The sequence below is a fragment of the Lysobacter sp. KACC 24251 genome, from assembly GCF_057747755.1.
The window spans coordinates 2,432,699-2,487,382 of sequence record NZ_CM173222.1 but is presented as its reverse complement, the minus strand read 5'-3'; the positions used below and the strand labels follow the sequence as shown (position 1 = coordinate 2,487,382).

The 54,684-nt window shown below is 68.8% G+C and carries 52 protein-coding genes (2 of these 52 only partly in view); 19 read left to right on the top strand and 33 right to left on the bottom strand.

What is annotated here, in order from left to right; translation table 11 throughout:
* On the bottom strand, positions 1 to 475 hold the 5' portion of the coding sequence (gene proC, locus AC3ARF_RS11600) for a pyrroline-5-carboxylate reductase (protein WP_498928079.1). 356 nt of this gene lie to the left of the window's left edge; only the first 475 of its 831 coding nucleotides appear in the window; the start codon lies at positions 473 to 475; its stop codon lies off the left edge, out of view.
* Positions 476 to 580: 105 nt separating this feature from the next.
* Positions 581 to 1,279 (bottom strand): YggS family pyridoxal phosphate-dependent enzyme, encoded by a 699-nt coding sequence (locus AC3ARF_RS11595; RefSeq protein ID WP_498928077.1) that lies wholly within the window; start codon positions 1,277 to 1,279, stop codon positions 581 to 583.
* A gap of 108 nt (positions 1,280 to 1,387) precedes the next feature.
* On the opposite strand from AC3ARF_RS11595, the gene AC3ARF_RS11590 reads away from it, so the two are divergent.
* Together AC3ARF_RS11590 and AC3ARF_RS11585 are read left to right on the top strand one after the other, a co-directional pair.
* Positions 1,388 to 2,425: a type IV pilus twitching motility protein PilT gene (locus AC3ARF_RS11590; protein WP_498928075.1), complete on the top strand. Its 1,038-nt coding sequence runs from the start codon at positions 1,388 to 1,390 to the stop codon at positions 2,423 to 2,425.
* Between the two features lie 71 nt (positions 2,426 to 2,496).
* On the top strand, positions 2,497 to 3,627 hold the full coding sequence (locus AC3ARF_RS11585) for a PilT/PilU family type 4a pilus ATPase (protein ID WP_498928073.1): 1,131 nt from the start codon (positions 2,497 to 2,499) through the stop codon (positions 3,625 to 3,627).
* A gap of 70 nt (positions 3,628 to 3,697) precedes the next feature.
* Here AC3ARF_RS11585 and AC3ARF_RS11580 read toward each other — a convergent pair whose 3' ends face one another.
* On the bottom strand, positions 3,698 to 4,252 hold the full coding sequence (locus AC3ARF_RS11580; protein WP_498928070.1) for a DNA-3-methyladenine glycosylase I: 555 nt from the start codon (positions 4,250 to 4,252) through the stop codon (positions 3,698 to 3,700).
* Between the two features lie 50 nt (positions 4,253 to 4,302).
* Here AC3ARF_RS11580 and AC3ARF_RS11575 point away from each other — a divergent pair, with 50 nt between their 5' ends.
* From AC3ARF_RS11575 to AC3ARF_RS11565, 3 genes are read left to right on the top strand one after another with little or no spacing between them, the layout of a single operon-like run.
* Positions 4,303 to 4,869 (top strand): YqgE/AlgH family protein, encoded by a 567-nt coding sequence (locus AC3ARF_RS11575; RefSeq protein ID WP_498928068.1) that lies wholly within the window; start codon positions 4,303 to 4,305, stop codon positions 4,867 to 4,869.
* Entirely contained in the window at positions 4,866 to 5,345 is a 480-nt protein-coding gene (gene ruvX, locus AC3ARF_RS11570; protein ID WP_498928066.1) for a Holliday junction resolvase RuvX, read from the top strand. Before AC3ARF_RS11575 ends, ruvX begins: the two co-directional genes overlap by 4 nt.
* Positions 5,342 to 6,292, top strand: a complete 951-nt coding sequence (locus tag AC3ARF_RS11565) for an aspartate carbamoyltransferase catalytic subunit (RefSeq protein WP_498928064.1) — start codon at positions 5,342 to 5,344, stop codon at positions 6,290 to 6,292. The genes ruvX and AC3ARF_RS11565 overlap by 4 nt, the downstream gene beginning before the upstream one ends.
* A gap of 96 nt (positions 6,293 to 6,388) precedes the next feature.
* Here the strand turns inward: AC3ARF_RS11565 and mgtE are convergent, their stop codons facing one another.
* The 14 genes from mgtE to AC3ARF_RS11495 form a co-directional block, all read right to left on the bottom strand.
* The gene (gene mgtE, locus AC3ARF_RS11560) at positions 6,389 to 7,750 is read right to left on the bottom strand and encodes a magnesium transporter (RefSeq protein WP_498928062.1); all 1,362 of its coding nucleotides are present in this window, start codon (positions 7,748 to 7,750) and stop codon (positions 6,389 to 6,391) included.
* 170 nt (positions 7,751 to 7,920) lie between these two features.
* On the bottom strand, positions 7,921 to 9,642 hold the full coding sequence (gene ptsP / locus AC3ARF_RS11555) for a phosphoenolpyruvate--protein phosphotransferase (RefSeq protein WP_498928060.1): 1,722 nt from the start codon (positions 9,640 to 9,642) through the stop codon (positions 7,921 to 7,923).
* Positions 9,643 to 9,655: 13 nt separating this feature from the next.
* Positions 9,656 to 9,925 (bottom strand): HPr family phosphocarrier protein, encoded by a 270-nt coding sequence (locus AC3ARF_RS11550; protein WP_498928058.1) that lies wholly within the window; start codon positions 9,923 to 9,925, stop codon positions 9,656 to 9,658.
* Between the two features lie 10 nt (positions 9,926 to 9,935).
* The gene (locus tag AC3ARF_RS11545; RefSeq protein ID WP_498928056.1) at positions 9,936 to 10,328 is read right to left on the bottom strand and encodes a PTS sugar transporter subunit IIA; all 393 of its coding nucleotides are present in this window, start codon (positions 10,326 to 10,328) and stop codon (positions 9,936 to 9,938) included.
* Between the two features lie 91 nt (positions 10,329 to 10,419).
* Entirely contained in the window at positions 10,420 to 11,298 is an 879-nt protein-coding gene (rapZ, locus tag AC3ARF_RS11540) for an RNase adapter RapZ (RefSeq protein WP_498928054.1), read from the bottom strand.
* Positions 11,295 to 12,245, bottom strand: coding sequence for an HPr(Ser) kinase/phosphatase (gene hprK / locus AC3ARF_RS11535; protein WP_498928052.1), 951 nt, complete (start codon positions 12,243 to 12,245; stop codon positions 11,295 to 11,297). The genes rapZ and hprK overlap by 4 nt, the downstream gene beginning before the upstream one ends.
* 19 nt (positions 12,246 to 12,264) lie before the next feature.
* Positions 12,265 to 12,732 (bottom strand): PTS sugar transporter subunit IIA, encoded by a 468-nt coding sequence (locus tag AC3ARF_RS11530; RefSeq protein WP_498928051.1) that lies wholly within the window; start codon positions 12,730 to 12,732, stop codon positions 12,265 to 12,267.
* Between the two features lie 3 nt (positions 12,733 to 12,735).
* Positions 12,736 to 13,065, bottom strand: a complete 330-nt coding sequence (gene hpf / locus AC3ARF_RS11525; protein WP_498928050.1) for a ribosome hibernation-promoting factor, HPF/YfiA family — start codon at positions 13,063 to 13,065, stop codon at positions 12,736 to 12,738.
* A 237-nt stretch (positions 13,066 to 13,302) separates the two neighbouring features.
* Complete coding sequence (locus AC3ARF_RS11520) at positions 13,303 to 14,724, bottom strand: RNA polymerase factor sigma-54 (protein WP_498928049.1); 1,422 nt, start codon at positions 14,722 to 14,724, stop codon at positions 13,303 to 13,305.
* 51 nt (positions 14,725 to 14,775) lie between these two features.
* Complete coding sequence (lptB, locus tag AC3ARF_RS11515; RefSeq protein ID WP_498928047.1) at positions 14,776 to 15,495, bottom strand: LPS export ABC transporter ATP-binding protein; 720 nt, start codon at positions 15,493 to 15,495, stop codon at positions 14,776 to 14,778.
* Entirely contained in the window at positions 15,495 to 16,028 is a 534-nt protein-coding gene (gene lptA / locus AC3ARF_RS11510) for a lipopolysaccharide transport periplasmic protein LptA (protein WP_498928045.1), read from the bottom strand. Before lptA ends, lptB begins: the two co-directional genes overlap by 1 nt.
* Positions 16,009 to 16,578 carry an LPS export ABC transporter periplasmic protein LptC gene (gene lptC / locus AC3ARF_RS11505; protein ID WP_498928043.1) on the bottom strand — a complete coding sequence of 190 codons (570 nt, stop codon included), beginning with the start codon at positions 16,576 to 16,578 and terminating at the stop codon, positions 16,009 to 16,011. The genes lptA and lptC overlap by 20 nt, the downstream gene beginning before the upstream one ends.
* Entirely contained in the window at positions 16,575 to 17,156 is a 582-nt protein-coding gene (locus tag AC3ARF_RS11500; RefSeq protein WP_498928041.1) for a KdsC family phosphatase, read from the bottom strand. Before AC3ARF_RS11500 ends, lptC begins: the two co-directional genes overlap by 4 nt.
* 26 nt (positions 17,157 to 17,182) lie before the next feature.
* Complete coding sequence (locus AC3ARF_RS11495) at positions 17,183 to 18,196, bottom strand: KpsF/GutQ family sugar-phosphate isomerase (protein WP_498928038.1); 1,014 nt, start codon at positions 18,194 to 18,196, stop codon at positions 17,183 to 17,185.
* A gap of 165 nt (positions 18,197 to 18,361) precedes the next feature.
* Between AC3ARF_RS11495 and AC3ARF_RS11490 the strand changes: the two genes are divergently transcribed.
* Positions 18,362 to 18,601 carry a BolA family protein gene (locus AC3ARF_RS11490; RefSeq protein WP_498928036.1) on the top strand — a complete coding sequence of 80 codons (240 nt, stop codon included), beginning with the start codon at positions 18,362 to 18,364 and terminating at the stop codon, positions 18,599 to 18,601.
* A 111-nt stretch (positions 18,602 to 18,712) separates the two neighbouring features.
* Positions 18,713 to 19,990, top strand: coding sequence for a UDP-N-acetylglucosamine 1-carboxyvinyltransferase (gene murA / locus AC3ARF_RS11485; RefSeq protein WP_498928034.1), 1,278 nt, complete (start codon positions 18,713 to 18,715; stop codon positions 19,988 to 19,990).
* Between the two features lie 134 nt (positions 19,991 to 20,124).
* On the opposite strand, the gene AC3ARF_RS11480 is transcribed toward murA, so the two are convergent.
* From AC3ARF_RS11480 to purM, 4 genes are read right to left on the bottom strand one after another with little or no spacing between them, the layout of a single operon-like run.
* On the bottom strand, positions 20,125 to 20,811 hold the full coding sequence (locus tag AC3ARF_RS11480; RefSeq protein ID WP_498931855.1) for a DUF3108 domain-containing protein: 687 nt from the start codon (positions 20,809 to 20,811) through the stop codon (positions 20,125 to 20,127).
* Positions 20,812 to 20,816: 5 nt separating this feature from the next.
* Positions 20,817 to 21,590 (bottom strand): DUF3108 domain-containing protein, encoded by a 774-nt coding sequence (locus tag AC3ARF_RS11475; RefSeq protein WP_498928032.1) that lies wholly within the window; start codon positions 21,588 to 21,590, stop codon positions 20,817 to 20,819.
* Positions 21,587 to 22,243 carry a phosphoribosylglycinamide formyltransferase gene (purN, locus tag AC3ARF_RS11470; protein ID WP_498928031.1) on the bottom strand — a complete coding sequence of 219 codons (657 nt, stop codon included), beginning with the start codon at positions 22,241 to 22,243 and terminating at the stop codon, positions 21,587 to 21,589. Before purN ends, AC3ARF_RS11475 begins: the two co-directional genes overlap by 4 nt.
* 4 nt (positions 22,244 to 22,247) lie before the next feature.
* Positions 22,248 to 23,300, bottom strand: coding sequence for a phosphoribosylformylglycinamidine cyclo-ligase (purM, locus tag AC3ARF_RS11465; protein ID WP_498928029.1), 1,053 nt, complete (start codon positions 23,298 to 23,300; stop codon positions 22,248 to 22,250).
* A 154-nt stretch (positions 23,301 to 23,454) separates the two neighbouring features.
* On the opposite strand from purM, the gene AC3ARF_RS11460 reads away from it, so the two are divergent.
* Genes AC3ARF_RS11460 through hda form a run of 3 tightly spaced genes read left to right on the top strand, consistent with a single transcriptional unit; the run spans position 23,455 to position 26,393 of the window.
* A complete protein-coding gene (locus AC3ARF_RS11460; protein WP_498928027.1) occupies positions 23,455 to 24,525 on the top strand; it encodes a DUF2066 domain-containing protein in 1,071 nt (356 codons plus the stop codon).
* 12 nt (positions 24,526 to 24,537) lie between these two features.
* Positions 24,538 to 25,680: an AI-2E family transporter gene (locus AC3ARF_RS11455; protein WP_498931853.1), complete on the top strand. Its 1,143-nt coding sequence runs from the start codon at positions 24,538 to 24,540 to the stop codon at positions 25,678 to 25,680.
* Positions 25,681 to 25,706: 26 nt separating this feature from the next.
* On the top strand, positions 25,707 to 26,393 hold the full coding sequence (gene hda / locus AC3ARF_RS11450) for a DnaA regulatory inactivator Hda (RefSeq protein WP_498928025.1): 687 nt from the start codon (positions 25,707 to 25,709) through the stop codon (positions 26,391 to 26,393).
* 33 nt (positions 26,394 to 26,426) lie between these two features.
* On the opposite strand, the gene murU is transcribed toward hda, so the two are convergent.
* Positions 26,427 to 27,134, bottom strand: a complete 708-nt coding sequence (murU, locus tag AC3ARF_RS11445) for an N-acetylmuramate alpha-1-phosphate uridylyltransferase MurU (RefSeq protein ID WP_498928023.1) — start codon at positions 27,132 to 27,134, stop codon at positions 26,427 to 26,429.
* Positions 27,131 to 28,183, bottom strand: coding sequence for an aminoglycoside phosphotransferase family protein (locus AC3ARF_RS11440; protein ID WP_498928021.1), 1,053 nt, complete (start codon positions 28,181 to 28,183; stop codon positions 27,131 to 27,133). Before AC3ARF_RS11440 ends, murU begins: the two co-directional genes overlap by 4 nt.
* Before the next feature lie 152 nt (positions 28,184 to 28,335).
* On the opposite strand from AC3ARF_RS11440, the gene AC3ARF_RS11435 reads away from it, so the two are divergent.
* Positions 28,336 to 29,553: a M48 family metalloprotease gene (locus AC3ARF_RS11435; protein ID WP_498928019.1), complete on the top strand. Its 1,218-nt coding sequence runs from the start codon at positions 28,336 to 28,338 to the stop codon at positions 29,551 to 29,553.
* Positions 29,554 to 29,609: 56 nt separating this feature from the next.
* Positions 29,610 to 35,174 carry an AAA domain-containing protein gene (locus AC3ARF_RS11430; RefSeq protein WP_498928017.1) on the top strand — a complete coding sequence of 1,855 codons (5,565 nt, stop codon included), beginning with the start codon at positions 29,610 to 29,612 and terminating at the stop codon, positions 35,172 to 35,174.
* A 17-nt stretch (positions 35,175 to 35,191) separates the two neighbouring features.
* Here AC3ARF_RS11430 and cysK read toward each other — a convergent pair whose 3' ends face one another.
* Both cysK and cysG read right to left on the bottom strand, forming a co-directional pair.
* Positions 35,192 to 36,169, bottom strand: coding sequence for a cysteine synthase A (cysK, locus tag AC3ARF_RS11425; protein WP_498928015.1), 978 nt, complete (start codon positions 36,167 to 36,169; stop codon positions 35,192 to 35,194).
* A 105-nt stretch (positions 36,170 to 36,274) separates the two neighbouring features.
* Positions 36,275 to 37,720 carry a siroheme synthase CysG gene (cysG, locus tag AC3ARF_RS11420; protein WP_498928013.1) on the bottom strand — a complete coding sequence of 482 codons (1,446 nt, stop codon included), beginning with the start codon at positions 37,718 to 37,720 and terminating at the stop codon, positions 36,275 to 36,277.
* Between the two features lie 251 nt (positions 37,721 to 37,971).
* Between cysG and AC3ARF_RS11415 the strand changes: the two genes are divergently transcribed.
* The gene (locus AC3ARF_RS11415) at positions 37,972 to 38,955 is read left to right on the top strand and encodes a LysR family transcriptional regulator (protein WP_498928011.1); all 984 of its coding nucleotides are present in this window, start codon (positions 37,972 to 37,974) and stop codon (positions 38,953 to 38,955) included.
* 110 nt (positions 38,956 to 39,065) lie between these two features.
* On the opposite strand, the gene AC3ARF_RS11410 is transcribed toward AC3ARF_RS11415, so the two are convergent.
* Genes AC3ARF_RS11410 through AC3ARF_RS11400 form a run of 3 tightly spaced genes read right to left on the bottom strand, consistent with a single transcriptional unit; the run spans position 39,066 to position 43,479 of the window.
* On the bottom strand, positions 39,066 to 39,821 hold the full coding sequence (locus AC3ARF_RS11410) for a phosphoadenylyl-sulfate reductase (RefSeq protein ID WP_498928009.1): 756 nt from the start codon (positions 39,819 to 39,821) through the stop codon (positions 39,066 to 39,068).
* Complete coding sequence (cysI, locus tag AC3ARF_RS11405) at positions 39,818 to 41,551, bottom strand: assimilatory sulfite reductase (NADPH) hemoprotein subunit (RefSeq protein ID WP_498928007.1); 1,734 nt, start codon at positions 41,549 to 41,551, stop codon at positions 39,818 to 39,820. The genes AC3ARF_RS11410 and cysI overlap by 4 nt, the downstream gene beginning before the upstream one ends.
* A complete protein-coding gene (locus tag AC3ARF_RS11400) occupies positions 41,551 to 43,479 on the bottom strand; it encodes an assimilatory sulfite reductase (NADPH) flavoprotein subunit (protein WP_498928005.1) in 1,929 nt (642 codons plus the stop codon). The genes cysI and AC3ARF_RS11400 overlap by 1 nt, the downstream gene beginning before the upstream one ends.
* Positions 43,480 to 43,634: 155 nt before the next feature.
* Here AC3ARF_RS11400 and AC3ARF_RS11395 point away from each other — a divergent pair, with 155 nt between their 5' ends.
* From AC3ARF_RS11395 to cysN, 3 genes are all read left to right on the top strand, one after another.
* A complete protein-coding gene (locus AC3ARF_RS11395) occupies positions 43,635 to 44,387 on the top strand; it encodes a sulfite exporter TauE/SafE family protein (protein WP_498928003.1) in 753 nt (250 codons plus the stop codon).
* Positions 44,388 to 44,450: 63 nt separating this feature from the next.
* The gene (gene cysD / locus AC3ARF_RS11390; protein WP_498931851.1) at positions 44,451 to 45,359 is read left to right on the top strand and encodes a sulfate adenylyltransferase subunit CysD; all 909 of its coding nucleotides are present in this window, start codon (positions 44,451 to 44,453) and stop codon (positions 45,357 to 45,359) included.
* Entirely contained in the window at positions 45,359 to 47,284 is a 1,926-nt protein-coding gene (gene cysN / locus AC3ARF_RS11385; protein ID WP_498928002.1) for a sulfate adenylyltransferase subunit CysN, read from the top strand. The genes cysD and cysN overlap by 1 nt, the downstream gene beginning before the upstream one ends.
* A gap of 154 nt (positions 47,285 to 47,438) precedes the next feature.
* On the opposite strand, the gene AC3ARF_RS11380 is transcribed toward cysN, so the two are convergent.
* A complete protein-coding gene (locus tag AC3ARF_RS11380) occupies positions 47,439 to 48,932 on the bottom strand; it encodes a M20 family metallopeptidase (RefSeq protein ID WP_498928000.1) in 1,494 nt (497 codons plus the stop codon).
* Positions 48,933 to 49,137: 205 nt separating this feature from the next.
* On the opposite strand from AC3ARF_RS11380, the gene AC3ARF_RS11375 reads away from it, so the two are divergent.
* Together AC3ARF_RS11375 and AC3ARF_RS11370 are read left to right on the top strand one after the other, a co-directional pair.
* Complete coding sequence (locus AC3ARF_RS11375; protein WP_498927998.1) at positions 49,138 to 49,431, top strand: ComEA family DNA-binding protein; 294 nt, start codon at positions 49,138 to 49,140, stop codon at positions 49,429 to 49,431.
* 161 nt (positions 49,432 to 49,592) lie between these two features.
* The gene (locus tag AC3ARF_RS11370) at positions 49,593 to 50,249 is read left to right on the top strand and encodes a HutD/Ves family protein (RefSeq protein WP_498927996.1); all 657 of its coding nucleotides are present in this window, start codon (positions 49,593 to 49,595) and stop codon (positions 50,247 to 50,249) included.
* On the opposite strand, the gene AC3ARF_RS11365 is transcribed toward AC3ARF_RS11370, so the two are convergent.
* Together AC3ARF_RS11365 and AC3ARF_RS11360 are read right to left on the bottom strand one after the other, a co-directional pair.
* Complete coding sequence (locus AC3ARF_RS11365) at positions 50,241 to 50,903, bottom strand: PepSY-associated TM helix domain-containing protein (RefSeq protein WP_498927995.1); 663 nt, start codon at positions 50,901 to 50,903, stop codon at positions 50,241 to 50,243. The two genes, AC3ARF_RS11370 and AC3ARF_RS11365, sit on opposite strands and share 9 nt — an antisense overlap.
* A 67-nt stretch (positions 50,904 to 50,970) precedes the next feature.
* Positions 50,971 to 53,100: a TonB-dependent receptor gene (locus AC3ARF_RS11360; RefSeq protein ID WP_498927994.1), complete on the bottom strand. Its 2,130-nt coding sequence runs from the start codon at positions 53,098 to 53,100 to the stop codon at positions 50,971 to 50,973.
* Between the two features lie 226 nt (positions 53,101 to 53,326).
* Between AC3ARF_RS11360 and AC3ARF_RS11355 the strand changes: the two genes are divergently transcribed.
* Positions 53,327 to 54,094 (top strand): oxygen-binding di-iron domain-containing protein, encoded by a 768-nt coding sequence (locus tag AC3ARF_RS11355; RefSeq protein WP_498927993.1) that lies wholly within the window; start codon positions 53,327 to 53,329, stop codon positions 54,092 to 54,094.
* Positions 54,095 to 54,112: 18 nt separating this feature from the next.
* Here AC3ARF_RS11355 and AC3ARF_RS11350 read toward each other — a convergent pair whose 3' ends face one another.
* Both AC3ARF_RS11350 and AC3ARF_RS11345 read right to left on the bottom strand, forming a co-directional pair.
* Positions 54,113 to 54,439: a Rieske (2Fe-2S) protein gene (locus AC3ARF_RS11350; RefSeq protein WP_498927991.1), complete on the bottom strand. Its 327-nt coding sequence runs from the start codon at positions 54,437 to 54,439 to the stop codon at positions 54,113 to 54,115.
* Positions 54,436 to 54,684 carry the end of a GNAT family N-acetyltransferase gene (locus AC3ARF_RS11345; RefSeq protein ID WP_498927990.1) on the bottom strand. Its footprint extends 375 nt past the window's final position, so only the last 249 of its 624 coding nucleotides appear in the window; the start codon falls outside the window, past its right edge; it ends in the stop codon at positions 54,436 to 54,438. Before AC3ARF_RS11345 ends, AC3ARF_RS11350 begins: the two co-directional genes overlap by 4 nt.

Below are 54,684 nucleotides of genomic sequence, written 5' to 3'. Positions count from 1 at the left end.
CCACCGCGCCAAGCAGCGCCGCGGCGCGGGCGCGGCCGGCGTTGTCGGTCGCGGCGTTGGCAAACAGGCCCGTCACCCCCGCGCCGAGCAGCGCCGGCGTGTTGGGCATGGCGCGCACCACCGCCAGCCCACCACCCAGCCAGCGGTCCAACTGCCCGGCGGTGATGCCGGCGGCGATGGATATCACCAGCGGCCGCGTGGCCTGGGCCTGCGCCATCAGCCCTTCGCAGACGCCCCGCATCACCTGCGGCTTTACCGCCAGCACCCAGGCGTCCGCGCCCTGCACCGCATCGGCCGCATGGTCGAAGGTGTGCACGCCGAAATCCTGCTGCAGCGCGTGGCGCAGCGCATCCACCGGCTCGGCGACGCGGATGGTGGCCGGGTCGGTGCCGCGGGCCACCAGCCCGCCAATCAGGCTGCGGGCCATGTTGCCGCCACCGATGAAGGCAAGGTTGGAAGGGTCTGGTTGGTTCATGGGGCTTCCTGCGCTCTGCAACGGGTGACGGGATGGCAACGCGCGGCCGGCATGGCGTGCGCGGCCGGGACGCCGAGTATGCGCGGGGTCCGCGCGGGCAGCGCCTTATCCGGCGGCGGGGCGGCGACCGAACAGCGCCGTGCCCACGCGCACCATGGTCGCACCTTCGGCGACCGCCACGGCATGGTCCTCGCTCATGCCCATCGACAAAGTGTCCACGTCAGGGTGGGCCTGCTGCAGGCCGTCGTACAGCCGTCGCACCTGGGCAAAGGCCGCGCGACGCTGTTCCATGTCCGGCCATGGCGTGGGGATGGCCATCAGCCCGCGCAGCCGTAGCCGAGGCTCCCCGGCGATGGCATCCGCGAGCGCCGCCACCTCGTCCGGTCGGCATCCATGCTTGCTGGCCTCGTCATCGATATTGACCTGCACCAGCACGTTCAGCGGCGGACGTTCAGCGCTGCGGTGGCGGGCCAGCGCGCTCACCAGCTTGCTCCGGTCCACCGTCTGCACCCAGTCGAACAGGTCCGCGGCCTCCTTGGCCTTGTTCGACTGCAGGTGGCCGATGAGGTGCCATTCCAGCCCCAGCGGCCCCAGTTCAGCGATCTTGGCGGCGGCCTCCTGCACGTAGTTTTCGCCGAAGGCACGCTGCCCCGCCGCGGCCAGCGCGGCCACCCGCGCGGCCGGTTGGGTCTTGCTGACCGCCAGCAGCCGCGGCGTTGGCCGCTTGGCTGAACGGGCTGCGTTATCCAGTTGCCGGAGCACGCCGTGAAGGGCGCGCCCAAGCTCGTCGGTGGTCTCGTCCATGGGATGGATTGGCGACACAGGTACAGGTCTATACTGCTTCGCAAGGGGTAGTATCGTTCCAACTTGCCGGTCGCGCGACCGGTTCCGACGCAGTGCGGGGGAGCACTCATGGATATCGCCGAACTGTTGGCGTTCTCGGTCAAGAACAAGGCTTCTGACCTTCACCTGTCGGCCGGCTTGCCGCCGATGATCCGCGTCGACGGCGACGTCCGCCGCATCAACATCCCGGCGCTGGAGCACAAGCAGGTGCACGCGCTGGTGTACGACATCATGTCGGACAAGCAGCGCCGCGACTACGAGGAATTCCTCGAGGTCGACTTCTCGTTCGAGATCCCGGGACTGGCGCGTTTCCGCGTCAACGCCTTCAACCAGAACCGTGGCGCCGGTGCGGTGTTCCGTACCATTCCGTCCGAGGTGCTGACCCTGGAGGATCTGAATTGCCCGAAGATCTTCAAGGACCTGATCGACCAGCCGCAGGGCCTGATTCTGGTCACTGGCCCGACGGGTTCGGGCAAGTCGACCACGCTGGCGGCGATGATCGACCACATCAACAAGAACGAGTATGGCCACATCCTCTCGGTCGAAGACCCGATCGAGTTCGTGCATACCTCGCAGAAGTGCCTGATCAACCAGCGCGAAGTGCACCGCGACACGCACGGCTTCAACGAGGCGTTGCGCAGCGCGCTGCGTGAGGACCCGGACTACATCCTGGTCGGCGAAATGCGCGACATCGAAACCATCCGCCTGGCACTGACCGCCGCGGAGACCGGCCACCTGGTGTTCGCGACGCTGCACACCTCGTCGGCGGCCAAGACCATCGACCGCATCATCGACGTGTTCCCCGCGGGCGAGAAGCCGATGGTGCGCTCGATGCTGTCGGAGTCGCTGCGCGCGGTGATCAGCCAGGCGCTGCTGAAGAAGGTGGGCGGTGGCCGTACTGCGGCGTGGGAAATCATGGTGGGCACCCCGGCCATCCGCAACCTGATCCGCGAAGACAAGGTCGCGCAGATGTACTCGGCCATCCAGACGGGCCAGGCCGCGGGCATGATGACCCTGGACCAGCACCTGCAGGACCTGGTCAAGCGTGGCCTGATCCTGCGCCCGCAGGCGCGCGAGTACGCAAAGGACAAGCGGCTGTTCGAGTGACGGCGCGCACCGCCACGATTCATTGATCCATAGGCCGCGCCGCCCCGGGGCGCGCGGCAAGGGAGTACCGGATGAGCACCATCGATTTCACTTCGTTCCTCAAGCTTATGGCCCACCAGAAGGCCTCGGACCTGTTCATCACCGCGGGCATGCCGCCGTCGATGAAGGTGCACGGCAAGCTCTCGCCGATCACCCAGACCGCCCTGACCCCGCAGCAGAGCCGCGACCTGGTGCTGAACGTGATGACGCCGCAGCAGCGCGAGGAGTTCGAGAAGACGCACGAATGCAACTTCGCCATCGGCGTGTCTGGCGTCGGCCGCTTCCGCGTGTCGTGCTTCTACCAGCGCAACCAGGTCGGCATGGTCCTGCGCCGCATCGAGACCAAGATCCCGACGGTGGAAGAGCTGAACCTGCCGCCGATCATCAAGACGCTGGCGATGACCAAGCGCGGCATCATCATCTTCGTGGGCGCGACCGGCACGGGTAAGTCGACCTCGCTGGCGGCGATGATCGGCTACCGCAACATGAATTCGACCGGCCACATCATCACGATCGAGGACCCGATTGAGTTCGTGCACAAGCACGAGGGCTGCATCATCACCCAGCGCGAGGTCGGCATCGACACCGACAGCTGGGAGGCGGCGCTGAAGAACACCCTGCGCCAAGCGCCCGACGTGATCATGATCGGCGAGGTGCGTACCCGCGAGGGCATGGACCACGCCATCGCCTTCGCCGAAACCGGCCACCTGGTGCTGTGCACCTTGCACGCCAACAACGCCAACCAGGCGATGGACCGCATCATCAACTTCTTCCCGGAAGACCGCCGCCAGCAGTTGCTGATGGACCTCTCGCTGAACCTCAAGGGCGTGGTGGCGCAGCAGTTGATCCCGACCCCGGACGGCAAGGGCCGCCGCGTGGCGATGGAAATCCTGCTGGGCACGCCGCTGGTGCAGGACTACATCCGCGACGGCGAGATCCACAAGCTGAAGGAAGTGATGAAGGAATCCGTCCAGTTGGGCATGAAGACCTTCGACCAGGCGCTGTTCGAGCTGTACCAGGCCGGCGAGATCACCTACGAGGACGCATTGCGCTACGCCGACAGCCAGAACGAGGTGCGCCTGCGCATCAAGCTGGCCCAGGGGGGCGACGCCAAGACCCTGTCGTCCGGGTTGGACGGGGTGGATCTGGCCGAGGTGCGCTGACGCCGGCTCAGGCCGCTAAGGCGCCCCCCAGTACGCCTCCCCCGCCCGGGGACCCCGACATGCGGGCCGCTCAGCCGACCCGCATCCAAGGCGGCCCCACGGCGGCGATTCGCGCGAATGTCGGGCAGTCCGCGCGGTGCGTGCCGGGCAGGTAACCCAGGCTCATCAGGAACTCGCCGGTGATCTCCCCGCCGGTGAAACGGAAGGTGCGCTTGAACAGCTTGACCCAGCCCGCCTTGTCGCGGGCGGCGGAGCCGTCGAGCAGATGCGCATCCAGCCAGTCGGCGAAGCCGCCGTGGGAGTCGCGCAGGCCCTGCGCGACCCGGGCGTTGTGGATGGCCGCGTCCACCTTCAGCCGGTTGCGGATGATGCCGGGGTCGGCCAGCAGGCGCTCGCGGTCCCCGGGCCCGTAGGCGGCCACGGCATCCACGTCGAAGCCGTCGTAGGCGCGACGGAAGCCGTCGCGCTTCTTCAGGATGGTTTCCCAGCTGAGGCCGGCCTGGTTGATCTCCAGGACCAGGCGCTCGAACAGCACGGCCTCGTCGCGGCGGGGAAAGCCGTATTCGCTGTCGTGGTAGGGGCCGTGAATGGGGTGGCCGGGGGCAAAGTCGCAGTAGCTGGACATGGCGGCGTTCGGAATGTCGCCCCGAGTATGGCACGGGCTAGAATGGGCACATGTCGCTCATGCCCACGCCCCTGACCAACCAGCTGCTGATCGCGTTGCCGGCGCTGGCCGACGGCAACTTCGCACGCAGCGTCACGCTGGTGTGCCAGCACGATGACGACGGCGCGATGGGCATCATGGTCAACAAGCCCTCTGAGTACACGCTCGGCGACGTGCTCGGCCAGATGGGGCTGGAAGCGCATGACCCCACGATGGCCGCGCAGATCGTGCTGGCGGGTGGCCCGGTGCACCCCGAACGGGGCTTCGTGCTGCACGACGGCGGCATGCGCTGGGATTCGTCGCTGCAGGTCAGCGACACGTTGTTCCTCACCACCTCGCGCGACATCCTGGAAGCAATGGCCAGGGGCGAGGGCCCCGCGCACGCCATTGTTGCGCTCGGCTGCGCCGGTTGGGGGCAGGGCCAGCTCGAACACGAACTTACCGAGAATGACTGGCTGACCGCGCCGGTGGACGCCGAGTTGTTGTTCGGGCTGCCACTGGAGGCGCGCTGGCAGGCGGCGGCAGGCCGCATCGGCGTCGACTTCGCCCACCTGGCTGACTACGCCGGACACGCATGAGCGGCCCCACCATCCGCCGCGATGGCACGGTGCTGGGCTTCGACGTGGGTGCCCGCCGCATCGGTGTGGCCGTGGGGAGCGCCTTCGGCCACGGCGCGCGCGCGCTGGCCGTGGTCGACGTGCATGCCAATGGCCCCGACTGGCCGGCCATCGACCGTCTACTGAAGGAGTGGCGCCCCGACGGCATCGTGGTCGGCGACCCCATGACCCTTGAAGGCGGCGACCAGCCCATTCGAATCCGTGCCCACGCCTTCGCCCGCGAGATCCACGGCCGCTGCAAGCTGCCAGTGGTGCTGGTCGACGAACGCTCCACTTCCATCGAGGCCGCGCAGCGCTTCGCAAGCGACCGCGCAGAAGGCCGCAAACGCCGGCGGGATGCCGAGGCGCTGGATGCCGTGGCCGCGGCCGTCATCATCGAACGCTGGCTCGCCTCTCCCGACGACGCCACCCCGCTTTCCGACCTGCCTCCTGCATGACCTCCCAGACCGATGCCTCCGGCGCGCTGCGCCACCTGCTCACCCTTGATGGCATGCCGCGCGCGCAGTTGGTCGTGCTGCTCGACCGCGCGCAGCATTTCGCCGAGGGCCATGACGCGCGGGGCGCGCTGGCCGGCACCGCGGTGTGCACCCTGTTCTTCGAGCCATCCACCCGCACGCGGATGAGCTTCACCCTCGCGGCGCAGCGGTTGGGCGCCGACGTGCTCAGCTTCGACGCCTCGTCCTCGTCCACCAGCAAGGGCGAGACCGCGCGCGACACACTGAAGAACCTGGAGGCGATGGGCGTGCGCGGCTTCATCGTGCGCCACAAGCACGACGGGGCCGTCGCCGAACTGGCCGAAGCGGCCAATGCCGGCACTGCGTTGCTCAATGCGGGCGACGGGCGCAGCAACCATCCGACCCAGGGCCTGCTCGACATGCTGACCCTGCGCCAGGCCAAGGGCGCGGACTTCTCGCAGTTGAAGGTCGCCATTGTTGGCGACGTGAAGCATTCGCGCGTGGCGCGCTCGGACCTGCATGCACTGCGCACGCTGGGTGCTGGCGAAGGCAGGTCAATCGACATCCGCGTGTGCGCCCCCGCGTCGCTGCTGCCCGACGACGGCACGCTGGCCGGCTGCACCGTCACCCATGACCTCGACGCGGCACTGGAAGGCGTGGACGTGGCGATGATGCTGCGCCTGCAGCGCGAGCGCATGGAAGAGGGGTTGGTCGATTCGCTGGACGACTACCACCGCGACTACGGCCTGACCGCGACGCGCCTGCGCCGTGCCGCGCCCGATGCCGTGGTGATGCATCCCGGCCCGATGAACCGGGGCGTGGAAATCACCGATGAGGTAGCGGATGGCCCGCGGTCGTTGATCCTGACGCAGGTGCGCAACGGGGTCGCAGCGCGCATGGCCGTGCTCGAGGCATTGCTGGGACGCTGAGGCGCGGTCACCGAGCGCTCAATCTGTCATGCGCCTGACAGGCGCGGTCATCAAGAGTTCGTCAGATCGCACGCCTTGGGGCGTGCCTGCACGGCCTCAGCGCACCAGTAGCAGCGTCGCCAGCCCCAGGAAGGTAAAGAACCCCATCACGTCGGTGACCGTGGTGAGGAAGATGCTGCTCGCCAGCGCCGGGTCGTAGCCGGCGCGCTTCAGCGTGACCGGCACCATCACTCCGGCCAGCGCGGCCAACAGCAGGTTGGCGGTCAACGCGGTGAATATCACCAGCGACAGGCCGAGGTCCTGGAACCACGCCAGCACGATCAGCGCCAGCACCAGCCCCAGCACCAGGCCGTTGAGCAGGGCGACCCGCGCCTCCTTCCACAGCAGGGTGCGGATGTTGGACGCACCCACTTGGCCCAGCGCCAGGCCGCGCACCATCAGCGCGAGCACCTGGGTGCCCGCGTTGCCACCCATGCCGGCGACGATCGGCATCAGCACCGCCAGCGCCACCAGCTCGTCGATGGTGCCCTTGAAGCTGTCGACCACCTTGGCGGCGAGGAACGCCGTGCCGAGGTTGATGCTCAGCCACATCAATCGGCGGCGCCACGCGCGCGGCACGGGCGAGAACAGGTCCTCGTCCTCGTCCAGGCCGGCGGCGCCCAGCGCCTGGTGCTCGGCCTGCTCGCGGATGATGTCGACCACGTCGTCGATGGTGATGCGGCCGAGCAGGATGTTGTTGTCGTCCACCACCGGGGCGCTGATCCAGTCGTGGTCGGAGAACTGGCGCGCCACTTCAGTGGCGGTCTCGCCCACGTCGATGGCGGGCTGCTCGTCGTCGACCAGCTTGTTGATCGGCGTGCCGGGCTCGTGGGTCAGCAGCGCGATCACCGCGATGCGGCCCAGGTACTGGTGGCGTCGGCTGACCACGTAGAGGTGGTCGGTGTGGTCGGGCAGCTCGCCGCGCAGGCGCAGGTAACGCAGCACCACGTCCACGGTGGTGTCGGTGCGCACCGTCACCACGTCGGGGTTCATCAGGCGGCCGGCAGTGTCCTCCGGGTACGACAGCACCTGCTCCAGCCGGTCGCGGTTCTCGCGGTCCATCGACTTAAGCACTTCGTCGATGACCGTATCCGGCAGGTCCTCGACCAGGTCGGCGAGATCGTCGATGTCGAGGTCTTCGACCGCCGCGACCAGCTCGTCCGGGTCCATGTCGGCGATGAGGTTCTCGCGGACGTCTTCGCCCACGTGCAGCAGCACCTCGCCGTCGTCCTCGGGATCGACCAGGCCCCACACCACCGTGCGCTTGCCCGGCGGCAGCGACTCGAGCAGGTTGCCGATCTCCGCGGGGGACAGGGTGTTGACCAGCCGCTTGACCGGGCCCAGCCGGCCGCTGTCGATCGCGTCCGAAAGCAGACGCAACTGGCGTGCGGTCTTGTCGTGGCGGATGGCTTCGGCCATGCGGCGCTCCGTGGGCGGTCTCGGGGAAGCGGCCGGGGCCGTTTCCTGCGGGGAGCCGCAACCATCGCCTCGTGCGGGCGACGACGGATGCGACCGGGCGTCATGCGTTCATGCGCACATTATCGCCCCTGATCGCGATGCTGCACACCCCGCGTGCGAACGGCAGCGCGTTACTGGGCGCAGGCGCGGGCCACCCAGTCCTCGATGTCGCTGCGATCGCGCGCGCGCATCAGTGCGGGGACACGCTTCTTCAGCGTGGCGAGGTCGCACTCGCGGATGCGCCGGCGTACTTCCAGCAGGGTGCCGGGGTGCAGGCTGAACTCGCTCAGGCCCAACGCCAGCAACAGCGGGGTGAAGGCCGGGTCGCCGGCCATCTCGCCGCACACGGCCACGGACTTGCCCCGGGCATGGGCGAGGCGGATCACGTCGCGCACCAGGCGGATCACCGCCGGATGTAGCGGCGTGTACAGCTCGGCCAGCGCCTCGTTGTTGCGGTCGGCCGCCAGCAGGTACTGCACAAGGTCGTTGGTACCGATGGACAGGAAGTCGAGTTTGCCGATGTAGCCCGGCAGCGCGAGCGCAGCGGCAGGTACTTCGATCATCGCGCCCAGCGGCACGTAATCGGCGATCTCGTAGCCCTGGGTGCGCAGGTCGCGGCCGATCAGCTTGATGCGCGTGCGCACCGTCGCGATCTCCTCGCGCGAGGTCACCATTGGCACCAGGATGCGGATCGGTCCGTAGCCCGAGGCGCGCAGCGCAGCACGCAACTGGGTGTCGAGCAGGCCGCTGCGCGCCATCGACAGGCGCACGCCGCGCAGGCCGAGGGCGGGATTGGGTTCGTCGCGCAGCGCCAGCCCGGTGCGGTCGGCCTTGTCCGCGCCCAGGTCCAGGGTGCGGATGGTCACCGGCCGGCCGCTCATGCCCAGCACCACGTCGCGGTACGCGCGGAACTGCTCTTCCTCGTCCGGCAGTTCGTGGCGTTGCAGGAACAGGAACTCGGTGCGGTACAACCCGATGCCACTGGCGCCCAGCGCGTGCGCCTCGGCCACGTCCTCGCGCGATTCGGCGTTGGCCAGGAGCTGGATGTGATGGCCGTCGCTGGTGCGCGTGGGTTCGCGACGCAGTCGGTGCAGTTCCTTGCGCTCGCGGATGTACTCGCGCTCGCGGGTGCGGTGGTCGCGCAGGTCCTCCGGACCGGGCTCCAGCACCACCAGGCCGCTGCCGCCGTCGACGATCAGCGCGTCGCCGTCGTTGATCTTCTGCAACGCCTGCGCCGCCCCCACCACCAGTGGCAGGTGCAGGCTGCGCGCGAGGATGGCGCTGTGAGAAAGCATGCTGCCGCCGGCGGTGACGATGGCCACCACGCCTTGCGCCTGCAGTTGCGCCAGTTCGGCCGGCGCCACGGTATCGGTGATCAGGATCTCGCCGGCCACCCCCGCGGTTTCGGCGCCGTGCCGGTGCAGCGCCGCGTGGATGCGGCCGATCACCTGGTCGATGTCGTCCACGCGGCTGCGGAAGTAATCGTCGTTCATCGCTTCGAACACCGAGGCGATGCGGTCGCGCTGCAGGCGCAGCGCGTAATCGGCGGTGTAGCGGCCGGTGCGGATCAGCGCGTCGAGGCCCTGCAGCAGTTCGGGGTCGTCGAGCAGCAGGGTATGCAGGTCGAGGAATTCGCCCACCTCATGGGCGAGCGCGCCGTGCAGCCGATCCCGCAGTGCGTGCATCTCGGTGCGCACGAGGTCGATGGCTTCGTGCAGGCGCGCGAGTTCGCCTTCCACCTGGTCGGCGCTGATGTGTTCCTCGGCAACGTCCAGCGCATGTGGCAGGCGGACCCGGGCGCGTCCCAGCGCGCTGCCGCGCGACGCCCCCAGTCCATTGAATACCTGCCTCATCCCCCGGCTCCGCTCAGCTGTCTTCGTCGAAGCGGCGTTCGAACAGCAGGGCAACCGCGTCGCAGGCGTTGCCTTCGTCCTCGCCGTCCACGCGCAGCTTGACCTGCGTGCCCTGGCCCGCGGCGAGCAGCATCACGCCCATGATGCTCTTGGCGTTGACCTCGCGGCCCTTGGCAGTGAGCGTCACGTTGCTCTTGTAGGCCGACAGCAGTTGCACCAGCTTGGCGGTGGCGCGTGCATGCAGGCCCAGGCGGTTGCTGACGGTCAGTTCGCGTTCGATCATGTGGGGGGCCTCACGCGTCGTCCAAAATCACGCCATTGCGGGCGCCGGCGGATGCGACCGCGGGCAGCTCGTCCAGCTCCAGCTCAGCGTAGTTCATTACCCGCAGCAGCATCGGCAGGCTTACCGCCGACACGCGCCGCACCGGCGTGCCGAGGCGCGCGACCTTGGCCGCCAGGTTGCTGGGCGTGGCGCCGTACAGGTCGGTGAGCACCAGCACACCGGCGCCGCCGTCCACGCGCCGCAGCGCCGCGCTGGCCTGCGGCAGCAACTCGTCCGGGTCGCCGCCGATGGGAACTTCGAAGGACTCGGTGCGCAGCGGCAGCGAGCGCAGCAGTCCGGTGGCCACCGCGACGAGCGCGCTGCCAATGCCGGGGTGGGTGATGAGCAGGATTCCAACGGCCATGGGGGAAACTTAACAGAGCAGGGACACCACCCGGTAGCGGGCAGCATGGATCCGGGACGTGTTCGTCCCGGCCGGCGTGACGCGGTTTGGGCTAATCGAGTTCGCGGTGGTGCACGGCCACTTCGTCCCAGCCCCGAGCGCGTGCATGGCTGGCCATGCGTTCGGCAAGATAGACCGAGCGGTGGCGGCCGCCGGTGCAGCCGAAGGCCACGGTGACGTAGCTCCGCGTGGTGTCGGCGTTCATCCGCGGCAGCCAGTTGTCGAGGAACTGGCTGACCTGGCCGAAGAACGTCTCGACATCGGCTTGCCGGTCCAGGTAGTCACGCACTCCGGCGTCACGGCCGGACAGCGGTCGGAGCACGGCATCCCAGTGCGGATTGGGCAGCGCGCGCGCGTCGAACACGAAGTCGGCGTCGGCCGGGACGCCGTGGCGGTAGGCAAAGGACTCGAACAGCAGCGACAGCTTCTTGTCGTCGCCCATCTCGAATTCGGTGATCACCAGGCGGCGCAACTGGTGCACGTTGAGGTCGCTGGTGTCGATCACGGTATCGGCGATCTGGCGCAACGGACGCAGCAGTTCGCGCTCGTGCGCGATGGCTTCGACCAGGGGCAGGCCCAGATGGCTCAGCGGGTGGCGGCGGCGGGTGTCGGCATAGCGCCGCAAAAGCACCTCTTCACGGCATTCGAAGAACAGCAGGCGCGGGTCCAGCCCCAGTTCCCCCACGGCCGAGAGCCAGCCCGAGACCTTGGCCAGCTCTCCGCCACGATTTCGCACGTCGATGCCCACCGCCAGCTTGGGCGGGGCGTCGTCGCCGCTGCTGACGCTGCGCACGAACTGCGGCAGCATCTCGATGGGCAGGTTGTCGACGCAGTAGTAACCCAGGTCCTCGAAGGTGCGCAGCGCCACCGACTTGCCCGAGCCTGACAGGCCGCTGACGATCGCCAGCGTGGGCGCGGCGATCGCGTTCATGCCTCGCCCCGCTCGAGGAAGTTGCTGTGCCGCGCAATGAACGCCGCGGCCGGATCCAGTCCCTTCATGCGCAGGCTGTGCAGGCGCGTGGCGGCTTCGGTCAGTACCGCCAGGTTGCGGCCGGGCATCACCGGCAGCGTGGTCATCGGCACGTCCAGGTCGAGGATGCGGCGCGTGCTGTTGTCACCGGTCAGGCGCTCCAGCCCGCTGGGCAGGGGGTCGGTCATCGGCTTGGTCAGGTGGACGATGAGCCGAAGATACTTGTTCTTCTTGACTGCCGTGTCACCGAACATCTGGCGGATGTTGAGCACGCCCAGGCCGCGCACTTCCAGCAGATCCTGCAGCATGTCGGGACAGGTGCCGTCGAGCACGTCCGGGGCGATCTGGGTGAACTCGGGCGCATCGTCGGCGACCAGCCGGTGGCCGCGGGTGATCAGTTCCAGCGCCAGTTCACTCTTGCCCGAGCCGGATTCGCCGGTGATCAGCACGCCGATGGAGTAGATCTCCATGAACACGCCATGCATGGTGATGCGTGGCGCCAGGGCGCGCGCGAGGTGGTACTGCAACAGGTTGAGCAGCTCGTGGCCACGACGCGGCGAACACCACAACGGCGTTTCCGACTCCTCGGCGGCCAGTCGCAGATCCTCGGGGCAGGCCTGGCTCTTGCTCACCACCAGCGCCAGCGGCCGGTAGTGGATGATCTTCTCGATGGTTTCCCAGCGTTGGCGCGGATCAAGCCCGTCCAGCCACGCGAGCTCCTCGGTGCCGAGGATCTGGACCTTATTGGGATAGATGGCGTTGAGGTAGCCCGCCAGCGAAGGGCGCCGGGCCACGGTATCGCCGGCTTCCAGCATGCGGCCGCCGCCGGACTGGCCGGCGATCCAGCGCAGGTCAAGGCGCTCGCGCTGCTGGTCGAAGAGTTCGTTGGCGCTGATGCGGGTCGTCATCAGCCCATCTTAATGGGACTCAGTCGCCGGTGGGCTGCCCGGTCACCAGCAATCGATACAGCTCGGCCGACGTGCGAGCCCCCCGCAGCGCTGCCCGGAATGCGGGATCGGAGAAGCGTTCGGCCACCTCCGCCAAGCGATGCAGGTGTTCCTGCGCGAAGTGTTCGGGAACCGCCATCGCCACCACCAGGTCGACGGGTTGGCCATCCAGCGCGCCGAAATCCACGGCCGGGGTCAACTGCAGGAAAGCGCAGCGTGTGTCTTCGAGGTCGGCGATGCGGCCGTGCGGCAGTGCCACGCCGTGGCCGATGGCGGTGCTCGCAAGGGCTTCCCGCGCCTGCAGGCTGTCGCGGATGAGGGTAACGTCTTCCTCCGGGGCCGCCGCACCGGCAAGCAGCCGGGCGGCGGCGTCGATCACCGCATCGCGACTACCGGCCGAAGCCAGCTGTGCGACGCGGTCACCGTCGAGCATGTCATGCAGGGGCATCCGTCAGCCGAAGTCGGCACTGCGGGCGATGCCCTCGGCGCGGCGGTGGGTGTCGACCTGTTTTTCCTTGTGCTTCATCAACAGGCGGTCGAGCTTGTCGGCAAGCAGGTCGATGGCGGCGTACATGTCCACGCCCGTTGCATCGGCATGCAGCACCTTGCCGGCGATGGTGATGTTGGCCTCGGCCCGGTGTTCGACCTTGTCGACATTGAGCAGCACGCGCACATCGAGTGGTTGTTCGAAATGGCGCGGCAGCCGTTCCAGCTTTGATTCCACGTAGTCCCGCAGGGGCTGTGTGACTTCGATCTGCTGGCCGTGGACGTCGATACGCATCGGAAACCTCCTTCACGTTGGAACGGTGGTGACAGCATCTCATGTCTGGGATGCGTTGGTGCCAGTTTCAAGCTTTCGTAAAGCCGCGCCTTGATAACAGTCAATCGGTGCGAGTGCTCGCCGTTGCAGAGGTGGTCGTCGCGCGTGGCGGGTTAGCCCGTTACGACCATGCCGCAGTGTTATCAGCGCGTTATGAGTGCTTGTCGGTTGCGCCGGCGATGGTCGACGGTACCGCGGTCAGCAGACCCGGACCCGATCCTGCGAGGAGGGGATGTTCATTGCCTCGCGGTACTTGGCGATCGTGCGTCGTGCGACGGGCATGCCGCCGGCCTTGAGCGACTCCGCCAGGCGCGCATCCGACAGCGGTTTGCGCGGATTCTCCGCTTCAATGAGCTGGCGGATCCTGGCCTGGATGGCGGTGCTGGAGGCCTCGCCGCCCGCGCCGGTCTCGATGCCCGACGCAAAGAAGGCGCGCAGCGGGACCGTGCCGCGGGGCGTACGTGCGTACTTGCGTGAGATCGCGCGCGACACCGTCGACTCATGCAGGCCGACATCCTGTGCCACTTCACGCAGGGTCAGGGGACGCAGCGCGCTGTCGCCGAACTCGAGGAAGGCGGCCTGCTGCCGGATCAGGCAGCGGGTGACCTTGAGCAGTGTGTCACCACGCGCCTCCAGGCTCTTGAGCAGCCAGCGCGCCTCCTGCAGCCGGCCCCGCAGGTAGCTGGCGTCGGCGGTGCTGGCGTGGCGGATCATGGATTCGTAACCGCGGTGGATGCCCAGGCCCGGTCGCGTCGCGGAGGCCAGGGCGGTGCGCCAGACGCCGTGCTGGCGCCAGATCACGACGTCAGGGCTGACGTAGGTGTCGTTGCCGATGCCCCCGATCTGCGCGCCAGGCCGGGGGTCCAGGGATCGCAGCAGCTGGACCGCCACGTCGACCTCGGCCGCATCCAGCTTGAGTTCGGCGGCCAGGCCCGCGATCCCGATTCGGGGGAGGCGCTCCAGCGGGCCGTTGGCCAGTTGGCCGGCGAGCGTCTTGCCCGCGGTGGTGTCGGGCAGGGTATCCAACTGCAGGCGCAGGCATTCGCCAAGGTTGCTGGCGCCGACACCCACGGGGTCGAATCGCTGGATCTGGTGCAGCACCGTGGTCACTTCGGCGGCGCTGGCTTCGATCTCGGGGCGCAGCGACTCGGCGAAGGCGTGCAGGTCTTCCCGCAGGTAGCCGTCGTCATCGATCGCATCGATCAATGCGACGCCAATGCTGCGGTCGCGCGGGGAAAGGTGGCTCAGGTGCAACTGCCAAAGCAGATGGTCGCGGAGGCTCTCGTCGCCGGCCACCTGTTCGGCGGCCGGCGTGTCGTCATCCAGATCGGAAGGGCCGACGCGCTCGTACCAGGTTTCGCCCTCGGGAATGCCCCAGTCATCGTCCTCGCGCACGGGCGCCTGTTCGGCCGGACCCGCCTCGGTGGGCGAGGGGCCTTCACCTGCGTCGGGGGCGGGCGCGTGCTCCTCGGTCCAGTCCAGCAGCGGGTTGCTCTCCACCGCCGCGGCCAGTTCGGCCTCAAGCTCCGCCGTGGACAGCTGCAACAGGTGGATGGCCTGCCGCAACTGCGGCGTCATCACCAGGTGCTGTCCGAGGGAGGCTTGGAGGCGAGGCTTCATGATCAACCACAAACATACCGCGGCAAGGGCCGACGGGTGTTGGCGATTCGATCACAGGCGGAAGGTTTCGCCCAGATACACGCGACGCACGTCGGGATTGGCCAGCAGCGCGTCCGGAGCCCCCTGCGCGAGCACGCCACCATCGCTGAGGATATACGCCCGGTCGCAGATGCCCAAGGTCTCGCGCACGTTGTGGTCGGTGATGAGCACGCCGATGCCGCGGTTCTTGAGGTGTGTGACGATGCGCTGGATCTCGCCGACGGAGATCGGGTCCACGCCCGCGAAGGGCTCGTCGAGCAGGATCAGGCGCGGTTTTCCGGCCAGTGCGCGCGCGATTTCCACTCGGCGACGCTCGCCGCCGGAGAGGCTGGCGCCCAGTTGCTCGGCCACGTGGCCGATCTGCAGCTCGTCCAGCAGGTTGGCGAGTTCCCGTTCGCGGCCGGCCCTGTCCAGGTCCTCGCGCAGTTCCAGCACCAGCATGATGTTGTCGGCCACCGACAGCTTGCGGAACACCGAGGGCTCCTGCGGCAGGTAGCCCACGCCGAACTTGGCGCGCGCGTACATCGGCTCATGGGTGATGTCGCGGCCGTCGAGCTTGATCTCGCCGGCATCCGCCGGCACCAGGCCGACGATCATGTAGAAGCAGGTGGTCTTGCCAGCGCCATTGGGGCCCAGCAGGCCCACGACCTCCCCGGCGTCGAGGGTCAGGCCGAAGTCCTTGACGACTTCGCGGGAGCGGTAGGCCTTGCGCAATCCGTTGGCGACCAGCATCAGGTGCCGCTCCCGCTGGCGCGTGCGCCCTTGGGCAGGATGCGCATCTTGACGCGGCCGGCACCCTGGCCGCCGCCGGTGACCTGCTGGGTGCGCATGTTGTAGACCACGCGTTCCCCGCCCAGCGAGCCCCGCGGCTGGCGGATGTCGACCTTGCCGGTGAACACCACCACTTCGGTCTTCAGGTCGTAGTCGACCTTGTTCGCGGTGGCGGTCATCGGCGTGCCATCGTCCATCTGCTGCTTCAGCGTGACCGGCGCGCCGGTGAGCACCACGCGCGTGGGGTCTCCGCCGTTCTGGGTGATCACCGCGGTGCTCGCGCTGATGTTCAGGCTGCCCTGGGTGATGGTGACCCCGCCGGTCAGCGTGGTCGGCTTGCTGTCGTCCAGGCTGTAGTCGCCGTGGCCAGCGTCGATATCCATCGGCTGGTTGCGGTCGGACGAGCGCGCCGAGGCCGCCTGCGGCAGGGCAAGCGCGGCAGCCAGCAGGAGTGCCGGCACGGTGGCCAGCGAACTAGCGGGCAGTCCTTTCATATCGGGCCTTGACGTCGGATTGGAGGACGATGCGCTTGGCATCTAATTGGGCGTCGAGCCCACGGCCGTTCAGTATAAATCCGGGCTGGGTCATCGCGACGTTGACAGCGGACGTGGCCCGCTTGGTGTTGGGGAAGACGTTCAGCTCTTCGGTCGCGATCCTGACCGGCCGGCCCTGCTGGTCCTGGCTGTCGGCCCGGACCTGTCCCCGGAGGCGGATTTCGTCGCCCTTGGGTGCGACCCAGGCGGTCGCCGAGCGCACTTCCCACGGCGTGCCGGTTTGCCCCGGTTGTGGCGGGATCACGAACACCGGGGTCTGCAGGTCCATCGACTTGGCGGTCGGATCGCGGGTCAGCCGCGGCGCGCGCAGGGTGAAGGATTCACGGCCCTCGTTGTCCAATGCGACGAGTTCCAGATCGTTGAGCACGTAGTCGGGCCGGAACTGCGCCTTGGGGCTGGCCGATTCCGGGTCACTCTGGCGCCAGAGCATCCAGCCGCTGGCAATCGCCGCGACCAGCAGGATCCACGTGGTGGCGGTCCGCCAGGTCATGCATTGCCCTCGACGCGAATGCCATCGACACGGACCACGTCGGCCAGCAGCCCTTCGGCCTTGCCCTGCGCGGCCAGCACCAGGTCGCAGAACTCGCGTACGGCGCCGTTGCCCGCAGCAGCGGTGGTGCGCCAGTGCGCGCGCTCGCGCACCCACGGGTGGGCGCTGCCTGGAGCCACCGAAAAGCCCACCTGCTGCATCACCCGCAGGTCCGGCAGGTCGTCGCCCATGAAGGCGACTTCGTCCATGCCGATGCCGAGGCGGCCGGCGATGTCGCGCACGCAGGCCAGTTTGTCGGCCACGGCGGTATGCACTTCGACGATGCCCAGTTCGCGTGCGCGCTGCTCAGCAATGGTGCTGGCGCGCGCGGTTACGAAGGCCACCCCGATGCCGGCCTTGCGCAGCAACACCAGACCCTGGCCGTCGTGCACGTGGAAGGCCTTGAGTTCGCGGCCCTCGCTGTCGAAGAACAGGCGCCCGTCGGTGAGGGTGCCATCGACGTCGAAGCAGGCCAGTCGCACGCGGGTGGCGTGTTCACGCACCGGGGCGGGGTAGTCGTTGAGGTGAGAATAGGGCATGGCGTCGAGAGTCCGGCGTCGCGGGATCAGACCACCCGGGCGCGCAACAGGTCGTGAATGTTGAGGGCGCCCACCACGCGCTGTTCAGCGTCCACCACCAGCAGGCCGCTGATCTTGTGGGCTTCCATCAGCTGCGCGGCTTCCACCGCCAGCGCGCCGGCGTCGATGGTCTTCGGCGCCTTCGTCATCACCCGGGCGATGGGGGTGGTGCGCAGGTCGACGTCGGCGTCGTCCAGGCTGCGGCGCAGGTCGCCGTCGGTATACAGGCCGAGCAGGCGTCGGTCCGTGTCGACCACCGCGGTCATGCCCAGGCGCTTGCGGCTCATCTCCACCAGCGCCTCGCTGACGGTGGCATCCGGGCCCACCGCGGGGACATCGTCGCCCCCGTGCATGACGTCGGTGATGTGCAGCAGCAGGCGCCGGCCCAGCGCACCAGCGGGGTGCGAGCGGGCGAAGTCGTCAGCGGTGAAACCGCGCGCCTCCAACAGGGCCACGGCCAGCGCATCGCCCATGGCCAGCGAGGCGGTGGTGCTGGAGGTCGGAGCCAGTGCGAGCGGGCAGGCTTCGGCGGGCACGCTGACGTCGAGGTGCACGTCGGATTCGCGTGCCATGGACGACTGGGGGCGGCCGGTCATGCTGATCAGCTTGTTGCCCTGGCGCTTGAGCACCGGCAGCAGCAGGAGGATCTCGTCGCTTTCGCCGGAGTAAGACAGGGCCAGCACCACGTCGGCATCGATGATCATGCCCAGGTCGCCGTGCGCGGCCTCGCCCGGGTGCACATAGAACGCCGGGGTGCCGGTGGAGGCCAGGGTGGCGGCGATCTTGCGGGCGATGTGTCCGGACTTGCCCATGCCGGTGCAGACCACGCGGCCGCGGGTCTCCAGCATCAGCTGGCACGCGGCGGAGAACTCACCATCCAGGCGGTCGGCGACGGCGGCGAGGGCGTCGATCTCCACCGCGAAGGCGCGGCGGCCGCTTGCGGCCAAGGGGCTGGTGTCAGTGGTGGGGCGGGGGGGTCGGGACGAGGGCACGGTTGCCATTTCGGAGTGGGGGCCTTTCCGCTAGGCTAATCGGTCCATTCTATGCGGTCTGGCCCGGAAACGCCCGGCGCCGGGCGGACGGCGACGCAGCGCGAGCGCGAGCGGTCGTTCCCGTGCCGCAGCGGGATGCCCCCCGACCGCGACGACCACCAAGGTGCCTGCCCCATGAATCCCGAGACCATCCGTGCCCTGATCGAACAAGGCCTGCCCGGCTCACGTGCCGATGTACGCGGCGACGACGGCGTGCACTTCGAGGCGACGGTGGTGGCCGAGGCTTTCCGTGGCAAGCTGCCGCTGGCGCGCCATCGCATGGTCTACGCGACCCTCGGCGAGCGCATGGGGGGCGAGATCCACGCCCTGGCGCTCAAGACGATGACACCGGACGAGGCTGGCGCCTCGGCCTGACCCGCGCCATGCCGGCTGGGAGGTTGGCGCGGTGGTTCCGTGCGACCCCCGGGGACCCCGGCGGCAAACCACTGGTAATCCTGCCCCTCCGTTCCGCGAGCCGAGAAATCCATGCAGAAGATTGTTGTCGAGGGCGGACGCCCGCTGAACGGTGAGGTGCAGATCTCCGGCGCCAAGAACGCCGTGCTGCCCATCCTGTGCGCCACCCTGCTGGCCGACGAGCCGGTGGAGATCAGCAACGTGCCGCACCTGCACGACGTGGTCACCACCGCCAAGCTGCTGGCCGGGTTGGGCGCCACGATCACCATCGACCAGGGCACCATCGGCACGGGCAGCGAGAGCGGCATCGTGGTCGACCCGCGCACGGTCAACAGCCACGTTGCGCCCTACGAGCTGGTGAAGACCATGCGCGCCTCGGTGCTGGTGCTGGGCCCGCTGCTGGCCAAGTACGGCGAGGCGGAAGTGTCGCTGCCTGGGGGCTGCGCGATCGGCTCGCGGCCGGTGGACCTGCACATCAAGGGCTTGCAGGCGTTGGGCGCCGAGATCGTGGTGGAGCACGGTTTCATCAAGGCCAAGGCCGGCCGGTTGAAGGGCGCGCGCCACGTGTTCGAGATCGTCAGCGTGGGCGCGACCGAAAACGTGCTGATGGCCGCCACCCTGGCCGAAGGCACCACCATCCTCGAGAACGCGGCGATGGAGCCGGAGATCGTCGACCTCGCGGAATGCCTGCGCGCGATGGGCGCGCAGATCGAGGGCGAGGGCACGCCGCGTATCGTCATCCATGGCGTGGAGCGCCTGCATGGCGGCAAGCATGCGGTGGTGGCGGACCGTATCGAAACCGGGACCTTCCTGGTGGCCGCGGCGATGACCGGCGGCCGCATAACCGTGCGCAAGGCGCGGCCGAACACCATGGATGCCGTGCTGGACAAGCTGCGCGAAGCCGGCGCGGAGATCACCTGCGAAGGCGATCGCATCACCCTGGACATGGACGGCAAGCGGCCCAAGGCGGTGAACATCACCACCGCGCCGCATCCGGCATTCCCGACCGACATGCAGGCGCAGTTCATGGCCATGAACTGCGTGGCGGAAGGCGTGGGCGTGATCAAGGAGACGATCTTCGAGAACCGCTTCATGCACGTGAACGAGCTGGTGCGCCTGGGCGCCGACATCCATGTGGATGGGCACACCGCGGTGGTGCGCGGCGTGGCGAAGCTGAGTGGGGCGCCGGTCATGGCCACCGACCTGCGGGCGTCCGCGTCGCTGATCCTGGCCGGGCTGGTGGCCGAGGGCGAGACCACCATCGACCGCATCTACCACCTCGACCGCGGCTACGAGAACATCGAGGAGAAGCTGTCCGGGGTGGGAGCCAAGATCCGCCGGATCGGGTGATTCCCAGCGCCCGGAATCGCAGCGAACAAAAAAGCCCCTGCATGGGGCTTTTTTGTGGGTAGAACCTGATCGCGGGGAGGGAGCGCTGCAGCCCGTGTCACTCGGCCGCGTTCCGGCACCCGCCCCGGCTCGGGCTATCGAACCGAATTGACCCGCAGGTCCATCGCGTCAGAACCCTTTTCGCGCTGCAGGATGCGCGCCGGGACCGGCATGCCTTCCACCACCCAGGCGATGGTCTGGCGCTCGCCATTGGTGTTGACCACCTTGGTGGCCTGCTGCGGCTTGCCGCCCACGGTGATCTGCTCCTTGCCGGCGACGGTGTACTTCATCACCTTGACCTTGCCGTTCTCCACCAGGCGGTAAACCAGCGGCTTGCCGGCCAATACGTCGCGCACCAGCGCAAGGTTGACCAGCAGCGCGTCCATGTCACCGGCCTGCAGCTTCACCGGGCCGGCGCGATCGGGCTTGACGTCGCCGGACCAGGTGGCGACGCCGCGCGACCAGTCATAGGCGGCGTTCTTGACCGAACTCTTCACCAGCACCTTGCTGCTGTCGGTCCCCGACAGCGGGCGCCACTGGCCCCCCACGTCCTGGAAGACGGTGGTCTGGCTGAGGTTGGCCAACTGGTTCTGGATGCTGAGGTTGTAGCGCCACTTGCCCTCGCCGGCCGCGGCCAGGCTCATGCGGCCGTTGGCCTGCATGCCCATGTAACTGGCCTGGTAGTCCGCGGTGAACGGCTCGAGCGCCAGCGCCGGGGCACTGCCTGACACCGCTGCGGCCACGAAGGCCACTCGGCACAGCTTCGACTTGAAAAGCTTCATCGCCATCATTGGATTCCTTTGTATTCCACCAGGCGCAGGTCGTAGGTGTCCTGCCCGTTTTCGCGCTGCAGGATGCGGATCGGCGTCGGGACGCCGTTGGCCACCCACAGCAGGGTCTCATCGCCGCTGGTGTCGCCGGTCCGGCTCACCCGCAGCGCATCGAACCGCATGTCGCCCGCGCCCACGCTTTCGACGTCGTTTGCGACCTGGTAGTGATGGTCGCGCACACGGCCATCGTCGACAAAGCGGTAGTGCAGGGCCTTGCCGGGGGCTGCGTCGCGGATCACCGCCAGATTGATCAACAACCCGCTCATGTCCCCCGGCTGCAACGCCACGGGACGGGAGCGGGACTCCTTCACGTCGCCCGACCAGCGGGCGGTGCGTGATTGCCAATCGTAGAGACCTGTCGTTCGCCGGCGCGTGAATGCGAGCTTGCGCACCGTGGCCTGAGTCAGCGGGCGGTAAGTCTGGCCGCTGGCGGAGGCGTCGAAGATGGTGCTCTGGTCGGCGTGCACGCCGGCGATCTTGAACAGGCCGCCGCCGCGCATCAGCAGGTCCACCCGCCAACGGTTCCCGGGTTGCCGCACCAGTTGCAGGGTGGCATCGCCCAATTCGCTGCTGCCCTTGTATACCTTGTACTGGGCGACGAAGGGCTCCAGCCCGGCCGCGACGGGCGCAGCGGCAGGGGCAACGGGGGGCGCCGGGACGGCGGTCTGCGCGATGGCGGCGAGCGGGACGATCAGGGCGGCGAGTGCGGTGATCAGTCGGGTCCGGGTCATGGCGGCGTGAGCTGGTTCTCGGTAGTGAGTTGCAGTGGCGCGGCAAGCGTAATGCCGTCGTATTGCACGCCCTGTGCGCCCAGACGGATGCGCCGCGACGCAAGTTCGCGCAGGGTCGCCAGCAGCAGCGGGTGTTCGCGCCCCAGCACCCGCCCCGCCAGGGTTTCCGCATCGTCGCCGGGCAGCACCGGGACGCGGGCCTGGGCAATAACCGGGCCGCCATCCAGTTCGGCGGAGACGAAGTGCACGCTGGCACCGTGCTCGGCCACACCCGCATCCAGCGCCTGCTGGTGGGTGTGCAGACCCTTGAAGGCGGGCAGCAGCGACGGGTGGATGTTGATCATCCGCCCGAGGCGCGGGTTGACGGCTTCGGCGCTCATGAGCCGCATGTATCCCGCACAGACGATGAGGTCGGGATGAACGGCGTCGACGAGGCTGAACATCGCTTCATCGAATGCCTCGCGGCTGGGGTAACCCTTGGCATTCAGCGAAGCGGCATGCACGCCCGCGGATCGGGCATGGTCCAGCGCCGTGGCCTTGGCGCGGTCGGAGAACACGCCCACGACCTCGGCATCCAGGTCGCCGCGCGCGATCGCATCGAGGATGGCGCGGAGGTTGCTGCCGCGGCCGGAGGCGAGAACCGCCAGGCGCATGTGGTCAGCCGATGCGCAGGCGTTCGCCGGGCCCGCCCGCTGTGACTTGACCGATCTGCCAGTGGGCAAGCCCGAGTCGGTCGAGGTCGGTGTTGATGGCCGCGACATCGCCCGGCGCCACCATCAGCACGAAGCCGATGCCGCAATTGAAGGTCCGCCACATTTCCTCGCGCGGCACGTTGCCTTCGCGCTGCAGCCATTCGAACACGGGCGGCAGCGGCCAGGCCGAGGTGTCGATCTCCAGGCCCAGCGGCTGCGGGACCACGCGGATGATCTTCTCCACCAGCGCGCCACCGGTGACGTGGGCCATGGCATGGATGTCGTGCCTGGCCAGTAGCTCCAGCACCGGCTTGACGTAGATGCGGGTGGGCTCCATCAGCGCGTCGGCCAGCTTGACGCCGCCCACGTCCAGGTCCAGCCCGCCGTTGTCCGCGGTTGCGCCGGCGCGCGCCAGGATCTTGCGGATCAGCGAGTAGCCATTGGAGTGCGGGCCGCTGGACGCAAGGCCGATCAGGACGTCGCCCTCGCGCACCTTGCTGCCGTCGATCAGCCGCGCCTTCTCGACGGCGCCCACGGTGAAGCCGGCCAGGTCGTACTCACCGGGCGGGTACATGTCGGGCATTTCCGCGGTTTCGCCGCCGATCAGCGCACAACCGGCGATCTCGCAGCCCTTGGCGATGCCGCCGACCACGTCGACCGTGGTGGCCACATCGAGTTTGCCCGTGGCGAAGTAGTCGAGGAAGAACAGCGGCTCGGCGCCCTGGACCAGCACGTCGTTGACGCACATCGCGACCAGGTCCTGGCCGATGGTGTCGTGGCGGTTCAGCTGCTTGGCCAGGATCAGCTTGGTGCCCACGCCGTCGGTGCCGGACACCATGACCGGCTCCTTGTACTTGCCGGACAGGTCGAACAGCCCGCCGAAACCGCCGATGCCGCCGCCGAGGACCTCGGGGCGGAGCGTGCGCTTGATCGCGGGCTTGATGCGTTCGACGACTTCGTTGCCCGCATCGATGTCGACGCCGGCGTCACGGTAGGTAAGCGGGGTGGGGCTCGTCACGGCGGACTCGGCGGTGGCGGTAGGGAGTCGCGCATTTTAGCAGTCCGCCGGTCCTGCCGTTTGCCTGGGTACGGGCCCCGCGACGCCCGTCAATGGACGGATCACCCGGCCTGGGGCACCATTTCCCGACGATTCCATCCACCTAGGGAAGGCGATGCTCCGGGCAATCCGACTGTTTTGGGCCGTCGCGCTGCTGTCGATGGCGTTCGGCGCCGCCGCGCAGCGCGTGGAAGGCGAGCGGGCGCGGGCGCAGGGTCCGTATGCCGCCGAGGTCAAGGTCAACGGCCAAGGCGCGCCGGAACGCAACAACGCCTTCGTGCGCGCGCTGGTGCAGGTGCTGACGCGCCTGTCGGGCGACAACGCCGTGGCATCGCGGCCCGGCATGCGCCAGGAACTGGCTCGCGCCAAGGACATGGTGGCCGGCTACGACTACCGGCAGGACGAAGGCGTGTCCGCGCGCGGCGCACCGACCTTCGGCACGGTGCTGGTGGTGCGTTTCGAGCAGGATGAAGTGGAAGAACTGGCGGCCCTCGTCGGCCTGCCGATCTGGCCGCTGCCGCGACCGAAGCCGGTGATGTGGCTGGCCATCGACGATGGCTCCGGCCCGCGCCTGGCCGGCCTGCCGCAGGCCAACGCAGTGCGTCCGGCGCTGGACCGGGCCAAGGACCGCGGTTTCGCGCTGGGTCTGCCGGCGGCGACCGCGGCCGAGCAGGCCGTGGTCGGCGCGATCTGGCGTGGTGATACCGCGGCCGTGGCCCGCGCCTCGGCGCGCTACAGCCCGCCGATGCAGCTGGTGGGCAAGCTCTACCGCGTCAAGGAAGGCTGGCAGGCCGACTGGATCTTCGTGGATGGCGGCAAGGTGCTGTCGCGTTGGACCGAAAAGCACGCGGACGCCCGTCGGGTGATAGCCACCGGTGCGGACGGCGCGGCCAATGCTCTGGTCCGCCGTTATGCCAAGCGCGGCACCGCCAAGGGCGTGGGTCCGGCGGGTACCTATCGGGTGACGTTCACCGGCATCACCAGCGCCGAGGCTTACATCCGTTTGGCTGGTTACCTGGAGAAGTTGTCCGGGGTTGGCCGGATCATGCCGGTGCGCGCGGTGCCGGGGAGTGTCGCCTTCGACCTTGAGCTCTCGACCGGCCTGCCCGGCTTCAAGCGTGCGGTCGCCCGGGACGACGTGCTGGTCGCCGAGGAAGGCGACGAACCCGTCTACCGGGTGCGCTGACCGATGCGCGACATGGAACCGGTCGAGGAAATCGCGCTGTTCCTCCGCCGCCTCAAGTGGGCGGCGGTGGGGGTGGCCGTGTGTTGGTTGCTGTGGCTGCTGGCACCCGTGCTGACCCCGTTTGTCCTGGCGGCAATGCTGGGCTGGCTGGGCGATCCGCTGGTGGACAAGTTGCAGGCCCGGGGCCGCTCGCGCGATTTCGCCGTCGGGCTGGTGTTCACGGGGATGACGCTGCTGGTGCTGCTGGCGCTGGTGCTGCTGGTGCCAACGATCGAGCGCCAGGTGCTGACGCTCTGGGAGTCGCTGCCGGCTTACCGCGACTGGCTGATGCTGACCGCGCTGCCGTGGCTGGAGGCGCGGACCAAGCTGGAGATCACCCAGTGGCTGGACCTGAGCCACCTGTTCGAGCTGGTCCGCAGCAACTGGGAGCGGGCGGGCGGCGTGGCGACCACGTTGCTGGGCTACGTGTCGCGTTCCGGCTTTGCGCTGCTGACACTGGTGGCCAACGTGGCGCTGCTGCCGGTGCTGACCTTCTTCTTCCTGCGCGACTGGGACGTGTTCGTTGAGCGCGCCGCCGCGCTGGTGCCGCGCGACCATCTGGGCACCGCGTCGCGGCTGGCACGCGAGAGCAGCGACACCCTCGGCGCGTTCCTGCGCGGCCAGTTCCTGGTGATGCTGATCCTGGGCGTGATGTACGGCCTTGGGCTTTGGGCGGTGGGGCTGGACCTGGGCATCCTGATCGGCATCGTCGCCGGCCTGTTCACCTTCATTCCGTACCTGGGCCCGGCCAGCGGCATCATCCTGGGCGTCATCGCCGCGCTGGTGCAGTACGGCGACTTCCCGCACGTGGCCGGCGTGCTGGTGGTGTTCGGCATCGGCCAGGTGATCGAGAGTTACTGGTTGACACCCAAGCTGGTGGGTGACCGTATCGGACTGCACCCGGTGGCGGTGATCTTCGCGGTGATGGCGGGCGGCCAGCTGTTCGGGTTCCTGGGCATGCTGCTGGCGCTGCCGCTGGCCGCGGTGATCAACGTGCTGCTGCGCTTCGCCCAGGAGCGCTACGTGGCCAGCCGGCTGTACGCCGGTGAGCAACCCACCATCGTGTTGGGCGCCCCCGCGCATCACGCCAAGCATCCGGAGCAGGGCGAGGGGTGAGCGTTTCCGGAGGAGGCGGGCCCGCCGTGCCGCAATTGCCGCTGGCGCTGCGCTACCCGCCGGACCAGCGGCTGGATACCTACGTGACCAGCGAGCCGGGCATTGTCGGGCTGGTGCAGGACGCCGCGACCGTGGGCGGCGAGTGGCTGTACCTGGCCGGGCCGCCCGGGGTGGGCAAGACCCATCTCCTGCTGGCGGCCTGTGCGACGGCTGAAGGCGCGGGCCGCCGCGCGGCGTACCTGCCGCTGGCCGCCGCCGCCGGGCGCCTGCGCGAGGCGTTGCAGGCGCTGGAGGGCAATGACCTGCTGGCGCTGGATGGGCTGGAGCGCATCGCCGGCAGTCGCGAGGACGAGGTCGCGTTGTTCGACGCGCACAACCGCGCGCGGGCGGCGGGCACGACGGTGTTGTACGCCGCGCGCGGCAATCCCGACGAGCTGGGACTGGTGCTGCCGGACCTGCGCTCGCGCCTGCAGCAGTGCACGCGGATCGTGCTGGCGCCGTTGGACGATGATGGGCGCCGCGACGTGCTGCGCCAGCGTGCCCAGCGTCGCGGACTGGTGCTGGACGAGGCGGCGCTGGATTGGCTGCTCAAACGCGTGGACCGCGATCTGGTGGCCCTGACCGGTGTGCTGGATCGCCTGGACCGCGCGTCACTGGCGGCCAAGCGTCGCTTGACCGTTCCGTTCCTGCGGCAGGTGTTGGGCGCGGAGTGATTTCGCCTGGGCGCGGCCGGTGCGCTCTGCCCGTCAGGCCGTCGTGGATCCCAGCGTCGCATCGAGTTGAGCGAGTCGCTCCGGCGTGCCGACGTCGGTCCAATGTCCGCCGTGGTGGCTGCCGCTCACACGGCCGGCGTCCATCGCCTTTCGCAGCAGCGGCGCGAGCTTGAAGCGCGGTGGCGTTTCGTCCGCACCCGGCGCATCGCCGATGGTGCCGCGCCAGTTGTAGAACAGGCCGGCCCGATAGACGCCGATGCCGGCGAAGGTGAGCTTCCTGTCGCCCGCGCTGGCCACCGCATCGTCGTGCAGGGCGAAGTCGCCGGCGGGGTGGTGGGCCGGGTTGTCCACCAGCACCAGGTGCGCGTCGCCCGTCGGTTCGCGCGGCAGGGTGGCGAAATCGAAGTCGGTCCAGATGTCGCCATTGACCGCGATGAAAGGTGCGTCGCCGAGCAGGGTGCGGGCGTGCCACATGCCCCCGCCGGTTTCGAGTGGCGTGGGGCCTTCGTACGAGTAGTGCAGGCGTACGTCCCACTGCCCGCCATCGCCGAGCACCTGCGGGAACTGCTCGGCCAGCCAGCTGGTGTTGACCACGATGTCGCGCACGCCGATCGCGGCGAGCTTCTCGATGTGCCAGGCGATCAGCGGCTTGCCGCCGGCGTTCAGCAGCGGCTTGGGCGTGGTGTTGGTCAGCGGGCGCATCCGCTCGCCCAGACCGGCGGCCAGGATCAGCGCCTTCATCCGCCCATGCCTTCCTGGCCGCGCGCCAGTTCGACCAGCGCCGGCTTGACGCGCAATTCGATGACCTCGGCCAGCGGCGCCAGCTCCGGATAGCGCGGCAGCACGCCGTCGAGGTAGGCGAAGAAGCGCGGCACGTCGGCCAGGTACTTGGGTTTGCCGTCGCGGTGCCAGAGGCGGGCGAAGATGCCGATGACCTTGAGGTGGCGCTGCACGCCGATCCAGTCGGCGTCGCGGCGAAAGCGGGCGAGGTCGGGCACCGGCAGGCCGGCGTCCACGGCGCGGGCGTGGTAGTGCGCGAGCCACGCTTCGACGCGATCCTCGGGCCAACTGAGGAAGGCGTCCTTGAACAGGCTGAGCGCGTCGTAGGCGATGGGGCCGCGCACCGCGTCCTGGAAGTCCAGCACCGCGGGACCGTCGGCGGCGGGCATCAGGTTGCGCGGCATGAAGTCGCGGTGCACCAGCACCTGCGGTTGCGCGAGGGCGGCGTCGATGAGCCGGCGGTAGACCAGTTCCAGCCGGTCCATGTCGCCGCAGTCGACCACCAGGCCCAGGTGGTGGCCGAGGTACCACTCATCGAACAGGCGCAGTTCGCGCGAGAGCAGGGCCTCGTCGTAGGCGGGCAGATCCGCGGGGCAGGGAATGGCCTGCAGCTTCAGCAGCTGGGTGATGGCGTCGTCGATCAGGGCGTCGGCGTTATGCAGGCCGATCACGTGCAGGTAGGTGTCGGCGCCCAGGTCCTCCAGCAGCAGGAAACCGTGCTCGACGTCCTGCGCCAGCACGCGCGGCACGCGCACGCCGCCGCCTTCCAGCACGTCGCGGAGGTGGAGCCACGGGCGCACGTCTTCCTTGTCCGGCGGGGAGTCCATGACGATGACGCTGGCGGCATCGGTGCCGGCCACGCTGCCCGGTGTTACGGCGCCACGCCAGTAGCTGCGGAAGCCGGCGTCCATCGAGGCGCGGTGCAGTTCGAAGGTGGGGGTGCCGGTGGCGGCACGCGCCCAGTCGAGGCGGGCGAGTTCGCGCGGGGTCGGTTCGGGGTGGTGGGGCATGGGGTCTCCGGGCGACGCTGGCCGCTTGATCGGTACAGGGTATAGCGATGCGCCTACCGCGCAAGACGGTGGCCGAAAACGCCTTCGCGGCCGATGACCCGCGGCGATCCCGGCGGATTCGGCGATCGCCGCTCACGTACACTCGACCGGTCATGGGTCAGGGGCAACCACGCGTGGATTCGATACCTTCCGGAAGCCGCGGACTGGGTCCGCTTCCCTACCACCTGCAGGTCGTCGAATGCCTCAAGCGCCACGAGCCGGACGTGTGGGCGTGGGCCAGCAGCCAGAAGGCCCGCAGCGAACATATCGAGGAAGTGCGCGCCCACCTGCTGCGCAACACCTACCGCCTGGAAGCAAGCGCGCATCCCGAAGTGCACGCGGCGCTGAAGCAGGCGATGCAACGGCTCGGCATCGACGCCCCGGCGACCCTGTACCAGGCCGGCGGCCAGGAGATGAACGCCTCGCTGGTGTTCGTCCCCGGTGAGATCCACGTCGTGCTGCTGGGCCCGATGCTGGAACGCCTCGCGGCGGAGGAGCGGCTGGCGCTGTTCGGCCATGAGCTGGCCCATTACCTGCTGTGGTCGCGCGATGGCGGCGATTTCCATGTCGCCGACCGCATCCTCAACGACGCGCTGGCCTCGCCGCAATCGACCGACAGCCATCGCGAGACGTTCCGCCGCTATTCGCTGCACACCGAGCTGTTCGCCGATCGCGGCGGCGCGATCGCCGCCGATGCGCTGGCGCCCGCGGTGTCGACGTTGGTCAAGGTACAGACCGGCATCGCCAATCCGGATCCGGTTGCCTACCTGCGGCAGGCGGCCGAAATCGATGCGCGTGAGAGCGCGTCGAGCGGCGGCGATACCCATCCGGAGACCTTTGTCCGCGCCCGCGCGCTGGAACTGTGGTGGCAGGGCGTGGACGACCTGGACCGCTGGATCGACGCCCGGCTGCACGGGCCGTTGGCGCTGGATGGCCTCGACCTGCCGGGACAACTGCGCTTGCAGGGCCTGGTGCGCGGGTTCATGGCCCATTACCTGGCCGACGCGGCGCTGCGCAGCGAACTGGTGCTCAACCAGGTGCGCGACCTGTTCCCGGACTGGTCACCGGAGGAGGCGCCGGTCCTGCCTGCCGCATTTGGCGCGGCCCACGCTGCCGACAGCGTGCGTGGCCTGCTCAACGCGCTGATGCTGGACGTGGCGCTGGCCGACCCCGACGTGCAGGACGCGGCGATCCTGCGCGCGGCCCATGTCGCCCGCGAACTTGGCAGTTTCGAGGCGCTGCAGGCCAACCTCAGGCGCGATGCCCGCTTCGGCAAGCGCGAACTCGACCAGCTCAGCAAGCGAATGGGCCGCCAGGGGGTGGACGCATGAGCGGCAGCATCGACACGAGCGCAACCGCAACCCCGCCGGGGAGCTCGAGCGCAACCATGACGACCGCATCCACCACCCCCGGCACCTTGGCGACGCTGGTTGCGGCGCAGGCCGGCGCGGCGCTGTCCACCGACGACGTGCTGGTGCTGGTGCTGCCGTTGTTCGAGCAGGTGGCCGCGCTGCATGCGCACGGCCGCGTCGCCGCGCTGGAGCCCGGTGCGATCGTGCTGGACCCGTCCGGTGCGCTGCGCTTGCGCCAGCCTGACGGGCAGGCACCGACCATGGACCTCGCCGCCGTCCATCGCGTGCAGCCGCATCCGGCGTCGGCGCTGAACATCGTCGGCGAGTTGCGTCGTTCGCACGAGGTCGAAGGCCGCGAACACCTTGCCGATCTTGCGGTCCAGACCGACCTCGGCGCGGCGATCGCGCGTCCGGTCTACCTGCCAGGCTTCCGCAGTTGGGAAATCGAGCTGGGCCACCACGACGAGATCACCGACATCTTCCGGCTCGGCCTGGTGCTGGCCGCGCTGGCCTGCGGCCTGGACTTCGACGATGCCGACGATGTCGAGACCTTCGCCGCGCACCACCGCAACCTGTTCCAGGTTGCCGACCGGCTGAACCCGATCGTCGCCGCGGTCATCGGCGAGATGACCGCCGTCAACCGCCACGACCGCGCCACCGACCTCGCCAGCCTGGCAACGCGGCTGCGTACCTGGCGCGACCAGCCCGAGGCGCTGGACGTGGAGCGCGCGCTGGCCGGTGCCAGCGGTGCCGCGCCGCGGCGCACGGCTGTGCTCTCGCACCTGCGTGACCGGCTGTTCGACCTGTCGCGGCGCAACCGCCTGCTGTATTTCCGCCCGACCGTTGGCAGCGTCAACCTCACCGTCTCCAGCGTGCCACTGATGCTGCAGCTGGAGAGCATCCGCCCGGAGCACCTGTGCACCTGGGGCGGCCCGTTCGCGGCCGACGTGGTCGCCGGGCGCGCGGTCGACCTGCAACGCTGGCTGCGCTTCGACGACCAGCCCTACCTCCCGGTCGCGCTTGACCGGCTGATCCAGGAAACCCGCCGTGATCGTGCGGAGTACGGTTTCAGCAACCTGCGACTGGTGGCGGCCTTCCTGCGCTGGCACAACCTGAAGGAGGCGCCGGAGGAGCGGATCACCACGCCGCTGCTGTGGCTGCCGGTGGAGCTGGCGCGGCGCAAGGGCGTACGCGACCAGTACGTGATGCGCTGTGAGGACGGCGAGGCCGAGTTCAACCCGGTGCTGCGCCATTACCTGCGCCAGCTGTACGACATCCGCCTACCGGAAACGGTTGACCTGCAGAAGACTTCGATCGCCGAGATCCACGCCGACCTGCTGGCGCAGATCCACCGCACCGAGCCCGCGGTGGAGTTGCGCCTGCTGGACAAGCCGCAGATCAAGCTGGTGCGGCAGAAGGCGTTGCAGCGTCTGCAGCAGTTCCAGCGCCGGCGTGGACCGGCGCGGCTGGTGCGCGGCGCGGCGGCGATGCTGCCCGATTACAGCTACGAGCGCGGCGATTACCGCCCGCTGGGCCAGGCGCTGTTCGAGCGCTGGGTGCGGCCCAGCCCGTTGCCGCAGCGGTTCGAAGCCGGCGCCGCGCCCGTCGCCGGGCCGCGACATGCGCGCATGGTGGCCGATGGCGCGGCTGCCGAGGCCGAACGGGTGGGCTACGAGTTGCAGGAGTCCGAAGGCCATCGCTACGCCTGGGACCTGGACCTGACCCAGGTCAGCCTCGCCAACTTCAACTACAAGAAGATGTCGCTGGTTCGCGACTACACGCAATTGCTGGACGCGCCAGCCGCAAACCCGGCGTTCGACCGGGTGTTCTCGATCGAGCCGCGCGAGGTCGAGCAGGCGTCGCCGGCGCCCGTGCCGCTGCACGAGCAGTGGAACGTGATCGCGTCCGATGCGACCCAGAATGCGGCGGTCGGGCTGGCGCGCAGCCAGCGCAGTTTCATCATCCAGGGCCCGCCGGGTACCGGCAAGTCGCAGACCATCACCAACCTGATCGCCGACTACGCCGGGCGCGGCAAGCGCGTGTTGTTCGTGTGCGAAAAGCGCGCGGCGCTGGACGTGGTGTTTCACCGGCTCAAGCAGAGCGGCTTGGGCGACCTGTGCTGCCTGATCCACGACTCGCAGGCGGACAAGAAGGCGTTCATCGCCGACCTGCGCGGCTGCTACGAGCATCGGATCGCGCAGCCGCACGGCAGCGACGAGCTGGCCGCGCAGCGTGCGCAGGTGCTAGCCGCGCTGCAGGACCAGCAACAGCGCGTGGCGCGCTTCGAGCAGGCGATGGCGGCGGTGCCGGAGGTGCTCGGCGTCAGCGTGCGCCTGCTGGTGCGACGCCTGGCCGCGCTGCCCACGGGCGGCGAACTGGATCCGGCCGCACGCGAGCGCCTGCCGTCGCTGGCGGCGTGGGACGCCCAGCGCGAGTTGACCCAGCGCGTGCATCGCAGCATGCAGGAGCGGTTTGGCCTGCAAAGCCTGGCGCAGCACCCCTTCGCCCGCTTGTCGGCGACGCTGGTCGGCGACGACCACGCCTACGGCCGCGCCGAGCAACTGGTCGACGCCTGCGAAACGTTGCTGGCGCAGCTCGATCCGCTGCTTGATGACGACGGCCGCCTGCTGGACCACGACACCGCGCTGGCGCCGGCGCTGGCCATCGCCGAGGAGGCACGCCGGCTGCTTGACCAGCACCTCGCCGCCCACCTCGACCTGCTCGATGCCGCGACGCCAGCGGCCGCCGAGTTGCGGCGTGTGCGCGAAGAGCTTGAACTGCGCGTGGAGGCATTGGCCAAGGCTTCCACCAGCACCACCCATTGGCGCGACAAGCTCAGTCCCGACGACACCCAGTCGGCGCTGGCCCTCGCGCAACGGCTGGAGAGTTCGGTCCTGCGCTGGCTGCAGCCCGCGTGGTGGCGGCTGCGCGGCGAGTTGCAGCGCCGCTACGACTTCGGTCGCCATGCGGTCCATCCCGGCTACGGCAGGACCCTGCAGGCGCTGGCAACGGAACACGCCGCGGCCGAGGCGGTGGCCGAGGCGGAGGCATCCAGCCGCAGGCGCTACGGGGTGCCGGACATGCAGGCGTTCCTGCGCGCATTGGCCGAGCTGCAGCAGCGCATCGCCGCCGCAGGTCCGAGCCGCGACCTGGTCGCGCACCTGCGCCAGTCGGGGGATCCGCTTGCCGCCGCGCACGCCGAGGCCGCGGCACGCGAACCACTGGCCGCGCTCGGGCAGCGCACCGGTGATGCGCTGCGCCTCGACCCCCGCGCCACGCTGGGCGGCGTTGCGGAACTGCTGCGCGACCTGCGCGAGAGCCTGGACGAGCTGCCCGACCTGTTGCCGCTGCTGCGCGCGGTGCGTGCCGCCGACCCGGCCTACGCGGCGGCACTGCAGGACCTGGCGTTGGCGCCAGCCGCGCTGGAAGCACTGGTCGTGGGTGAGGCGTTGCAGCGCATCGAGCGCGAAAACCCCGAACTGGCCAGCTTCGACGGTGCGGCCCTGGCACGCGCGGCGCGGGCGATCACACAGGGCCAGCAGCGCCTGCTTGAGCTCAATGCCCGCGTGGTCCGCGCCACCCTGCACCGGCTGTTTGCCGACAACGTGCGGCGCTCGTCGTTGTCGGCGACGCAGCTCGACGCCGCCGGCAAGGAGTTCAAGAAGCTTTACGCGACCGGCCGCCGCGAGCTGGAGCACGAGTTCGGCAAGACCATGCGGTACCGCTCGATCCGCGACCTGGCCGATGACGAGACCGGACTGGTCATCAACGACCTCAAGCCGATCTGGCTGATGAGTCCGCTGTCGGTGTCGGACACGCTGCCGCTGTCGCCGGAGCTGTTCGATGTGGTGATCTTCGACGAGGCCAGCCAGATCCCGACCGAAGAGGCGGTGCCGGCGCTCAGCCGCGCGCGCCAGGTGGTGGTGGTCGGCGACGAGATGCAGCTGCCGCCGACCAGCTTCTTCTCGGCCAGCGGCGAGGACGAGGACGAGATCCTGGTCGAGGAGGCGGGCGAGCGCATCGCGATCAACCTCGACTCCGACAGCCTGCTCAACCAGGCCGCGCGCAACCTGCCGGCGACCCTGCTGGCCTGGCACTACCGCAGCCGCCACGAGGCGTTGATCAGCTTCTCCAACGCCGCGTTCTACGACGGCCGGCTGGTGACCATTCCCGACCGCAGGATCGAGCTGGGTGATGACGCGCCGGCCACCCTGCGCTCCGACCAGGACGATGCTGGCGCGGCCGGGGCTGACACGCTGCTGCAGCGGGCGGTGAGTTTCCACCGCCTGGCCGATGGCGTGTACGTCGGCCGGCGCAATGCGCCCGAGGCGCGCTACATCGCGCAGACGGTGCGCGAACTGCTGCGCCGTGAGACCGGGCTGAGCATCGGCATCGTCGCCTTCTCCGAGGCCCAGCAGGCGGAGATCGAGTCGGCGCTGGAGGCGCTGGCCGGCGAGGACGCGGACTTCGCCATGCGCCTGGAGCGCGAATTCGTGCGCGAGGACGACGACCAGTTCAACGGCCTGTTCGTGAAGAACCTGGAGAACGTGCAGGGCGACGAACGCGACGTGATCATCCTCAGCATCTGCTACGCGCCGGGACCGGACGGCAAGATGCTGATGAACTTCGGCCCGATCAACCAGCGCGGTGGCGAGAAGCGGCTCAACGTGATCTTCAGCCGTGCGCGGCACCGGATGGCGGTGGTGTCGACGCTCCAGGCCGAGGCGATCACCAACGTGCACAACGACGGCGCGGCGGCGCTGCGCGCGTTCCTGCAGTTCGCGCAGGCCAGTGCGCGCGGCGAGTTCGAGCGTGCGCAACACGTGCTGGGCGCGCTGAACCCGGGCGCGCGCGATGCGTTCACCCGCCCGTCTTCGAACGACGCGATCCGCGAAGCGATCGCTGCCGCGCTGCGCCAGCGCGGGCACGCCGTGCACGAGCACGTCGGCCGCTCGCAGTTCCGCTGCGACCTGGCGATCGCCGACCCGGCGGGCGACGGCTACGCACTGGCGATCCTGCTGGACGCGCCGGACGCGGCGGTGGCCGACACCTGCGAGCGCTACGTGTTCCGCCCCGGGATCCTGCGCAGCTTCGGCTGGCGGGTGGTCGACGTGCCGGGCCGGGATTGGCTGCGCGCGCCGGAGACGGTGCTGGCCCGGATCGAGGCGGCGCTGCGCGGCGACGACGGTGCCGACGACGGCGGCTTCGACGAGGCGCTGGCGGCCGTCGCACCGGTGCGTGCGGCGGCGGCGATCGGCGCGGGCCCGGTGGCGGCGATTGCGGAAGTTGCCGGGCCGGGTGTCCCGGGTGCGGGCGCCGCCGACGCGGATGCCACGCCTGCATCCCCCGCCGCGCTCGATTCTGCGGCGGTGGTCGGGGCCGCTCCGCCGACCATTGTCCGCCAGTTCCGCTTCGAGCAGGGCACGTCGCGCAAGTTCTGGCGCGCCGCGCTGGCGGGTCGCGAGTTGACGGTGACCTTCGGCCGGATCGGCAGCCAAGGCCAATCCAGCCTCAAGGCTTTCGACAGCGACGAGCGGGCGCAGCGCGAGATGGACAAGCTGGTCGCGGAGAAGCTGCGCAAGGGTTACGTCGAGGAGTGATGCCGGCGGCAGCGGGGTCAGGCCGCCTGCGCGGCCGGGTCCAGCGACGCCAGCCACTCGTCATCCGAGCCTTCGTTGACGCCTTCGAACAGCACGGTGGACAGGTAGCGCTCGCCGGTGTCCGGCAACATCGCCAGCAGCACCGACCCCTCGGGCGCGGATTCGGCCACGCGCAGCGCGGCGGCGACGGTGCCGCCGGCGGAAATGCCGACGAACAGGCCTTCCTCCGCGGCGAGGCGACGCGCGGTGTCGCGGGCGAGGACATCGTCGACCGGCAGGACTTCATCGGCGATGCCGCGGTTGAGCACGCCGGGGATGAAATCCGGGGTCCAGCCCTGGATCTTGTGCGGCTGCCATTCCTTGCCCGAGAGCAGCGCCGCGCCGGCCGGTTCGCTGGCGATCACCTTCAGCTCCGGACGCGCCAGCTTGAGGACCTCGCCGGCACCGGTGATGGTGCCGCCGGTGCCCCAACCACTGACGAAGTAGTCCAGGCGCTTGCCGGCGAAGTCGCGCAGGATTTCCGGGCCGGTGGTGCTGCGGTGGTAGGCGGGGTTGGCCGGGTTCTCGAACTGGCTGGCGAGGAACCAGCCGTGCCGCTCGGCCAGTTCGGCGGCCTTGCGCACCATGCCGGTGCCGCGCTCGGCGGCGGGGGTGAGGATGACCTTGGCGCCATAGGCGCGCATCAGCTTGCGCCGCTCGATCGAGAAGGTCTCGGTCATCACCGCGACGAACGGGTAGCCGCGTGCGGCGGCGACCATGGCCAGTGCAATGCCGGTGTTGCCGGAGGTGGCTTCCACGATCGTCTGGCCAGGCTTGAGCACACCGCGGCGCTCGGCGTCGAGCACGATGGCCAGCGCGAGGCGGTCCTTCACCGAACCGGCCGGGTTGAAGGCTTCGACCTTGGCGTACACGGTTACGTGCGTGGGCGCGATGCGGTTGAGGCGGACGATCGGGGTGTTGCCGATGGTGTCGAGGATGCTGTCGTGGAGGGCCATGGGGTGTCCTTCGATAAGTGAGGGCGGCGTCAGCCTGCGTAGCGGCGCGGAGTCATGCGTTCAAGCGGAGGGGTTGCAGCGGTTGCGGCGGTCGGGCGGATGGCCTCATGCGGCCTGCTCCAGCGCGACAGGCGCCTCGGCCGCTTCGACGTCGCCCAGCGGCGCGGCCCCGAACCAGTGCAGTGTCCCCGCCAATGCCGCCACTTCGCCCAGCACCAGCAGCGCGGGGGACTGCACGGCATGCGCGCGGGCGAGCGCGGGCAGCCGGTCCAGCGTGCCCACGACCACGCGTTGCTCGGGGCGCGAGCCGTTCTCGATCAGCGCGAACGGCGTGGACGCGGCGCGGCCGTGCGCGATCAGGCGTTCGCGCAGCGTCTCCAGGCCGGCCACGCCCATGTACACCGCCAGTGTCTGGCGCTCGGCGGCCAGTGAGGCCCAGTCGATCGCATCGGCCGAGTCCTTGGCGTGCGCGGTGACGAAGCGCACCGATTGCGCATGGTCGCGATGGGTCAGCGGAATGCCCGCGTAGGCACCGCAGGCCAGCGCGGCGGTGATGCCCGGCACCACTTCGAAGGCGATGCCGTGAGCCTGCAGGAACTCCAGCTCCTCGCCGCCACGGCCGAAGATGAAACCGTCGCCGCCCTTGAGCCGCACCACGCGCTTGCCGGCGCGCGCGTGCTCCAGCATCAGCGCGTGGATGCGGTCCTGGGTGACGTGGTGGTGGCCGGCCTGCTTGCCGACTTCGATGCGTTCGGCGTCGCGGCGGGCGAGGGCGAGCACCTCGGGACCGACCAGCCGGTCGTGCAGGATCACGTCGGCTTCGTTGAGCAGGCGCAGGCCGCGCAGGGTCAGCAGGCCACCGTCGCCGGGACCGGCACCGACCAGCGCGACGCGGCCCGCCACGGGGACGCGACCGCTGTCGACCAACTGCGCCAGCAGCGACCGTTCCGCGGCGATGGCGTCACCACGCCGCAGCAACGTGGGCACGTCGCTGGCGAGCAGGCGCTCGAAGAAGCGGCGGCGGGCGTGCAGGTCGGTCAGGCGTTCGCGGATGCGGCCGCGCAGGCGCGTCAGCAGCGTGGCCAGGGCCCCCAGTGATTCGTCGAACTGGGTCTCTAGCTGCTCGCGCAGGTGCCGCGCCAGCATCGGCGCGCCACCACCGCTGGAAATCGCGATCTGCAGCGGCCCGCGCTCCACGCGCGAGGGCACCTGCACGCTGGACAGCGGGGCGTCGTCGACCACGTTGACCCACACCCGTCGCGCCTCGCCGGCCACCGCGACCGCGCGGTTGACGGCCGGCAGGTCGGTGGCGGCGATGGCCAGCCACGCGCCGTTGAGCCAGTTGGGGTCGAACGCGCCCACCACGTGCTGGATGGCGCCCCGGCGGGCCAGTTCGGCCAGTTCAGGCTCCAGAGTCGGGGCGCCGACGGTGACCCTGGCGCCTGCGTCCAGCAGGGCTGTCACCTTGCGCCGGGCGACGCTGCCGCCACCCACCACCACGACGGTGCGGCCGGACAGATCAACGAACAGCGGAAACAGTGGGGCGGCCATGGCAGCGGGGGGGGGGAGCGGGTGGGACTTCGACGCTAGCCATCGCGACCGGGCGCGGGAAATAACATCCGCGTCTTGGCTTATTCCCCAAATGCATAAGCACTGAATTGGCTTGGCTTTGCGACTTGGTATTAGAATCGGTCTATCCGAATAAAGAGATACGTCATGAGCATCGTCGCCCCCATGTCCTGTCCCGTCCATCCGTCTGCCGCCCATCGACTGGACCCTCGACCTGACCGGACACCGCGCTCATGACCCTCACCCAACTCCGCTACCTGGTCGCCATCGCCGACTCGGGGCTCAACATCACCCTCGCCGCCGAGCGCGTGCACGCCACGCAGCCGGGGCTGTCGAAGCAGCTCAAGCAGCTCGAGGATGAACTCGGTTTCCTGCTGTTCTCGCGCAAGGGGCGCAGCCTCGACGCGGTCACGCCGTCCGGCCAGCAGGTGCTGAAGCACGCGCGCCGCCTGCTGGCGGAGGCCAACAACATCCGTTCGTACGCGGCCAACCAGCGCCGCGATGGCCAGGGCCGGCTGGTGCTGGCCACCACCCACACCCAGGCGCGCTTCGTGCTGCCGCCCGCCATCGCGCAGGTGAAGCAGGCCTACCCGCAGGTCAGCGTGCACCTGCAGCCGACCGCCGATGGCGAGGTGCTGTCGCTGCTGGCCAGCGGCGAGGCCGACCTGGCGCTGATCAGCACCGCGGGCGATGTGCCGGACGGTGGCATCGCGGTGCCGCTGTTCCGCTGGCGCCGCCAGGTGCTGGTGCCCAAGGACCACCCGCTGGCCGCGAACGCCGCGCCGGGGTTGGCGCAACTGGCCAACTACCCGCTGGTCAGCTACGAATCCTCGATCCGTCCGGAATCGTCGCTGCGGCGCGCCTTCGTCGAAGCTGGGCTGGAGCCGCAATTGGCGATGACCGCGCGCGACGCGGACCTGATCAAGACCTACGTACGTGCGGGCCTGGGCGTGGGCCTGCTGGCCGAGATGGCCGTCAGCGCGCAGGACGATGTCGACCTGCGTGCGCTGACCGCGCCCGCGGCCATTCCCGAATGCGTGGCGTGGGCGGTGCTGCCGCGCGAACGCGTATTGCGCGACTACACCCTCGAGCTGTTGCACGCGCTGGCGCCGCAACTCGACCGCCATGACCTGCGCCGAGTGCTGGCCGGCAACCAGACGGCCGACTGGCCGGTGCCTCCGACCTGGGCCGAGCTGAGCCAGCCGATCACGGTGTAGCGCCGACATGCTGCTTGCGGTATTGACGCAAGCAGTACGCCGAGCTGATTCAGAAAATGTCTGCGGTACGCGTGCCAGACCCAAGGTGTGGCTGCGCGTACCGTCTTGCCTCAGGCCGCCTGGCTGGTGGGTGCGTAGCCCGCGTCCCAGCTTTCATGCAGCCCGCACTCGCGCTTGAGCCCGAAGAAGCGCGTGTCCTCTTCGCTCATGCCGGCCTCCAGCTTGCGCGTGGAGTGCGTGTCGCCAATCGACACGTAGCCCGCGTGCCATAGCGGGTGGTAGGGCAGGTCGTGGCGCTGCAGGTATTGCCACACGTCGCGGTCGGTCCAGTCGGCCAGCGGATGCAGCTTCCAGCGACCATCGCGCAGCTCCAGGTAGTCGATGCCGGCGCGGCTGGCCGACTGCTGCCGCCGCAGCCCGGCGATCCACGTGCGCACGCCCAGCTCGCGCAACGCGCGCTGCATCGGCTCGACCTTGTGTGCGTGGTTGTAGCGGGTGATGCCTTCCACGCCCAGTTCCGGCAGTTGTGCCACGCGCACGGCATCCCACGCCGCGTCCTCGCGCGGGCGATAAACCTGCAGGTTGAGGTTGAGGCGTCGGGTGAGTTCGTCGATGAACGCGTGCGTCTCCGGGAACAGGTAGCCGGTGTCCACCAGGATCACCGGGATGTCGGCCTTCTGCCGCGTGACCAGGTGCAGGGAAACGGCCGCCTGCGCCCCGAAGCTGGACGACAACGCATGCTCGCCGGCCTGCGCTTCCAGCGCCCAGGCCACGCGCGCCTCGGCGCTGAGCGTGCCCAGCCAGCGGTTGAGCTCGTCGAGCGCGCGCGGCGATTCGGCCGCGGTGATGGGGTCCGGAGGGCTCATGCCACCACCTCGATGCCGATGGTGCGATCGTCCCTGGCAGGCACGGCGATCACGCCCGCACGCACCAGGTAGTCGCCGAAATATTCGCCTGGGGTGCGCTGTGTGGCGTAGTCCGCCAGCAGCGGGTCGAGCGCGGACAGGATCGCGGCTTCGTCCACGTTCTCGCGGTGCAGGCGGTTGAGCCGCTGGCCGCGGTGGTCGGCGCCCAGCATCAGGTTGTAGCGCCCGGGCGCCTTGCCCACCAGTGCGATCTCGCCCAGGTACGGCCGCGAGCAGCCGTTGGGGCAGCCGCTGAGGCGCACGTTGATGGGCTGGTCGCGCAGGCCGTGGCGATCGAGCAGGCCCTCCAGCCGGGTGATGAAGTCCGGCAGGTAACGCTCGGCCTCGGCCATGGCCAGGCCGCAGGTGGGCAGTGCGACGCAGGCGATGGCGTTGAGGCGCGAGGGCGTGGCGCGCGCGTGCGTGTCCAGGGCATGGCGCACGACCAGTGCGTCGAGCTGCGCGCGCAGTGCCGCCGGTACGTTGGCGATGACCAGGTTCTGGTTGGCGGTCATGCGGAATTCGGGTGCAACGGCACCCGGCGGGGCATCGGCCTCGTGCAGCAACTGCGCGATCTCGCGCAAGCCGGTGAGGTGGCTGAGCCCATCCCGGTCCCAGATGCGCCCGGCGATGATGCGCAGGGTCAGGTGCCAGCGCGTCGCGTCGTCGTCGGATCGGACCCAGCCGAAGCGGTCGCCGTTATGCACGAAGCGGAAGCCGCGCGCCGGCTCCAACGGACCGCCGGCGCGGCGCTCCACTTCAGCCTGGAACGCCTCGAGACCGCGGTCGTCAATGGTGTACTTCAGCCGCGCGCGCTTGCGCAGCACGCGGTTGCCCCAGTCGCGCTGGGTGGTGACGACGGCTTCGGCCACGGCGGTCAAGCGCTCCGGCGGGATGAAGCCGATGACGTTGCCCAGGCGCGGGTAGGTCTCCGGATCGCCATGCGTCGCACCCATGCCGCCGCCAACGGTGACGTTGTAGCCGCGCAGTTCACCTTCCTCGATGATGGCGATGAAGCCCAGGTCCTGCGCGAACACGTCCACGTCGTTGTACGGCGGGATGGCGAAGCCGATCTTGAACTTGCGCGGCAGGTAGGCGGCGCCGTAGAGGGGCTCGGCTTCCTCGCCGCTGCCGGCCACCTTTTCCTCGTCCAGCCAGATCTCGTAGTAGGCGCGGGTGTTGGGCAGCAGGTGCTCGGACAGGGCCGCGGCCTGCGCATGCACCGTGGCATGCGCGCGCGACTGGTGCGGGTTCGCCGCCACCGCCACATTGCGGTTGACGTCGCCGCACGCGGCCAGCGTGTCTATCAACGCGGCGTTGATCGCCTGCATCGTCGGCTTCAATTCGGTCTTGATCACGCCGTGGAACTGGAAAGCCTGGCGCGTGGTGATGCGCAGGCCACGCTCCGCAAAGGTGGTGGCGATGCGGTCCAGCTTGAGCCATTGCCCGGGCGACACCACGCCGCCCGGCGTGCGGGTGCGGATCATGAACGAGTACGCCGGCTCCAGCCTCTGCAGGCGGCGCTCGTCGCGAACGTCGCGGTCATCCTGCTGGTAGCTGCCGTGGTACTTGATCAGGGTCTGGTCGTCCTCGTGCAGGGCGCCGGTGACTGGATTGGCCAGCGATTCCCGCAGCGTGCCGCGCAGGCGGCCGCTGTCGCGCTTGATGTCTTCGACCGAATGCGTGCTCATCAGTAAACGTCCCGCGCGTAGCGGCCCTGCGCCTGCAGCGCGTTGAGGTAATCGGCGGCCTCTTCGGCCGACCGGTTGCCGTGCTCGGCGATCAAGGCCAGCAGGGCGGCGTGCACATCCTTGGCCATCCGCGTGGCATCACCGCAGACGTAGACGTGCGCGCCGCCTTCCAGCCAGGCATGGACTTCCGCGCCGCGCTCGCGCAGGCGGTCCTGCACGTAGGTCTTGCCCGTGGTTGTGCGGGCTGCGTCGTCCAGCGACGTCACCTGGTCGCGGGAGAAGGCGAGGTCCAGGCGATGCAACTGGCCGCGCTTGAGCGCCTCCTGCCATTCCGTCTGGTAGAGGAAGTCGGTGCGCGCGTGCGGATTGCCGAAGAACAGCCAGTTGCGGCCGGTGGCGCCGGCGGCCGCGCGCTCCTGCACGAAGCCGCGGAACGGGGCCACGCCGGTGCCCGGGCCGATCATGATCACGTCGCGGCTGCCGTCGGCCGGCAGGCGGAAGCGCTCGTTGTGCTCGATGAACACCGGCAGGCGTTCGCCCTCCGCGGCGCGGGCAAGGAAGTTGGAGGCGGCCCCCCAGCGAAGGTCATCGCCGTCGTCCGCCAGTGGGGCGGAGCCATCCCTCGCTGCGTCCGTGGAGCCCGACGGACCGGTGGCTGCGCGGTACTCGATGTGTGCGACCGTCAGGTGCGCCTCGTCGCCCACCGCCTTGGGGCTGGACGCGATGGAGTACAGCCGCGGCACCAAGGGGCGCAGCGCGGCCACGAGGGCTTCGGCGGCCCACGCAGCGGGGTGCGCGCGCAACAGATCGATCAGCTGGTGTCTGGTGAGAAGCTCGGTCAGGCCTGTCGGGTTGTCCGCGGACAAATGCCGATCCAGCGCTTCGTCCTTGGCCAGCGCGGCATGCGCGAGCACGAACGGGCGCGACAGGCGAGTCAGCTCACGTCGGCTGGACAGCCACTCGCGCAACGGCAACGTCTGCTCGCCGTGGCGGACCGGCTGCGCGCCGTCCAGTCGCAGGGTGGCCAGCACCGCGTCGACCAGTCGCGGCGGATTGAGCGGCCACACGCCCAGCGCATCGCCCGGCTGGTAATGCAGGCCGGAGCCCTCCAGCGACAGTTCGATGTGGCGGATGTCCTTGGCCGACGGCGCGCCGGTGCGGTCGCGGCCTGTGATGCGCTGGTTGGCCAGCAGTTCGGCGTGGAACGAGTTGTCGCGCGTATACGCGTTGGTGGCCGCGGCCATCGGACGCAACGGCGTGACCGTGGCCAGCGGCGCCTGCGGCTTCAGCGACTCCTTCGCAGCGGCCAGTGCGTTCGCCAACCACGGCGTAGACACCGCGTCAATGTCGAGGTCGGCGTCGCCGCGGGCGATCCAGCGCTTGCCGCCCAACGCGGCGAGACGCGCATCCAGCACCCGGCCAACAGCGCAGAACTGCGGGTAGCTGGAGTCGCCGAGGCCGAGCACGGCGAAATGCAGATCGGGCAGCGCCGGTGCGCGCTTGCCGGTGATGAACTCCACGAAGCCGCGCGCATCATCCGGCGGGTCGCCATCGCCCTGGGTGCTGATCACCACGGCGAGATAGCGCTCCTGCTTCAGTTCGCGGGTGGGATAGGCATCCGCGCGCAGCACCCGCACATGGAGGCCGGCTGCTTCGACTTGCTGCCCCAGCGATTCCGCCACGCGCTTGGCGTTGCCGGTCTGGCTGCCATACACGATGGTCAGCGTTGGCGCGGGCTGCGCCTCCGTCACCGGTACCGCCACCGGGCGCGCGGCGGGCAACGTCTGGGCACGGGCCAGCCCGGCGGCGTAGCCGGACAGCCACCACAGCCCGGCGCCGTCGAGGTTGGTAGTGAGCTGCTCGACCAGCGCGGATTGCGCCTGCGTCAGCAGCGAGGGCGGGGCGGAGAAGGCGGGCGAGGCGGACATCGGGATACCGCGGGGATTTCGACGCTGCCAGACTAGGCAGCCCGTTCCGCACGCGGAAAGGAGCGGGGGTTATGCGCTTATGCCCTCGCTGTATTTCGTCGGCGCCGTGGCCTGCTCCGATACTGGCCGCACCCCACTTGAGCCCCGCATTACGGATGGAGCTTCCCCCCGACCTGCTGCTGTTCATCGCGATTGGCTTTGCCGCGCAGCTGGTCGATGGCGCGCTGGGCATGGCCTACGGCGTGACCGCGTCCAGCCTGCTGCTGGGTTTCGGCGTGCCGCCGGCGATCTCCAGCGCCACTGTGCATGCGGCCGAGTGCTTTACCACGGGGGCCTCGGCGGCCTCGCACCATGCCTTCGGCAACATCGACCGCAAACTGTTCAAGCGACTGCTGCTACCCGGCGTAGTGGGCGCGGGCGTGGGCGCCTACCTCCTCGCCAGCCTGCCCGGCGACGGCCTGCGCCCGTGGATCGCGGGCTATCTGGTGTTGATGGGCGCGATCATCGTCTACAAGGCGTTCCGTGATTTCCCGCCGGCCGAAGTCGCCTCGCACGTGGCGCCGCTGGGCTTTTTCGGTGCGCTGATCGACGCGATTGGCGGCGGCGGCTGGGGCCCGATCGTCTCCAGCAACCTGCTGGCGCGCGGCAACGGGTTGCGCCTGACCGTGGGCACGGTGAACGCGGTCGAGTTCTTCGTGACCTTGACCGCGTCGCTGGTGTTCCTGCTCACCCTGGGGCTGGGCCACTGGGACATCATCCTCGGGCTGGCCATTGGCGGCGTCGCCGCCGCTCCGTTGGGCGCGTTGCTGGTCCGCCACGTGCACCCCCGACCCCTGCTGGTGCTGGTCGGCCTGCTGGTCATGGGCCTCAGCGCCCGCACCCTGCTCAAGCACTTCGGTGCGTTTTGAGTCACGATTGAACCTGCTTCCGCGAGTTGCCCCTTGAACCTGCCGATGTCCTTGCCGCCTTCCCTGTCGCCGCCCGCGCTCAGCCACCTGGACCGCCTCGAGGCCGAGAGCATCCACATCCTGCGCGAGGTCGCGGCCGAGTTCCGCAACCCGGTGATGCTGTACTCCATCGGCAAGGACAGCTCGGTGCTGCTGCACCTGCTGCTGAAGGCGTTCGCGCCCGGCAAGCCACCGATCTCGCTGCTGCACGTGGACACGGGCTGGAAATTCCGCGAAATGATCGCGTTCCGCGACCGTCGCGCGATCGAGACCGGCGTCGACCTGCGCGTACACATGAACCCGGAAGGCGTGGCCCAAGGCATCGGCCCGATCAGCCACGGCGCCACCGTCCACACCGACGTGATGAAGACCCAAGGCCTGAAGCAGGCGCTTGACCAGCATGGTTTCGATGCCGCCATCGGCGGGGCGCGGCGCGACGAGGAAAAGTCACGCGCCAAGGAGCGCATCTTCTCGTTCCGCACCGCGCAGCACCGCTGGGATCCGAAGAATCAGCGCCCGGAACTGTGGAACCTGTACAACACCCGTGTGCACAAGGGTGAGTCGGTGCGCGTGTTCCCGATTTCCAACTGGACCGAACTGGACGTCTGGTTGTACATCCACCGTGAACAGATCCCCGTACCGTCACTGTATTTCGCGGCCGAACGCCCGGTGGTGGAGCGCGATGGCGCGCTGATCCTGGTCGACGACGAGCGCCTGCCCCTGCACGACGGCGAAGTGCCGCAACTGCGCAAGGTGCGGTTCCGCACGCTGGGTTGCTACCCGCTCACCGGTGCGGTCGAATCGGAGGCCGACACGCTGGAAAAGATCATCGCCGAGATGCTGGTGGCCACAACGTCCGAACGCCAAGGCCGGGTCATTGACCACGACCCCTCCGCGTCGATGGAGAAGAAGAAGCAGGAGGGCTATTTCTGATGGCCACCGCACCGCTTAACGAAACCGCCTCCGCCCCCGTGGTGCCGGAGCACGATGACCCGGCGGCCGCCGTGGCCGCCTACCTGCACCAGCACGAGACCAAGGGCCTGCTGCGCTTCATCACCTGCGGAAGCGTGGACGATGGCAAGAGCACGCTGATCGGCCGCCTGCTGCACGACACCAAGCGCCTGTTCGACGACCAGTTGTCCGCGCTGGCGGCCGACAGCCGTCGCCATGGCACACAGGGTGATGCGATCGACTTCGCCTTGCTGGTGGATGGCCTTGCCGCCGAGCGCGAGCAGGGCATCACCATCGACGTGGCGTACCGATTCTTCAGCACCGATCAGCGCAAGTTCATTGTCGCCGACTGCCCGGGCCACGAGCAGTACACGCCCAACATGGCCACCGGTGCGTCCACGGCCGATGTGGCCGTGGTGCTGGTCGACGCGCGCAAGGGCCTGCTGACGCAGACGCGGCGCCACAGCTACATCATCTCGCTGCTGGGCATCCGTCACGTGCTGTTGGCGGTGAACAAGATGGACCTGGTCGGCTACGACGAGGCTGTTTTCGAACGCATCGTCGATGGTTACCGCGAACTGGCCACGCAACTGGGCATCGGGCACGTCACTGCCGTGCCGCTGTCGGCGTTGCAGGGCGACAACCTGCTTGAGCGTTCACCTCACACGCCGTGGTACCACGGGCCTAGCGTGTTGGAGTACCTGGAGTCGGTGGACGTCGCGCGCGACCGCGAGGACATCGGCTTCCGCATGCCGGTGCAGTGGGTCAACCGCCCCAACCAGAACTTCCGCGGTTTTGCCGGTACCGTGGCCGCGGGTGGAGTGCGCCCCGGCGACGCGGTCGTGGTGCTGCCGTCGGGCCGTCGCAGCCGTGTGGATCGGATCGTCACCGCCGATGGCGACCTGCAGGTCGCGGCGGCCGGCCAGGCGATTACCCTGACCCTGGAAGACGAGCTGGACATCAGCCGCGGTGACATCATCGCCGCCGCGGCACGCCCGGCCGAGGTCGCCGACCAGTTCGCCGCGCACCTGCTGTGGATGGGCGACCAACGCCTGCTCCCGGGGCGGCCGTACTGGATGAAGATCGGCACGCGCACCGTCAGCGCCACCATCACCGAGATCAAGCACAAGGTCGACGTGAACACCCAGGCGCAACTCGCCGCCAAGCACCTCGAGCTCAACGAGGTCGCGTACTGCAACCTGGGCCTCGACCAGCCGATCCCGTTCGAGGCCTACCGCGACAACCGCGACCTGGGCGCGTTCATCCTGATCGACCGGCAGACCAACGCCACCGTCGCGGCCGGCACGCTGGATTTCGCCCTGCGCCGCGCCGCCAACATCCACTGGCACCACGCGGACATCGACCAGGCCATGCGCGCGCTCAGCCTGGGCCAGACCCCGCGTTGCGCGTGGTTTACCGGGCTGTCCGGATCGGGCAAGTCCACCATCGCCAACCTGGTGGAGAAGAAGTTGCACGCGATGGGGCACCACGCCTACATCCTGGATGGCGACAACGTCCGCCATGGCCTCAACAAGGACCTCGGCTTCACCGACGAGGACCGCGTGGAGAACATCCGCCGGGTAGCGGAAGTCGCGCGGTTGATGACCGATGCCGGCCTGATCGTGCTGGTGAGTTTCATCTCGCCGTTCCGCGCTGAGCGGCGCATGGCCCGCGAGTTGTTTGGCGAAGGCGAGTTCATCGAGGTGTTCGTCGACACGCCGCTGGCCGTGGCTGAGGGGCGCGACGTCAAGGGCCTCTACGCCAAGGCGCGGGCCGGCAAGATCCCGAACTTCACCGGCATCGATTCACCCTACGAGGCGCCGGAGTCGCCCGAACTTCGTCTGGACACGACATCGGCCGCCGCCGACGCGCTGGCCGCGCGGGTGGTGGAGCGACTGCTCGGCTGATGCACCGGCCGTGACTGCCTGGGTGTACGAGGATGCCGTCCCACGAGGAGCCCATTAGGCGGGAAATGGCGCAAAAACAAGAAGCCCCGGCCATTGGCCGGGGCTTCTGCTTTTGCCACTCGGGGCGCTTGAAGTCCCGGTTCCGCTGACGGACTCAGCAGCAGCCGTGCCCGCCGTGGCGGGTGCCGCTGTCGGCCACCACGCCCGCACCGCTGGTCTCGCCACGCTGGCTGGCGTGGTGGTGCGCGGCCACCACGTGGGCCACGCACGCGGTCACGCGCTTGCCCATCGGGATGTGCAGGAACTCGTTCGGGCCATGCGCGTTGGAGTGCGGGCCCAGCACCCCGGTGATCATGAACTGCGCGCCCGGGAATTTTTCGCCGAGCATGCCCATGAACGGGATGGAGCCGCCTTCGCCCATGTACATTGCCGGCTTGCCGAAGTAGGCCTGGCTGGCCTCGTCGATGGCGGTGTCCAGCCACGGCGACATGGCCGGTGCGTTCCAGCCGGTGGAGGCCTTTTCCAGTTCCATCGTCACCTGCGCGCCGTTGGGCGGGTCGCGCAGCAGTTCGGCCTTCAACAGGTCACCGGCGGTCTTGCCGTCGGTGGTCGGCGGCAGGCGCAGCGACAGCTTCACCGCGGTATGCGGGCGCAGCACGTTGCCGGCCGAGGCCAGCGGCGGCATGCCATCGACACCCGTAACCGACAGCGCCGGGCGCCAGGTGCGGTTCAGCACCAGCTCGCTCAGCTCGTCGGCCATCGGCTTGAGGCCGTCGACCAGCGGGAACTTGTCGAAGATGGCGGTATCCAGCACCTCGGCGGCCCGCTGGGCCTGGGCCAGGCGCTCGGCCGGGACTTCGGCGTACAGCGGCTCGAGCAGGATCCTGCCGGTGTTCTCGTCCTCGATCCGCGACAGGATCTGGCGCAGCAGGCGGAAGCTCGACGGCACCACGCCGGACGCGTCACCCGAATGCACCCCCTCGTTGAGCACCTTCACCGACAGGTTGCCGCCGGTCAGGCCGCGCAGCGAGGTGGTGCACCACAGTTGCTCGTAGTTGCCGCAACCCGAGTCCAGGCACACCACCAGCGACGGCTTGCCGATGCGCTCGGACAGGTGGTCGACGTAGGCGGGCAGGTCGTAGCTGCCGGACTCCTCGCAAGCCTCAATCAGGATCACGCAGCGCGAATGCGGCACGCCCTGTTCCTGCAGGGCCATGATCGCGGCCAGCGAGCCGAAGATCGCGTAACCGTCGTCGGCGCCGCCACGGCCGTAGAGCTTGTCGCCCTTGATCACCGGCTTCCACGGGCCCAGGTCCTCGTCCCAGCCGGTCATTTCCGGCTGCTTGTCCAGGTGGCCGTACAGCAGCACGCAGTCGTCGTTGCTGCCACCATTCGCTGCCGGGATCTCGACGAAGATCAGCGGGGTGCGCCCCTCCAGGCGGACCACCTCCAGTTGCATGCCGGAAATCGTCTGGGCCTTGGCCCAGTTGGCCATCAGCTCGACGGCCTGGTCCATGTAGCCATGCTCCACCCACTGCTCGTCGAACATCGGCGATTTGTTGGGGATGCGGATGTACTCGACCAGCTGCGGGACGATTTCGTCGTCCCACTTCTTCGAGACGAAGCGCTCTACCTGCTTGGCGTCCATGACGACCTCGTGCGTGATGAACGGCCATTTTAACCCGGTCGACGGGGGTAGGAATTTTCCTACACGAGGGCGGGACCGATTCCGAGCGCCGACGGGGCACCGGCTGATTCCGTCGGCCGGCCGCGATCCGGACACTGTGCCCATATCGCCGCGGCAGCCGCGGATCCACCCCGCGGCCCCCGCAGCCACTCCAAGGAGCATTCCGATGATGAATATCGCCAACGCCCTGCGCAGCCTGCTGGTGGCCGTCCTGCTGCTCTGCAGCCCGTTCGCTATGGCGGCGGAGAAGATCGACATCAACACCGCCGATGTGACCACGCTGGACCGCGTGCTGCTCAACATCGGCCCGGCCAAGGCCCAGGCCATCGTGGCCTACCGTACCGCCAATGGCCCGTTCCGCAGCGTCGAGCAGTTGGCCCTGGTCAAGGGCATTGGCCTCAAGACCATCGAGAAGAACCGCGATCGCATCGTCGTCGGCGCAGTGCCCAAGCGCCGCTGACCCCAGACCCCGGACAGGACTGACCGGAGGAATCGGGGCCCGCCCCCGGACAAGGACGTGTACCGCCCGGCCGCACAGGATGCGCGGCCGGGCGGCATCACTGTGTTCGTTTGCCCAGTTGGGGCAGCTAGACTGGCGGGCTTGCGATGTGGAGCGGATGGATGACAGCCGACAGCGGGCAGGCGGACGGTTACGTGCAGGTAATCCCAGCCAACGAGTACCGGCGCGAGCGCTGGCGCAACCAACTGGGGTGGACCCGTGAGATCGCACGCGGCCAATTGGCGGACGACGGCTTCCACATCGACGCCGGCGAGGCCATCGGTGCATGGGATTGGCGGCTGTCCATCGCCGAGATCGAGCGTGACGCGGCGTTTTCCTCCTTCCCGGGCATTGACCGCGAACTGGTGCTGCTGTCCGGCCACGGCGTTCGCCTGCGTTTCGACGACGGCGAGGTGCGGGAATTGCACCCGCCCCATGAACGCCTGCGGTTTGCCGGCGAGCGCGCGCTGACCGGCGAACTGCTCGACGGCCCTACCCACGACTTCAACCTGATGTGGCGCCGTGATCGCGTCAGCGCCGAGCTGTGGCACCGCCCCTTGGTGGGTCCCATGGTGATCTTCACCGACCCGCGCGGCCTGTGGGCCGTGCACCTGCTGGCCGGGCGCGCCACGTTCGATGGGGCCGCGGACCTGCCGCCCCTATCGGCTGGCGATACAGTGCTGATCCGTGCCGGGGACAACCGCCTGCGCCATGTCCTGCATGGCGGCGGCGAAGCCTTGATGATCCGGCTCTCGCCGCAGGCCGAGGCCTCAAAGTAGCGCGGGTCCGAGCACAACCAGCAGCACCAGCACCGAAAGGCCCAGCACGCTGGCCACCATCTGCGGGGCGGTCCGCCCTCGGGCCCACATCCAGATGCCGGACAGCCCAAGCAACAGCATGCCGATGGCGAAGCTGTCGGCGAGCACGATCCACGCCCAGCCCCCGCCCACGCCCTTGTGCAGGCGGTTGAGGCCTGCGAGCAGTGAGTGCCGCGACTGCTTGACCTCCGCCGTGGCATTGCCGGGCATGTACTCCAGCGACCAGGACTTGGCCGCCGAGCCCCCCGACAGGTTCCACTTGGGCGGTTGGCGCACCTCATTGCCACCCAGGCGCGCTGCTTCCGGCTTGCCCTTGCGGATCACCTGCGGCTGCAGGCCATGGGCCGACCCGAGCCATGCGGCAAGGGCCTCGGGTGTATCCCGCGCCTGGGCCGGCACCTCCAGCACCACGCGGCCACTGTCCTGGGTATCGCCTTGCGGCCAGGCGCCATCGCCGAAGCGGTGGTTCATGACCAGTCCCGTCAGGCCGTAGACCACGGAGGCCAGTGCCCCCCAAGCGCCAATCCACAGGTGCAACTGGCGCACCCAGCGATATGCGGTATTGCTGCGCCGGCGAGGCGTGGCCGTCGCGATGGAGGCGGCGGAAGAGTTCATCGGGTGCTCCAAGGACAAAAGGGCCCGCACTTCAGTGCGGGCCCGTGGGTTGCGACAGGGCGGGGCGTCAGAACTTGAAGCTGGCGGTCAGGTAGTAACCGCGCGGCGCACCCGGGGTGATGTTGTTGTTGGTGTGCGCGGATGCGTAGTACTCCTCGTCCAGAAGGTTCTCGACGTTGAGCTGCAACTTGAGGTTTGCGTTGACTGCGTAGAACACCGCCGCGTCCACGCGCGTGTAGCCGGGCAGCACCACTGCATTGTCGGCGGCCGCGTACATGTCGTCACGGTAGCTCGCACCCAAGCCCACACCCCACTGGTCGTTGAAGTCGTAGCGGTTCCAAAGGGACGCACTGTTGCGAGGCACGCTGGCGATCTCCTTTTGGGTCAGCAGGTTCTCGCTGTCCTGGTAGGCGTAACCGGCGATGATCTTCCAGTGCTCGGTGAGTTCGCCGGAGAAGCCGATCTCCACGCCTTCGGTGCGCTGGCCCTTGACCAGCTCGGACACGCCCGGGACGTTCGTCGCGACGGCAACGTTCTCGCGGTCAAGTCGGTACACCGCTGCCGTCAGCGACAGCGCTGGGCGGATATCCCACTTGGCGCCCACTTCGTAATTCTTGAACTCTTCCGGATCCAGCGCGGCGGTGTTCAGCGATAGCGAGCTCAGCTGCTCCCCGGCGCGCGGCATGAAAGAGTTGCTGTAGCTGGCATACAGCGACAGCGGTTCGATCGGCTTGTAGACCAGGCCCACGCGCGGAGAGATCAAGTCGTCTCGAGAGGTAAAGGTGCGGTCGCGGCGCACGTCGGTGAAGTCCACTTTGAAGCGGTCGTAGCGCAGGCCAAGGATGGCCTGGAACTTCGGCGTGAACTCGATCTGGTCCTGCACGTACAGCGCAGTGATGTCGGTCGTACCGCGATTGGTGGCGTCGCCAGTGGTCTCGGTCAGCGGGCTCTGGCGGAAGTCGATGGGGCCGGTATAGATCGGGTTGGACACCGGCACCACGTTGGATGCGCCAAAGAAACCGGTTTCACGACGGTTGCCGGTGACCTGGCGGCCGATTTCGGTGCCCACCAGCAGCGTGTGGCTGACGGTGCCGGTGCTGAAACCGTAGGTCAGGTCGGTCTGGTTGAACGCATTCTCGCGCGTGGTGAAATTGTTGTAGGCGCCCAGCGTGACCAGCGTTCCGGCGGCGTTGAGGCTGCTGGGGAATATGTTCTGGTAGAACTTGTCGTAATCGCCGTATACCGTGGCGTTGCGCAGGTGCACGCCGTTGGCGAAGTCATGGTTGAGGACGGCGTTGAAGGCGTTCACGCGCGCCCAGACCGGGCTGCGCTCCGGATCGCCGAAGAAGGTTTCCGGATCGGTCTCCAAGGGCAGGCCCTGGAACGACGGCACGCCACGGTCGGCCACGCGGTCGTCACGGAAATGCTCATAGCTGAGGTTGAGCGTGGTGGCTTCGCCCAGGCGGAAGGCAACCGTCGGATTCAGGCCATAGCGGCGCAGTTCGTAGCCGTCGCGGTAGCTCTCCGAGTCCTCGCCCATTGCGGTGACGCGGAAAGCGGCCGTGTCATTGATGGCATGGCCGACATCAACCGTGGCGCGACGGCGATTCCATGAGCCGAGCTGCACGCTGGCGTCGCCGTGGTCGTGCCAGTCGGCCTGCTTGGTCACGCGGTTGATCACCCCGCCGGAGCCGCCGCGGCCGAAGATCATCGCGTTGGGACCCTTCAGGCCTTCCACGCGCTCGATGTTGTACAGGTCGCGCATGTACTGCACGTCGTCGCGCAGGCCATCGACGAAGAAGTCGGCGGTGGAGCTGTTGCCGCGGATCACGGTGGTGTCTCGGTTGCCCTCGCCCTGGGCCATGGTGATGCCGGGCATGTAGCGCACCACGTCGCCCATGCTGTTCATCGCGGTGTCCTTGATCAGCTCCTCGGTCACCACGGAGATCGACTGCGGGGTGTCGCGCAGCAGGGCATCGGTCTTGGTCGCGGTGCGGCTGGTCTTCGGGTCGTAGCCGGTCACGTGCACGCCGTGCACCTCGATCTTGTCCAGATCGGTGGGCGCGCCCAGGTTGGCCGATGCGACGGTCGCGGTGCCGACATGGCCCTCGCCCTCGTTGGCTGCCAAGGCCGGGAACGCGATGGCGAGCGAGAGGGCGATGGCGAGCGGAGATCCCTTCGGAAGTTGCGGCTTCATTGCTTGAGCGTGGTGTCGGCCGGGATGGCCGGGTCAGTTGTTGACGTTAATGATAATGATTCGCAACACGAATTGCACGTGATTTGGGTCAAGTCGTAGCGCCGGCGGCCGTCAGGCACCGCGCATGGGACGACGAAGGTCGCGGGACCAATTTGCGAATGATCAAGGTGCGGGGCGGGTTGGCCACCTAGAGTGCCCCCCTCCACGAATCGGGTAGCGATCCCCCATGGCGTTTGTGCTTTTCGAGTCCGGAGACCACCGCTGCGTGGCCTTCAATGACCTTGTGCGCGGCGATGACGGCGTGCAGGCCAATCAGTTCCTGATCCAGGACGGTCGTCACTCGGCGGTGATCGACCCGGGCGGGGCGCTGGTCTACAACCCGCTGATGCTGGCCCTGGCCGCCTATGTCAAACCCAATGAGATGGACCTGGTGCTGTGCTCGCACCAGGACCCGGACATCATCGGCGCGGTCGACAAGTGGCTGCTGTACACCCAGGCCACCGTGGTGTGCTCCAAGCTGTGGGGCCGCTTCGTGCCGCACGTGGTGCCGGGCTACATGAAGAACAGCGGTGCCGATCGCTACCTGTTGCTTCCCGACGAGGGCGGGCTGATCCCGCTGGGCAACGCAGTGATCCGCGCGGTGCCGGCGCACTTCCTGCACTCCGTCGGCAATTTCGGCTTCTATGACCCGCAATCGAAGATCCTGTTCTCGGGCGATGTGGGCGCATCCCTGATACCGAGCGGTGCCAGTTACGGGTTCGTGCAGGATTTCGCGACGCATGTGCCGAAGATGGAAGGCTTCCACCGCCGCTACATGGGCTCCAACCGGGTGCTACGCCTGTGGGTGGATATGGTGCGCACGCTGGATCCGCAGATGATCGTGCCGCAGCACGGCCTGCCGTTCCGCGGCGAGGCCATCGGTCACTTCCTCAACTGGCTGGAGCGGCTGGAGTGCGGCATCGACCTGCTGGGGCCGGCCGACTTCAGGGTGTGATGCGTCGGGTGCGCGCGGTCACTCTCGGTCGTCGCGCGTCCAGATGCCCACGTCGTCCACCTTGACCGGGAACTTGACGACCGGCTCGTACGCCGGTGCGCACAGGGCGCGCCCGTCGCGGACATCGAACCTGGCGCCGTGCAGCACGCATTCGATGGTCGCGTCCTCGCCATCAAACTTCCCTGCGGAGAGTTCGAAGTCCTCGTGCGAGCACTTGTCCTCCATCGCGTAGTAGTCGCCGTCGTAGTTGACGACCAGGATCGCCGTGTCGCCGTCCCATGCCACGGTGGATTCGCCGGGGAGCAACTGCGCGGTGGCGCAGACGAAGGTCCAGTTGTCGCTCACAGGTTCTTTTCCAGCAGTTCGAAGCGCAGGTCGTCGCGCTTGGGTTGGCCAAAGCGTTCGTCGCCGTAGGGGAACGGCTTCTTGATGCCGGTGCGCGCATAGCCGCGGCGCTCGTAGAAAGCGATCAGCTCGTCGCGGATGTCGATCACGGTCATGTGCATGGCCGGCAGGCGCCATTCGTCCCGGACCACGCGCTCTGCTTCGGCCAGCAGGGCCTTGCCCATGCCACCCCCCTGCAGCGTGGG

Coding starts and splice junctions, on each gene's coding strand:
- hprK (WP_498928052.1), bottom strand. CDS start 12,245: ATGACGACCCGCATCAGCGCCAACGAACTCTTCGACCAGCAGCGCGAG.
- AC3ARF_RS11475 (WP_498928032.1), bottom strand. CDS start 21,590: ATGACCCGGACCCGACTGATCACCGCACTCGCCGCCCTGATCGTCCCG.
- AC3ARF_RS11365 (WP_498927995.1), bottom strand. CDS start 50,903: ATGAACTCTTCCGCCGCCTCCATCGCGACGGCCACGCCTCGCCGGCGC.
- AC3ARF_RS11455 (WP_498931853.1), top strand. CDS start 24,538: ATGGAACCGGTCGAGGAAATCGCGCTGTTCCTCCGCCGCCTCAAGTGG.
- AC3ARF_RS11585 (WP_498928073.1), top strand. CDS start 2,497: ATGAGCACCATCGATTTCACTTCGTTCCTCAAGCTTATGGCCCACCAG.
- purN (WP_498928031.1), bottom strand. CDS start 22,243: ATGCGCCTGGCGGTTCTCGCCTCCGGCCGCGGCAGCAACCTCCGCGCC.
- cysK (WP_498928015.1), bottom strand. CDS start 36,169: ATGGCCCTCCACGACAGCATCCTCGACACCATCGGCAACACCCCGATC.
- AC3ARF_RS11580 (WP_498928070.1), bottom strand. CDS start 4,252: ATGTCCAGCTACTGCGACTTTGCCCCCGGCCACCCCATTCACGGCCCC.
- cysN (WP_498928002.1), top strand. CDS start 45,359: ATGGCCACCGCACCGCTTAACGAAACCGCCTCCGCCCCCGTGGTGCCG.
- AC3ARF_RS11435 (WP_498928019.1), top strand. CDS start 28,336: ATGGGTCAGGGGCAACCACGCGTGGATTCGATACCTTCCGGAAGCCGC.
- AC3ARF_RS11565 (WP_498928064.1), top strand. CDS start 5,342: ATGACCTCCCAGACCGATGCCTCCGGCGCGCTGCGCCACCTGCTCACC.
- lptA (WP_498928045.1), bottom strand. CDS start 16,028: ATGAAAGGACTGCCCGCTAGTTCGCTGGCCACCGTGCCGGCACTCCTG.
- AC3ARF_RS11430 (WP_498928017.1), top strand. CDS start 29,610: ATGACGACCGCATCCACCACCCCCGGCACCTTGGCGACGCTGGTTGCG.
- AC3ARF_RS11395 (WP_498928003.1), top strand. CDS start 43,635: ATGGAGCTTCCCCCCGACCTGCTGCTGTTCATCGCGATTGGCTTTGCC.
- AC3ARF_RS11400 (WP_498928005.1), bottom strand. CDS start 43,479: ATGTCCGCCTCGCCCGCCTTCTCCGCCCCGCCCTCGCTGCTGACGCAG.
- AC3ARF_RS11490 (WP_498928036.1), top strand. CDS start 18,362: ATGAATCCCGAGACCATCCGTGCCCTGATCGAACAAGGCCTGCCCGGC.
- ruvX (WP_498928066.1), top strand. CDS start 4,866: ATGAGCGGCCCCACCATCCGCCGCGATGGCACGGTGCTGGGCTTCGAC.
- AC3ARF_RS11530 (WP_498928051.1), bottom strand. CDS start 12,732: ATGCCCCTGCATGACATGCTCGACGGTGACCGCGTCGCACAGCTGGCT.
- AC3ARF_RS11480 (WP_498931855.1), bottom strand. CDS start 20,811: ATGAAGCTTTTCAAGTCGAAGCTGTGCCGAGTGGCCTTCGTGGCCGCA.
- AC3ARF_RS11590 (WP_498928075.1), top strand. CDS start 1,388: ATGGATATCGCCGAACTGTTGGCGTTCTCGGTCAAGAACAAGGCTTCT.
- hpf (WP_498928050.1), bottom strand. CDS start 13,065: ATGCGTATCGACGTCCACGGCCAGCAGATCGAAGTCACACAGCCCCTG.
- AC3ARF_RS11375 (WP_498927998.1), top strand. CDS start 49,138: ATGATGAATATCGCCAACGCCCTGCGCAGCCTGCTGGTGGCCGTCCTG.
- AC3ARF_RS11380 (WP_498928000.1), bottom strand. CDS start 48,932: ATGGACGCCAAGCAGGTAGAGCGCTTCGTCTCGAAGAAGTGGGACGAC.
- AC3ARF_RS11520 (WP_498928049.1), bottom strand. CDS start 14,724: ATGAAGCCTCGCCTCCAAGCCTCCCTCGGACAGCACCTGGTGATGACG.
- AC3ARF_RS11410 (WP_498928009.1), bottom strand. CDS start 39,821: ATGAGCCCTCCGGACCCCATCACCGCGGCCGAATCGCCGCGCGCGCTC.
- AC3ARF_RS11355 (WP_498927993.1), top strand. CDS start 53,327: ATGGCGTTTGTGCTTTTCGAGTCCGGAGACCACCGCTGCGTGGCCTTC.
- AC3ARF_RS11440 (WP_498928021.1), bottom strand. CDS start 28,183: ATGCCCCACCACCCCGAACCGACCCCGCGCGAACTCGCCCGCCTCGAC.
- mgtE (WP_498928062.1), bottom strand. CDS start 7,750: ATGGCCGAAGCCATCCGCCACGACAAGACCGCACGCCAGTTGCGTCTG.
- cysI (WP_498928007.1), bottom strand. CDS start 41,551: ATGAGCACGCATTCGGTCGAAGACATCAAGCGCGACAGCGGCCGCCTG.
- AC3ARF_RS11360 (WP_498927994.1), bottom strand. CDS start 53,100: ATGAAGCCGCAACTTCCGAAGGGATCTCCGCTCGCCATCGCCCTCTCG.
- AC3ARF_RS11550 (WP_498928058.1), bottom strand. CDS start 9,925: ATGATCGAACGCGAACTGACCGTCAGCAACCGCCTGGGCCTGCATGCA.
- lptB (WP_498928047.1), bottom strand. CDS start 15,495: ATGCTGGTCGCCAACGGATTGCGCAAGGCCTACCGCTCCCGCGAAGTC.
- AC3ARF_RS11595 (WP_498928077.1), bottom strand. CDS start 1,279: ATGGACGAGACCACCGACGAGCTTGGGCGCGCCCTTCACGGCGTGCTC.
- murU (WP_498928023.1), bottom strand. CDS start 27,134: ATGAAGGCGCTGATCCTGGCCGCCGGTCTGGGCGAGCGGATGCGCCCG.
- AC3ARF_RS11575 (WP_498928068.1), top strand. CDS start 4,303: ATGTCGCTCATGCCCACGCCCCTGACCAACCAGCTGCTGATCGCGTTG.
- AC3ARF_RS11370 (WP_498927996.1), top strand. CDS start 49,593: ATGACAGCCGACAGCGGGCAGGCGGACGGTTACGTGCAGGTAATCCCA.
- rapZ (WP_498928054.1), bottom strand. CDS start 11,298: ATGAACGCGATCGCCGCGCCCACGCTGGCGATCGTCAGCGGCCTGTCA.
- AC3ARF_RS11545 (WP_498928056.1), bottom strand. CDS start 10,328: ATGGCCGTTGGAATCCTGCTCATCACCCACCCCGGCATTGGCAGCGCG.
- lptC (WP_498928043.1), bottom strand. CDS start 16,578: ATGACCTGGCGGACCGCCACCACGTGGATCCTGCTGGTCGCGGCGATT.
- murA (WP_498928034.1), top strand. CDS start 18,713: ATGCAGAAGATTGTTGTCGAGGGCGGACGCCCGCTGAACGGTGAGGTG.
- cysG (WP_498928013.1), bottom strand. CDS start 37,720: ATGGCCGCCCCACTGTTTCCGCTGTTCGTTGATCTGTCCGGCCGCACC.
- AC3ARF_RS11460 (WP_498928027.1), top strand. CDS start 23,455: ATGCTCCGGGCAATCCGACTGTTTTGGGCCGTCGCGCTGCTGTCGATG.
- AC3ARF_RS11500 (WP_498928041.1), bottom strand. CDS start 17,156: ATGCCCTATTCTCACCTCAACGACTACCCCGCCCCGGTGCGTGAACAC.
- AC3ARF_RS11495 (WP_498928038.1), bottom strand. CDS start 18,196: ATGGCAACCGTGCCCTCGTCCCGACCCCCCCGCCCCACCACTGACACC.
- AC3ARF_RS11415 (WP_498928011.1), top strand. CDS start 37,972: ATGACCCTCACCCAACTCCGCTACCTGGTCGCCATCGCCGACTCGGGG.
- ptsP (WP_498928060.1), bottom strand. CDS start 9,642: ATGAGGCAGGTATTCAATGGACTGGGGGCGTCGCGCGGCAGCGCGCTG.